Origin of the sequence: Loktanella sp. IMCC34160, assembly GCF_004145845.1 — a bacterium.
Lineage (GTDB): Bacteria > Pseudomonadota > Alphaproteobacteria > Rhodobacterales > Rhodobacteraceae > SELP01.
The window spans coordinates 1-55,125 of record NZ_SELP01000003.1 but is presented as its reverse complement, the minus strand read 5'-3'; the positions used below and the strand labels follow the sequence as shown (position 1 = coordinate 55,125).

Below are 55,125 nucleotides of genomic sequence, written 5' to 3'. Positions count from 1 at the left end.
GCTGATCGTGTCGTCGCCACCCGCGCCATCGACGAAATCGTTGCCATCGCGGGCGTCGATAATCTCGTCATCGTCGGTTCCGATCAGGTCGTCGTCGTCATCCGTCCCTTCGATCAGGGGCAGCATTGCCATCCCAACAAAAGCGACACCCAAAAACGCAAGCAATGCAATCATTTGACCAACTCACCCGATGCTGTGCGGCAGGGCGCACATCCACCAAAGATACCCCCACTCCACGCCTTCTACCCCAAAATTCATCCAAATGGGTTAACGGCGCCAAGTATCACGCGGGCCAGATATCCGGTTGTGTGTCGTATCCGATGTAAAGCGGGTGTTTCGGGTGTCCGGCCTTGGTCAGGCCAAGCGAAAACAGCGGCCGATTGGTGGCCCGAAGCAGGGCCTCTACCGCCGGTCCGCGATCAAGGTGGTCACCATGCGCCCCCCAGGCGCAGATGATCCGGTCATGGTCGTCTCGGATCCAGTCCAGCGCACTGTCTCGGATCGCGGCATCGTTTCCGGGGCCGATCGGATCGGCAGCGGCCCGCATCTTCTTGGGGTCGGTGTCGCGCCAGGCAAAGATATTGGTTACCCGGAACGACCCGAACCCAAGCGTTCGGGCCCGGCGTTCGCAGCGTTCCACCGTCGGGTCGTTCTGAACCTCGGTCGCGGTCGAGGGGTTCAACATCACGAACAGCGCCCGCGCGCCTGCTGCGTCCCACGTCCGGGTCAGGGTATAGCGGTAGCGTTCGCAGGGCGAATAGACGGCGATGGAATGGGCGTCGCCCTTTTGGTGGGTGCGGGTGATCATGGCGCGACACTATCGTCCCGCCGCCCCATCGCAAGTGCGGATCGGGCGGTTTCCACTTTCCTTGGTCGCGCCCGCCGCATAAATCGGGCGCGACCAAGGAGACCCGCAATGATCGACCTGATCATTTTTGACTGCGACGGCGTGCTGATCGACAGTGAAGTTCTGTCCGCCGACGCCATTATCGAAGAATTGGCGAAGGTCGGGATCGAGATCGACCGCGACTATGTTCGCGAAAACTTTCTTGGTCGCAGCTGGCCGACCGTCGCCGCGACGATCCGGCGCGAACATGCCGTGCCCCTGCCCGAAGACTTCGAGCAGCGCTATCGGAACATCCTGCTGGAGCGATTCACGACCGATCTTCGACCGACCGAGGGGGTGTCCGACATGCTGTCGTCGCTGGATATCCCCTTCTGCGTCGCCACATCGTCCAGTCCGACGCGTGTGCAGCGCTCGCTTACCATGACGGGGCTGTCCGGGTTCTTCGAAGGACGGGTATTCACCGCGTCCCAGGTTGAACGGGGCAAGCCGGCGCCAGATCTTTTTCTGTTGGCTGCCAAGACCTTGGGCGCCGATCCCGCCCGCACCCTGGTGATCGAAGACAGCCTGCCGGGGCTTCAGGCGGCGCAGGCTGCGGGGATGCGGATGCTGGCCTATTGCGGCGGCGCGCATATGGCGGGACGACCACCCGCGGCGGGCTTTGACCTGCGTGCCTTTGACAAATGGACCGATTTCCCGCACCTCATAACAGAGATCAAGGAAAGAGGTGAGGTCCAGTGAGCGTCGGACGCTTTACCCCCGAAACGACCCGTCTGGACGACGCCGCCCGCGCCGGGTGGCTGTACTATGTGGCCGGCAATACCCAGGACGAGATCGCCCGAAAGCTGGGGGTCAGCCGCCAGTCGGCCCAGCGTTTGGTGGCCGTTGCCGTTTCGGAACGGCTGGTCAAGGTGCGCATGGACCATCCCATCGCGCGCTGCATGGATCTGTCGGGGGCGTTGCGTGACCGGTTTGGGGTAGACTTCTGCGAGGTGGTGCCCTCTGACCCGGATGCGCCCGGCCTTCTGACCGGGGTCGCCATCGCGGCGGCGGTAGAAATCGAACGTGTTCTGAAACGGGACGAACCGCAGATCGTCGCGCTGGGCACCGGCCGGGCGCTGAAAGCGACCGTTGAACAGGTGGGTCGGATGATCTGCCCAAACCACAAGATCGTGTCGCGGCTGGGTAACGTCATGGAAGACGGCGCGGCCACCGCCTATAACGCGACGATCCGGCTGGCCGAACGGGTCGGCGCGCCGCATTATCCCTATGCGCTCCCGGTGCTTGCCGCCGATCCCGAGGAGCTGGCCCGCCAGCACGCGCAGGCGGCCGTTCGCAACACTGTCGCCCTTGCGCAGCGGGCGGACCTGACGCTGATCGGTATCGGCCAGATGGACGAAACCGCGCCGATGTTCGTCGATGGCTTTTTGACGCCAAAGCAACATGCGGAACTTCTGGCCGCGGGTGCCGTCGGCGAGATTACGTCCTGGGTCTATGACGCAGAGGGGCAGGTCATCGACCATGATGTGACGGCGCGGGTCACCTCGGTTCCGCTGCCCGTTGCGCCGGGCCACAGGGTGATCGGGGTCGCCGTCGGGCGGCCCAAAGTGCCCGCGATCATCGCCGCGCTACGGGGTGGCTTGATCAATGGTTTGATCACGAACGAAGCCACGGCCGAAGCGATCCTGGCCAAATCGGCCTGAACGAACTCCATAAATTTCAACGCTGTATCGGTCCTTTTCGCTTGTCGGAAAGGTCCCCCCTTGACACGACTCGGTCATTTAGTGAGTATTTGCTCACTGACTAAGCAAATGCCCAAGTCGGGCATATGGGAGGAAATATGACCAAGACATTCCGCGCCCTTCTGGGCGCCACCGCGCTGTGTTCTGCTGGTGCGATCGCCTCGGCCGAGACGATCACCATCGCAACCGTGAACAACGGCGACATGATCCGCATGCAGGGTTACACCGACCAGTTCACCGCCCAGACAGGCATCGAGGTCGAGTGGGTGACGCTGGAAGAAAACGTTCTGCGCCAGCGTGTGACCACGGACATCACCACCAAGGGTGGCCAGTTCGACATCATGACCATCGGCATGTACGAAACCCCGATCTGGGGCTCGAACGGCTGGCTCGTCCCGCTGAACGATCTGTCGGCTGAATACGACGTGGACGACATCCTGCCCGCGATGCGTGGCGGTCTGTCGCACGACGGCACGCTCTATGCCGCCCCGTTCTACGGCGAAAGCTCGATGGTCATGTATCGCACCGACCTGATGGAAGCCGCCGGTCTGGAAATGCCCACCGCCCCGACCTGGCAGTTCATCCGCGAAGCCGCGGCCGCCATGGACGATCCGGAAAACGACATCAACGGCATCTGCCTGCGCGGCAAAGCTGGCTGGGGTGAAGGCGGCGCCTTCATCACCGTGACCGGCAACTCCTTCGGCGCCCGTTGGTTCGATGAAGACTGGAACGCCCAGTTCGATCAGCCCGAGTGGGCCGACGCGCTGAACTTCTATGTCAGCCTGATGAACGACTACGGCCCGGATGGCTATGCCACCAACGGCTTCAACGAAAACCTCTCGCTGTTCCAGCAGGGCAAGTGCGGCATGTGGATCGACGCCACCGTTGCGGCATCCTTCGTGACCAACCCCAACGATTCGACCGTGGCCGACAGCGTGGGCTTCGCCCTCGCCCCGAACGCGGAAGGCGTTGAAAAGCGCGCCAACTGGCTCTGGGCGTGGGCCCTTGCCATCCCGGCCGGCACCCAGAAAGAAGCTGCCGCCAAGCAGTTCATCGAATGGGCAACCTCGAAGGAATACATCGAGCTGGTCGCGGCCAACGAAGGCTGGGCGAACGTCCCGCCGGGCGCGCGGACCTCGCTCTATGAAACTGCCGAATATCAGGCCGTTCCCTTCGCCCAGATGACCCTGGACTCGATCAACGCGGCTGACCCGACCGACCCGACCGTCGATCCGGTTCCCTACGTCGGCATCCAGTTCGTGGCCATTCCGGAATTCGCGGGCATCGCGACCGAAGTGAGCCAGGAATTCTCGGCGGCCTATGCTGGCCAGCAGTCGGTGGAAGAGGCCCTTGCCAAAGCGCAGGCCATCACCAACGAAGCAATGGAAGCAGCGGGCTACCGTTAAGCTTCTCCCAGTGCCGGGGGGCGGTTCGCGCCGCCCCCCGGGATTTCCCACCTTCGTGCTATCATCGTTGACAAGGTTTGGTTCGGGCCCCTTCGCCCGTCGATAGAGGAAGTGCGCCATGGCGACCCAACATTCACGCTCTGCAGCCCGCCTGATGATGGCCCCGGCCGTAATGCTCCTTCTCGGATGGATGCTCGTGCCGCTGATCATGACACTTTGGTTTTCGTTCCGGCAGTATCTGCCGTTGCGGGGCGGGGATCAGGGCTTTGTCTGGTTTGACAACTACGTTCGGTTCATCAGCTCCAGCGCGTTCTGGCCAGCCGTGCAGACAACGCTTGTCATTGTCCTTGGCGTTCTGCTGATCACCGTCATTCTTGGAATTCTTCTGGCGATCCTTCTGGATCAGCCGCTTTGGGGGCAGGGGGTCGTCCGGATCCTTGTCATCGCCCCGTTCTTCGTGATGCCGACCGTATCGGCACTGGTCTGGAAGAACATGTTCATGGACCCGGTCAACGGGCTGCTGGCGCACTTGTGGCGCGCCTTTGGCGCCGACCCGGTGGTCTGGCTCAGCGATGCGCCGATCCTGTCGATCGTGATGATCGTGTCCTGGCAGTGGCTGCCCTTTGCCACGCTCATCCTGCTGACCGCGATCCAGTCGCTGGACAGCGAACAGCTTGAAGCCGCCGAAATGGACGGTGCGCCGGTGCTGAAACGGTTCTGGTATATCGTCTTGCCACACCTGTCCCGCGCGATCACCATCGTGATCCTGATCCAGACGATCTTTCTTCTGTCGGTTTTCGCAGAAATCTTCGTGACCACCGGGGGCGCCTTCGGCACCCGGACCCTGACCTACCTGATCTTCCAGCGGGTGCTGGAAAGCCAGAACGTTGGCCTTGGGTCTGCTGGTGGGGTCTACGCAATCATCCTTGCCAACATCGTTGCCATCTTCCTGATGCGCATCGTCGGCAAGAACCTGGACGCTTGAGGAGTTAGACACATGGCACGTTCTGTTACCCCTCGGCGCAAGGCCCTCAACACCCTGATCGCATGGGCGGCTGGTCTGCTGATCTTCTTCCCGATCCTCTGGACGATCCTGACCAGCTTCAAGACCGAGGCGCAGGCCATCGCCGCACCGCCGATCTTCCTGAACTTCGACTGGACGCTGGAAAACTACGCCATCGTGCAGGAGCGGTCTGACTACATGCGGTTCCTCTGGAACTCGGTGATTATCGCGGGCGGCTCGACCATCCTTGGGATCATCGTCGCGGTTCCGGCCGCTTGGTCCATGGCCTTTGTGCCGTCCAAGCGGACCAAGGATATCCTGCTGTGGATGCTGTCGACCAAGATGCTTCCGGCGGTTGGTGTGCTCTACCCGATTTACCTGATGTTCATCCAACTGGGGCTGCTGGACAGCCGGATCGGGCTTGTCGTGGTGCTGATGCTGATCAACCTGCCGATCATCGTCTGGATGCTTTACACCTACTTCCGCGAAATCCCCGGCGAAATCCTTGAAGCGGCCCGGATGGACGGCGCCTCTCTCAAGGCCGAGATCCTCTATGTTCTCACGCCGATGGCGGTGCCGGGGATTGCCTCGACCATCCTTCTGAACTTCATCCTCGCCTGGAACGAAGCCTTCTGGACGCTGAACCTGACCGCCGTGAACGCGGCGCCGCTCACGGCCTTCATCGCCAGCTACTCCAGCCCCGAGGGCCTGTTCTTCGCGAAACTCAGCGCGGCCTCGACCATGGCTATCGCGCCGATCCTGATCCTTGGCTGGTTCAGCCAGAAACAACTTGTCCGCGGCCTGACCTTCGGCGCGGTGAAATAAGGGGACCTGACATGGGACGCATTACACTTGAAAAAGTGACCAAAAGCTTCGGCGATGTGCAGGTCATTCCGCCGCTGGACCTTGAAATCAATGACGGGGAGTTCGTGGTCTTCGTCGGGCCGTCGGGCTGCGGGAAATCGACCCTGCTGCGGCTGATCGCCGGGCTGGAAGATGTCACCTCGGGCACGATCAGCATTGACGGCAACGACGCGACTTCCGTTCCTCCTGCTAAGCGGGGGCTGGCAATGGTGTTCCAGTCCTACGCGCTGTACCCGCACATGTCGGTGCGCAAGAACATCGCCTTCCCGATGCGGATGGCGGGGCTGGATCAGGCGGAACAGAACCGGCGGATTGAAAGTGCAGCAAAGGCGCTGAACCTGACCGACTACCTTGATCGTCGGCCCGGCCAGTTGTCGGGCGGGCAGCGGCAGCGGGTCGCCATCGGCCGTGCCATCGTCCGGGAACCGGCCGCCTTCCTGTTCGACGAACCCCTGTCCAACCTCGACGCCGCCCTGCGGGTCGGAATGCGGCTGGAAATCTCGGAACTGCACAACCGCCTTGCGACCACCATGGTCTATGTGACCCACGACCAGGTGGAAGCGATGACCATGGCCGACAAGATCGTCGTGCTGCGGGCTGGCAATATCGAACAGGTCGGCAGCCCGCTGGAGCTGTATCGCGAACCGCGCAACACCTTTGTCGCCGGATTCATCGGCAGCCCGAAGATGAACCTGATCGAAGGGGCCGAAGCGGCAAAGCATGACGCGACCACAATCGGCGTGCGGCCTGAACATATCTCTGTCTCCGCGGCCGAAGGGCTGTGGGAAGGGACCGTCGGCGTGTCCGAACATCTTGGGTCCGATACCTTCTTCCATGTGCATGGCACCGGTCTTGCCGATGCGATCACGGTCCGCGCGGGCGGTGAAGTTCACATGCGTCACGGCGACAAGATCTTCCTGACCCCGGACCCGGAGAAGATCCATCGGTTCGACCAGAATGGATTGCGCATCGGATGAAACGGCTGGATGGAAAGACCGCGCTGATCACTGGCTCGGCGCGGGGGATCGGGCTTGAGTTTGCACGGGCCTATATCGCCGAGGGCGCGCGTGTCGCGATCTGCGACATCAACCTTGGCGCGGCACAAGCGGCCGCGACCGAGCTGGGTGATGCGGCCATGGCCGTCCATCTGGACGTCACCGATCAGGCATCCATCGACACCTGCGTCGCGGCCGTGGAAACTGCATTCGGCGGCATCGATATCCTGATCAACAATGCGGCGCTGTTCACCGCCGCTCCGATCGTCGAGATCAAGCGCGCCGATTATGACCGGGTGTTTTCGGTCAACGTGGCCGGAACGCTGTTCATGATGCAGGCAGTGGCAAAAGGCATGATCGCGCGCCAACGCGGCGGCAAGATCATCAACATGGCCAGTCAGGCCGGGCGGCGCGGCGAAAGCCTTGTCGCGGTCTATTGCGCCACCAAGGCTGCGGTGATCAGCCTGACCCAATCGGCAGGGCTGAACCTGATCGAACATGGCATCAACGTGAACGCAATCGCCCCCGGGGTGGTCGACGGCGACCATTGGGACGGTGTCGACGCGTTCTTTGCAAAATACGAAAACAAGGCGCCCGGACAGAAGAAAAAGGAAGTCGGCGAAGCCGTGCCATTCGGGCGGATGGGTCGCGCGGATGACCTGACCGGAATGGCCATCTTCCTTGCCTCGAAAGAGGCCGACTACATCGTCGCCCAGACCTACAACGTCGACGGCGGAAACTGGATGAGCTGATGAAAGACTACGGTGGAAGCGAGGCCCGCATGAAACTCTGCAACGCGACACTGGGCCAATTGCCCGACGGGATCGACCGGCCCCGCTATGATCGGTCCGCGCTGTCCGCCGGGATCGTTCATATCGGGCTTGGCAATTTCCACCGCGCCCATCAGTCGTGGTATCTGCACCGGCTGATGCAGCAAGGGGTGGCACTGGATTGGGCCATCGTCGGCGCGGGGGTCCGCCCCTATGACGAAGCGATGCGCCAACGGCTTGCCGCGCAGGACTACCTGACCACGCTGATCGAACTGGACCCGTCGGGGCAATCGGCCGAGGTGGTCGGTTCGATGATCGACTATGTCCCGATCGTCGAAGGGAACGGCCCGTTGATCGACCGGATGTCGCAGGCCGATATTCGCATCGTTGCTCTGACCGTGACCGAGGGCGGGTATTATATTGATCCCGTGACCAAAGGGTTCGACGCGGCGCATCCCGATATCGTGCATGACGCGGCCAATCCGGACAGCCCCCGCACCGCCTTTGGCGCCATGGTGGCCGCGCTGCGCCGCCGCCGCGACACGGGCATCGGTCCCTTCACCGGACAAAGCTGTGACAATCTTCAGGGCAACGGCGCGATTCTGCGGCAGACCGTCGTGTCGCTCGCCCGCCTAAGCGATCCGGCGCTTGCCGACTGGATCGACGCCGAATGCAGTTTCCCCAATTCCATGGTCGATTGCATCGTGCCCGCCACCGGTCCAAAGGAACTGGACCTCGTCCGGAGCCTCGGGATCGAGGATGACGCGCCCGTCACCCACGAGAATTTCCGCCAATGGGTGATCGAGGATGATTTCTGCGCGGGCCGCCCGGAGTGGGACAAGGCCGGGGCGACCTTCTCGGATCATGTGCACGACTATGAGACGATGAAGATCCGCATCCTGAACGCGGGCCATCAGGTGATCGCCAACCCGGGAGAGATTCTTTCGGTGGAAACCATCGCGGGCTGCATGGCGCATCCGCTGATCGGCGGGCTGTTCCGCAAGGTCGAGATGGAGTCGATCGTTCCCCATGTCCGGCCCGTGCCCGGCATGACGCCCGAAAGCTATGTCGATCTGATCGCGCGGCGGTTCTCCAACCCGTCCATCGTCGACACCACGCGCCGGGTCGCCTTCGACGGATCGTCGCGGCACACGGGGTTCCTGCTACCGCTGGTGCGCAGCGGCCTCGCGGCCGGTGTATCGGTCGACGGACTTGCGCTGGTCGAGGCCCTTTGGGCGCGGATGTGCGAAGGCACCCGCGAGGATGGCAGCGTGATCGAACCGAACGACCCCTTCTGGGACGCCCTGCAAGCCAAGGCGATCGCGGCAAAGTCCCGCCCCGCCGCATGGCTGGAACAGGCGACCATCTATGGCGACCTGGCTGAAAACGACGTCTTCGCATCGGCGTTTGCCCGTCACCTGTCGACGATCTGGGCAGAAGGGACCGAGGCGGCGATCCGCGCCTATCTGGGATAATCCGCGCCCGGCAGGCGCAGGGCCAGCCGATCCATCAGGCGGGGGTGCAACGCCCCGCCCGCGACAACCCCGTCGACCTTTGGCACGGGGTTGTTGAACCGCAAGGGATTGCCGGACCTGTCTGTGGCCCAGCCGCCCGCTTCTTCGATGATCAGGCTTCCTGCGGCGATGTCCCATTCCCAACTGGGGCGCAGCGTCAGCATCGCATCGAACCTGCCGTTGGCCACAAGACACAGGCGATAGGCCAATGAGGACCGGAAACTGCGTTTGAAGTCCGGCGGTGTGCCGTCCTTCCAATGTTCCGGCGCAAGGTTCGGCCGGGTGGCCAGAACGTCGGCCGACCTGATAGAGGTCTGCGTCGAAACCTTGATGCCCAACCCGTTCCGGGTGGCCCCGCCGCCCCGAGAGGCCGCGAACATTTCATCCCGAACCGGCATGTAGACTGCCGCCGCCGTGACCTGCCCATGCCGCACCACCGCCAGCGAATGACCCCAATCCTTGCTGCCCTCGATAAAGGCGCGGGTTCCGTCGATCGGGTCGACGATGAACAGCGTGTCGGAATAGAGCCGCGCGCCGTCGTCCTCGGTCTCTTCCGACAGCCAGCCATAGTCGGGGCGCGCCGCGCACAGGTGATCCCGCAACATGCGGTCAACGGCCAGATCGGCCTCTGTCACCGGACCGGCGTTGTCGTCCTTTTCCCAGATCTCCGGATCTGCCCGAAAGTGGCGCAGGGCAATGTCGCCCGCCGCGCGCGCCGCGCCGACCAGCAGATCAAGGTCACTCTCCGGCAAGCGTCATCCCTTCGACCAGAAGCGAGGGAACGACCCGGCTCAGGTGCGGGCGGGCGTCATTGGCGGGGATGATCCGCAGCAGCATGTCCCGCAGGTTGCCAGCGATGGTGCATTCATTGACCGGATAGGCGATCTGCCCGTTTTCCACCCAGAAGCCCGAGGCCCCGCGCGAATAGTCGCCGGTGTTGGGGTTGATCGTGGACCCGATCATCGAGGTGACCAAGAGCCCGGTTCCCATGTTTGACAGAAGCTCTGCGCGGGACTTGTCCCCTTGGGTCAAGGCCACGTTCGTAACGGTTGGGGACGGTGGGCTGGATGTGCCGCGCGCCGCATTCGCGGTGCTGTCCATCCCCAACTTGCGGGCCGTGGCAAGGTCCAGCGTCCACCCCGTCAGCACCCCGTCATCGACAATCGCCCGCCGGGTGGTGGGCAACCCTTCGGCATCGAACAGACGCGAGGCAGAGGCGCGGGGGCGGTGCGGGTCTTCCAGCAGCGACAGACCCTTGGGCAAGACCTGCTGCCCTAACCCGTCGCGCAGCCAGCTTGACCCCCGTGCAATCATCGTGCCGTTGATCGCCTGCAACAGGTGCCCGACCAACGAATTTGCGATCCGCTCATCAAACAGAACCGGATAGCTGCCGGTCTTGGGCCGTCGCGGGTTCATCCGCTCGACCGCCCTTTGCCCGGCGCTTTGGCCAATGTCTTCGGGGCTGCGCAGGTCAGCCTGAAAAATGCGACTGTCAAAATCGTAGTCGCGTTCCATTCCGGCGCCGCTGCCGCTGATCGCAACGCAAGACAAGCCCCGGTCGGACCGTTCATAGCCCGCCGAAAACCCGTTCGACGCGGACAGATGCACCCGGCGGCGGCCATATCCGGCAGACGCGGACTGGACTTGGCTGACGCCGTCGATAGCGCGAGCGGCGGCCTCCGCCCTCGCCGCGTCGTCCTGAAGCGTCGCAGGGTCCGGTTCGTCGGAGGGGTCAAACAGTTCAAGGCGCGCGGTGTCCAGATCGGTCGCCAATTGGTCCGGGTCCGCGAGGCCGGAGTGGATATCTTCGGGCGCTTCACGGGCCATGGTCACGGCACGTTCGGCCATCTGGGCGATGGTTTCGGGCCGCACGTCCGAGGCGGACACGACCGCCTGCCGTTTGCCCAGAAGGACGCGCAGGCCAAGTTCGATCCCTTCGGACCGCTCTGCCTGTTCCAAGACCCCGTTGCGGACGTCGATGTTGATCGAGGTTCCATCGACAGCAAGCGCATCGGCGCTGTCCGCCCCGGCCTTTCGGGCCGCTGTCAGAAGCTGGTCGGTCAGGTCGGCAAGCGAACGGGTCATCGGCAGGATCCTTTCATCGGCTCAGACCTAGTGCCTGCCCGCCGGACCTGCAAGGTTCAGCGCATCCTCTGACCATTCACGATCGCATGGCCCTGTTCGTTGATTTCGACCGCGCCGCGATACTGATCCTCGCCGACACTATCCGTGACCATGCCAAGACCCAGGCGGGCGCCAAGGGCGTCTTCCTGCGCGATCGCACCCATGGACAAGAGCGTGTCGATCAACCCTTCGACGCCGGAAATCTCATAAGTTGCGGCGCCTTCCGGGCGTGGAAGCCCGTCGAAGGTTTCGATGTCGGTGTTGTCGAAGGTAAACGCCCCTGTGGCCTCGGTCGCGGTTCCGGCACCGGTCATCGCGAACCGCGACAGGGCAAGCGAGATCAGTTCAGGTTCGGGCAAACCAGAGACATCCCCCACGAACTGACGGAAATTCAGAAGGTCGACCCGGTTCCGCACCATGCCGCTGAGGTCAAGGTCAATGCTTGCCGGATCGCGGGGGATCGCCTTGGCTGGATCGAATAGAGACCACAGTCCCGGCCCCATCCGCAACCCGTCGAAGCTAAAGCGCAGCGCGAACGGCTGCGGGTCATCCCGCCCGCTGACCGGGATGTCGAGAAGGGCGCTGGCCGCCGCAGCCTCGAACGCAATGTCGACCGGCGAGTCAAATTCGTTTTCACCCTTCATGACGATGCCAGCATCGACACCGCTTGCGTCATAAAACAGCCGGTTTTCATCCAAAGAAAAATGCGCGTGGTTCGCCCCGGACCAGCGCCGTTCTTCCGAGAAGGGCTGGCCATAGAAGTCTAGGTTGACCGTGTAATCGCTGCTTTCAAGCGCGCTTTTCAGATCGAGGGAGAGGCCTGCCCGAAGGGCAGCGGCGACGTTGAGGATGTCAAATCCGTCGGACGGCAAGTTCAGTTCGAAACTGCTCTCCGCCCCGCCCACGGTTCCAAAAACAGTGCCTGCGACCTCTGCCCCCATTTGCATTTCGGCGTCGAACCGACCGGGGAGGCTTGTGGCCTGTCCGGCGATCGCAAGTAGTGGGCCCTCGGTCACGCGATACTGAATCTCTGCTTCGCCGCCCTCGACAACAACGTCAATCGTGACCGGAGCTTCTCCCGGTGCGTGCGTGGAAACCGCCGCGGTCATTCCACCCGCCACGTGCACTGAATAGGTTATGTCGCCGGGATCGCCGCTTGCCGTCATGTGCGGCGTCGCGCCATCCATTCGAACGTCCAGCGTTGCCGTGTCACCTTCGATGACCAGATCCATGCGATAGGTCTGCGTCGCTTGATAGAGGATCTGCACCGTCCCATCGCCCTGTTCGACCATGGCGAATCCGGGGGCTGTCAGGGTCAGGGAACCGATGCCTTCGGGCAGGGTCCAGGCAATGGTCTGCGCCTCAACCGTCACCGTCTCGCCGGTTCTCGATTGTTTCGCCGTCAGGGTCGCGCCCATTGCGCGGGTCTGTGCCTGCATATTCGTCCAGACATCATCGGCTGTCACCTCTGCCAAGGCGGGCATGCCAAAGCTGAGAGCGGCGAAAAGGGAAATGGCACTCGGGAAACGCTGCATCGTCGAAAACCTGTCTGATCGGAAAAGAAACCCGCCCCGGTCAGACCGGGACGGGCAATTCTGCGAAACGGCGGCGTTACTGGATGCGCTGCCCATTCACGAGGACATGCGCCTCGGAGTTGACTTCGAGGGTCGAGGTCAGGTGGTCATCGCCCACGACGGTCGCGAACATCCCCATCATCATCCGGAAGCCCATCACCTGTTCTTCGGGCACGTAACCCATCGCGACGAGCGTATCCATCAGACCGTTCAGGCCCTTGCCTTCCAGCTCCAGCTTGCCTTCCGGGCGGGGCATGCCGCCAAAGGTCATCATGTCGGAGTTGTCAAACTCAAAGCTGCCCTGACCGCTGACCATCGCCCCGGCGATGGACAGGTTCAGATCGTTGAGTGTGAGGGAGTGCAGCTCGCCCGGCACCTCGGCGTTCTCCATCGCCATGGCCTGCTCCCGATCGAGGATATCGAAGAACAGCTTGGTCGTGCCGGTCAGGTCGATTTGCGCGGTTGCCGGGTCATGCGGCAACATGCTGCCCGGATCGAGCATCATCCAGATCATGTCGTTCACGGCAAGTTCGGTCAGGTTGATCGACATGCCGAAGGGCACGGGCTCTTCCGTCCGGGTCATCGGCATGTCGATGCTGGCCCCGTATTCCGCGAGCGAAAGATCCACCGGGAAAGGCACCTGGCCGCCCATGACGCTGATCGCGACATTCTCGGCACCGAAACCAAGGCCAAAATTCTCCTTGTCCATGGACAGTGCAAAGCTGCTGTCCGAGGACGCGGAGGTGATGTTCGTGGTGCCGGAATAATCGGTGACTGCCATGATGAAATTCGACGTCCCGGCGGTATAGTCGAGGTCGGTGGCAAACCCCATCATGAACATCTCTTCCGGACGTGCGGGATCATAGTCGAGCGGCATGGTTGAACCGCCGGACAGTGCCATGTTCGTCACCTGACCGGACATGTCGATCCCTTCGGATCCATCTTGCGCCGCGAGAAGGATATCGAAGGAGGCGGCGGTCATCTCGACATCGGTCGTGCGCATTCCGTCGGCCTCGGTCACCATCTGCCGCGACGAAACGTCGTTCATGTTGGCCTGAAGGGTCAGGGGCATCGGTTCGCCGTCTTCCAGCGCCTCGTCGATGGTGACGCTGTAGCGGTCGGCGCTGACGTCGTATTGCATCGCCTCGGGGGTTCCGGAAACGACCATCTCTGCCCCAACGGTCCGCACCGTCGCGACGATCCGGTCAGTCTCTGCCTCGCCGGTGGGGTTGATGGTGATCGGCGTCACCTCGGGCATGACGACGGTCACGGTGCCATCGCCGTTTTCGGTCAGGGTGATGTCATCGAAGCTGGCCGCGACGGTCATTTCCTCGTTCACCATGTTCATCGAGAGGCCGCTGATCGTCAGCACGCCGCCCGAATAGGTTTGCGACCCGACCGAAATACCGTCCTGACCGTAGACGTCCATCTGCGCCATCCAATTGGCCCAGACCTCCTCGGCGGTGACGTCGGCCATGACGGTGGTACCGGCCAGCAGGGCGGCGACACATGCGGAACTGCGGATGAAATGATTTGGTGACATGGGGAATTCCTTTCCAATCTCTGTTGGACAAAGGTTCCTCCGCCTTGCTCCCGGGGTCAAGGTGGGGAATTCTGGACCCCGGTCACCCGGTGCGACCTGAATCGGAAATCACGGAGAAGTTATCCATGTCCCTAGAGGGAAAGAGTGTCGCGATCACGGGCGCCAGCCGTGGTATCGGAGAGGCCGCTGCCCGCGCCTTTGCCGCCAGAGGCGCGAAGGTGGCACTTCTGGCACGTCGCGCCGATGAGATCGGAAAGATCGCGGCAGAGATCGGACCCGCGGCGCTGGCCATCCCCTGTGATGTCGCGGACCGCTTTGCCGTTGCCCGCGCAGTCGCCCAGACCGTCGAGCAGTTCGGTGGTCTGGACATCTTCATCGGCAACGCGGGGATGATCGACCCGATGGCCCCCATCGCCGACGCGGACCCTGACCAATGGTCCCGCACGATTGATGTGAACCTCAAGGGTGTCTTCTATGGAATGCAGGCGGCCTTGCCGGTGATGCTGAAGGCCGGGGGCGGAACGATCCTGACCGTGTCGTCGGGGGCCGCCCATAGCCCCGTCGACAACTGGTCGGCCTATTGCGCGTCAAAGGCCGGGGCCTACATGCTGACCCGATCCTTGCACAAGGAATACGGGGGGCAGGGCATTCGCGCATTGGGTCTGTCGCCGGGTACCGTCGCCACGCAAATGCAGCGCGAGATCAAGGAGTCTGGCCTTGGCCCTGTCGCAAAGTTGGATTGGTCCGAACATATCCCGCCCGAGTGGGCGGCCGAGGCGCTGGTCTGGATGTGTGGAGCCGAGGCCGATGGGTGGCTGGGCGATGACGTGTCCCTGCGTGACCCGGATATTCGCCGGAAGGTCGGTGTCGCATGATCCGGCTGGACAAAGACGGTGACCTTTGGGTCGTCACGATCGAACGGCCGGACAAGGCCAATTCGCTGACCCGCGCGATGCTGGGCGACCTTGCCGATATCGCGGAGGAGGCACAGGCGGCCAAGGTCCTGATTCTGACCGGCACGGGCAAGGTGTTCAGTGCCGGGGCCGATCTGGACGAGGCCCGCGCCGGGTTGGCGACCGATCCGGTCTGGGAACGGCTGTCGGGCGCCATCGCCGCCTTGCCGGGCCTCACCATCGCCGCGCTGAACGGCACCCTTGCGGGCGGGGCATTCGGCATGGCGCTGGCCTGCGATCTTCGGGTCGCGGCTGCCGGGGCAAAGTTCTTCTACCCGGTCATGAAGTTGGGCTTTCTGCCGCAACCGTCAGACCCAGCCCGAATGGCGGCGCTTGTCGGACCGGCGCGGGCCAAGCTTCTGTTGATGGGCGGGCAGAAGATTGATGCCGAAACAGCGCTGTCCTTCGGGTTGATCGACCGGATTTCCGACGACCCGCTGGCCGAGGCGCGGAGCATCGCAACCGACGCCCTTGCCGCCGATCCGGGCCATATCGCGGGGATCAAGGGGCTGATCGGGGACTAGCGCCGCCGACCCGGCGTGCGTGACAGAAACCCCGGCGGGCGCCTGCGGACCCATTCGATGAACTTTGCCAGCCGGGGATGCCCGCGCAAAGCCTCGACGGTGTGGAAAGCGCGGGCCAGTTCCGCCTCGGTCAGGGCCGCGTGGATTTCTTTGTGGCAGATGTGATGCAACATAACCGTCTCGCCCCCCTTGCCGCCTTTCAGCCGGGGCACGAGGTGATGGCGGGATTGGGCAACACCTTGGGGAATTGGGCGGCCGCAGAGGGCGCAAATCGGGTCTGGCGTGGTCACGGGCTTGTCCTGACATGCGGGAACAGGCATGGAGGATGGCACGGATAGCTTGGTTGGCAAGTGGTGGGTGACCGATGATCGAACAGCTTCAGCAATACGCAATGGACGGGTGGGACATCGCCAAGGCTTGGCTTCTGTCGCCCGCGGCCTGGTCGCAATTCGGGCTTCTGGTGGCGGCCTATGTGGCAGCGGTTCTGGTCAACAAACATGTCACGCCGCAGATCGAACGGCTGCTGACACCCAAGGACGATGACACTTCGATTATCGCCAAGGGGCGCCGTTTCGTCCTGATGTTCCTGCCCTTGGTGCTGCCGCTTGCGGCCTATGCGTTCACGGCCATCGGCGAAAGCGTCACCCGGTCCCTGTTCGGGTCCGGCGCGGTCATCGCCTTTGGCAAGCGGGTATTCCTGTTCCTTGCGATCCGGGCTTTCGCCCGCGACATGCTCTCCGATCCGTTCTTGCGGTTCCTTGGGCGCTACGTCCTGATCCCCGCCGGCGCGGCCTATGCGCTTGGGCTGTGGCCCTTCGTGACGGAAAAGCTGGAATCGACCGTGGTGCCCTTGGGCAACCTGTCGTTTGACCTGCTTTGGCTGTCAAAGTTCATCGTTGTCGGGGGCGTGATCTTCTGGTTCGGTCGCTGGTCGAACGAACAATCGACCCAGATCCTGAAGCAACAGGAAGACATGCGGCCCGCGACCCGGCAGCTGGCGATCAAGGCCGCCGAGATTGCCATTTTCGGCGCGGCCTTCCTTGTCCTGATGAATATCATGGGGGTCAGCCTGACCTCGCTTGCCGTTCTTGGGGGCGCAGTCGGTGTCGGGATCGGGTTTGGCCTGCAACAGATCGCGTCGAATTTCATTTCGGGCATCATCCTGCTTTTGGAAGGGCAGGCAACTGTCGGCGACTATGTCGAACTGGACGGAGGCGAGGCGGGGACCATCGTCAGGATGACCATGCGGGTCACCATCCTTGAAACCTTCGATGGCCGCTGGATCGTGGTTCCGAACGAACATTTCATCACCACGCGGGTCGTCAATTATTCCGATCAGGGGTCGGCCAACCGCTACGAGGTCGAATTCTCGGTCTCCTACGACACGGACATCAACAAGGTGCCCGACATCATCGAGGCGGCAGTGGCCAAGCACCCCGCCGTTCTGACGGAACCTGATGCGCCCGATTGCGAATTGCGCGGGTTTGGCGACAGCGGGGTCGATTTTGCAGTCGAATTCTGGGTCAACGGGATCGACGATGGCCGCAACAAATACACCAGCCAGATCCGGTTCATCGTCTGGAACGCGCTGAAGGACGCCGGGATCGAAATTCCCTATCCGCATCGTGTTGTCGAATTCCGGGGCGCTGTCCCGGACCTGCCGAAAACCTCGTGACACGGGGGGTGGTGATCGGCGCCGGCCCCGCCGGTCTGGCCGCGGCCGAAGCGATGGCCAAGGCAGGGATGCAGGTCACGCTGGCAGAGGCGATGCCCTCTGTCGCCCGGAAATTCCTGATGGCCGGGAAATCGGGGCTGAACCTGACCAAGTCCGAACCGGTGGATCAGTTCATTGCGGCCTACGGGGAGATTGATCCTGCAATGATCCCGATCCTGCGATCCTTCGGGCCTGAACAGGTGATCGAATTCGCCGAAGGTCTCGGGCAGGAGGTTTTTGTCGGTTCGACGGGTCGGGTTTTTCCTAAGGTCATGAAGGCGTCGCCGCTATTGCGGGCATGGCTACGGCGGCTGGCCGATCTTGGGGTGGACCTGCGGACCCGGTGGCGCTGGACCGGCTTTGACGGTGCGGCGTTGCAATTCGACACGCCCGAAGGTCCGGTGCATCTGACGCCCGACGCGGCGGTTCTGGCGCTGGGCGGCGCAAGCTGGGCGCGGCTGGGATCGCGCGGCGATTGGGTGGCGTATCTGCCAAAGGAGACCGTTGCGCCCTTTGCCCCGGCCAATATGGGGTTTCAGGTGAACTGGTCCGCCCATATGGAGCCGTTTTTCGGGGCGCCGGTGAAGGGCTGCGCTCTTGTCGCGGGCGACAGGATCGAACGGGGTGAGTTTGTCGTATCTGCGCAGGGGATCGAAGGTGGCGGGATCTATTCCGTGTCTCGTGCAATCCGCGAAGGGGCTGCCCTGCATCTCGACCTTTGTCCCGACCTGACCCTTGCCGATGTCCGAACCCGTCTGGCCCGTCCGCGCGGAAAGGCCAGCCAGTCGAACCACCTGCGCAAGGTGCTTGGGCTTCAGGGTGTGAAACTGGCCCTTCTCAATGAATTCGGGCGCCCGTTTGCCGATGACCTTGCCCCGGTTATCAAGGCACTGCCCCTACGCATTGACGGACCCCGCCCCATGGACGAGGCAATCTCGACCGCGGGCGGTGTCCGGTTTTCCGCCCTGACCGAAGGGTTGATGCTGAAGGACCGCCCCGGTGTGTTCTGCGCGGGTGAAATGCTCGACTGGGAGGCGCCGACCGGGGGCTATCTGATCACCGGCTGCCTTGCCACCGGGCGCTGGGCCGGGCGGGCTGCTGCGGCCCATGCAGGGGCCTCTCTTGCCGATGCATCGGGCGGCGCATAGGTTGGCGCCCATGCCCATCGGGAAGGAGCTGACCGTGACAGCAACAGCGCGTGCCGATCATCGACGCCGGATGCAAATCCTGGTCTGTCGCGGCTGACGTCATGGCACGGTCCCTGACACTTGCGGCCTTTCTGGCGCTGCGCGGGTCCGGCGAACGGACGGGCCGGGGCGGCGTCGATTGGCCCAACCGCCCGGCCGGACGTGTGATCTGGTTTCGCCTCCAGCGCGCGGATCGTATCCCCGCCGCCGTCGCCCTTGCCGAAGCGATCCGTGCGGACGGCGACCCTTTCGCCTTTGTCGCGACCCTTCCCAAGGGAGAGGTCATTCCGGACGACGGAAACCCATCCCACATCCTGTTCCTCGAGGAACCCGCCCCGACGCCGGCGGGGGTGGCACGGTTCATCGATCATTGGGCGCCCGATACGCTCGTGTGGGTCGGCGGGGCGCTTGAACCCGGTCTGATTGTCGAAACGGATGACCGGATTGCACGGCGCATTCTTCTGGATGCCCGCGATCAAAGCCTGGGCATGGGGATCGGGTCGTGGTGGTTTTCGCGGATCGCGGGGCCGGTTCTTGACCGGTTCGATCACATTCTTGCCGTCGATGCGGAAACCCGAAACCGGCTTGCCCGACTGACATCTGACAAGGGCGACCGGATCGAGGTGACAGGGCGGCTTGATGAAGGCGCGCCAATTCTCTCTTGCCGAGAGGATGACCGGACCGATCTTGCCGCGGCCCTTGGGACCCGGCCGGTCTGGGTCGCGGCGTCGGCGACGCTGGCGGAGGTCAACCAGATTGCCGCCGCGCATCGTCAGGCCGCCCGCCGGGCGCACCGGTTGATGCTGGTGTTCGATGCCCGCCACCCCGAAGAAGGGGCCGAGATTGCGGAACGCTTCGAAGCGATGAGGTTTCAGGTCGTCCGCCGAAGCACCGGTGCCGACCTGACAGAGGGCACCCAAATTCTGGTGGCTGACGATGGGCCCGAACTTGGTCTTTGGTATCGGCTGGCCCCCATTGCCTATATGGGCAATACGCTTGTCGGTGGTGGCAGCCCCGATCCGTTTGCGGCGGCGGCGCTTGGATCGGCAACGATCCACGGCCCCCTGACGACACCCCATCCCGGCCGCTTTGCACAGTTGGATGCCGTCGGCGCGACCCGGGCCATTCGAACTGCGGAAGAGCTGGGACAGGCGGTTGAAACGCTTCTTGCCCCGGACAAGGCCGCCCTTGTCGCCCATGCCGCATGGGAGGTGATTTCAAGCGGGGCTGGAGCCACGAACCGGGCCGCCCGGCTGATCGCCAGCGACTTGCCGGAGGAGGCCGCATGAAGACGCCGCTGTTCTGGTTCAGGCCACCGCACAGGCCCGGGCTTTGGCCTCGGGTGCTGGCGCCGCTTGGATGGCTTTATGGTTGGGCAACTGCACGGCGGTTGCGGCGCGGGCCGGGATATCGGGCCGGGGTTCCTGTCATCTGCATCGGAAACCTGAACGCGGGCGGCACGGGAAAGACGCCGACCACCATCGCCCTTGCGCAACGACTAACCGGCTGGGGGCTGGCCGTGCATGTTGTGTCGCGCGGGCATGGCGGCCGGTTGGAAGGGCCGGTTCGGGTCGACGAACGCGGGCACAAGGCCGCAGATGTGGGGGACGAACCCCTCCTCTTGGCGGCCTTCACGCCGACATGGATCGCGCGGGATCGCGCGGCGGGCATCCGGGCGGCCGAAGAGGCAGGCGCGAATGTGATCCTGATGGACGATGGGTTTCAGAACCCCGCGGTTCACAAGGATCTGTCCATCATCGTCGTCGATGCACGAAAAGGGTTTGGCAACGGTCGTTGCATTCCGGCGGGGCCACTGCGCGAACCGGTGGCCGTCGGGCTGTCCCGGGGGGATTTGCTTTTGACCATCGGCAACCCGTCAGATCAGGCCGGATTTCGCGACCGCTGGGGCAGCGCGGTTCCCGTGGCCATGTCGCATGCGACCGGCACGCTGCGCCCGCTGCAAACCGGGATGCATTGGCAGGGGATGCGCGTCCTCGCCTTTGCCGGGATCGGCCATCCCGAAAAATTCTTTGCCACCCTGCGCGACCTTGGGGCCGAGGTGATCCGGGCCGAGGCGCTGACGGATCACCAACCCCTGACCGAAGCGCTGATGACCCGGCTTGAGGTCGAGGGAAAAGCCCGCGTGGCCCAGCTTGTCACAACGGAAAAAGACGCGGTCCGTCTGCCCGACAGTTTTCGCCCCAAGGTGCTGAGCCTGCCGGTCCGGCTTGAACTGGACGATTGGTCGGCGCTTGACGCGGCGCTGGGCCAGATCGGGCTGGCCCCCAAGACCTAGTCGTCCAGAAGGGCCTGATGTTCCCCCAGCTTGGGCGAGGCGTCGGCCAGCGACAGCTGTGCCCCGGAAAAGGTGATCGGCGTCCGGACGCCGGGCACGCCATCGGGACGGATTTCCATCCCCCGGTGCACGATCTGCGGATCGGCAAAGACCTCTTCCATGTCGTTGATCGGCCCGGCGGGCACGCCCGCGCGCTCGCATCCGGCAAGAAGATCCGCCTTGGACCAGTTGCGCGTACGGGCCATCAGCTGGTCAACAAGGGCGGCACGATTTTCAAGGCGATCCGCGTTGGTGACATAGGCCGGGTCGGTGGCCAGCTCTGGACATCCCAACAGGGTGCAAAGCTTGGCAAACTGCCCATCGTTGCCAACCGCGATGATGATGAACCCGTCCAAGCAATCGAAGACCTGATAAGGCACGATGTTCGGGTGGGCGTTGCCCATGCGCATCGGCGGCGTGCCTATGGACAGGTAGTTCATCGCCTGGTTCGCGGTGATGGACGTGGCGACGTCGAACAGCGACATGTCGATGTGCTGCCCCTTGCCGGTCTGTCCACGCTGATGCAGCGCGGCAAGGATGGCCGTGGCAGCGTAGACCCCGGTAAAGATATCGGTGATCGCGACGCCGACCTTTTGCGGCTGGCCATCCGGTTCCCCGGTGATCGACATCAGGCCGGACATGCCTTGAATGATATAGTCGTATCCGGCCCGGTGGGCATAGGGTCCATCTTGACCGAACCCGGTGACAGAACAGTAGATCAGGCCGGGGTTGGCGGCGGACAGGCTGGCGAAGTCCAGACCATATTTGGACAACCCGCCGACCTTGAAATTTTCGATCACCACATCCGCGTCGGCAACCAGCCTGCGAACCTGTTCCTGCCCTTCAGGGGTGCGGAAATCGACGCAGACGGATTTCTTGCCACGATTGCAGCAGTGGAAATAAGCGGCAGATTTGTCGCCGTCCCGTTCGATGAACGGCGGGCCCCATGTGCGGGTGTCATCCCCAGCCGGGCTTTCGACCTTGATAACCTCGGCCCCCAGATCGGCAAGGGTTTGGCCAGCCCAGGGGCCGGCCAGAATCCGTGCCAGTTCGACGACCTTCAGGCCTGCAAGCGGGGTCATTCTGCGGGCAGGGCTGCGTCGATTGCGGCGGCGAAATCGGTATAGTTGGTCAGCCGCTGCCGTTCCCCGTTGATGAAGACCGTGGGCGTGCCGGTGATGTCGTCGGCCTCTGCATTCGCTTCACTGGTGGCAAGGATCTCTTGCGCCAGTTCGGCATCGGTGAAACAGGCATCTAGGTCGTCAGCGCTGTAGCCTGCGGCAAGACCAATTTTCTGCAACTCGTCCGCGATGGTCACGGGGTCGCCGGAGGACAGCCAGGTTTCCTGATTGTCGAACAGCAGGTCACTGACCCCGAAATAGCGCATCGGATCGCCGCAGCGGGCCAGCATCCCGGCCCAGATATCCACCCGGTTGCGCACCAGTTCCCGATAGATAAAGCGGACCTTCCCGGTTTGAATGTAGTCGGCATTCATCTGCTTGAAGAAATCCGAATGGAAGCTCGCGCAATGCGGGCAGGTGAACGACCCGTATTCCAGAACGGTCACCGGGGCGTCTTCGGCACCCATCGTCATTTCGACCACGCGCGATGCGGGCGCCTCGGCCTCTGCCGCCTCTTGGGCGAAAGTGCGGACGGTGCCCAAGGCAAACGCGGCAGCGGTACTGGCAAGAAGGGTGCGACGGTTCATGGATCGGCCTTATGTATTTTGATTGCGTTTCGATTTGGTCAGAACATTGGACGCCAGCCGTTCAAGTGCAAGTCGCAATTCCGTGCTGTCGATTCCAGTGGCGATTTCCGCCGCCCGCGCGGTTACCTCGGGGTCGGCTTCGGGCGGCGCGGCGCGTTTCGGGGCAGGCGTGAATTCGACGCGGCCCTCGGCAAAGCCGGTTGGCGCGGTCTGGGTCACACGAATCCGGGCGATGGCATTGTATCCGTAGCAGGCGTTGACCTTTTCCCGGATCGCGTCCTTCTGCATCTCAAGCATCGGGGCCTGCGCGCCGGTCGTAAGAAGCGTCAGCGTCGCGCCAAGACCGCCCCGGCCATAGGAAACCTCGACCGGGCGGGCAATGGCAGCGATCCCTTCGCCCACAACCTCGACCCAATGGGTCAACAGGCGGCTTTGCGCGAATCCACGGGTTTCCGACGCCTTGCGAATCCGCGATTGGGTCAGCGTTGCGACCCTCGAAAACCCGCGCGTGGTCCCTTTATGCCGTGGCGTTTTGTCCATCGCGCACTATTCTAGACCCCTTGGCGGAAGGTGCCAGCGAAACCATGCGGACAGGGGCATAAACATTGCGTGACGAGGTCAGGGCGCAAAGCGCCGATCTTCTGGAATGGTACGACAGACATGCCCGCGTGATGCCGTGGCGGATCGGTCCGGCGGACCGCAAGGCGGGCATCCGGCCCGATCCCTATCGCGTCTGGCTGTCCGAGGTGATGTTGCAGCAAACCACCGTGGCCGCGGTGCGCGATTATTTTCACCGGTTCACGGCACGTTGGCCCACGGTGGCCGATCTGGCCGCGGCGGCGGATGCCGATGTGATGGGCGAATGGGCGGGCCTTGGGTATTACGCCCGCGCCCGGAACCTTCTGAAATGTGCGCGGGCCGTTGTGGCCGATCATGGCGGCGTGTTTCCGGACACGCGCGCGGCGCTGCTCACGCTTCCCGGTATCGGCCCCTACACCGCCTCTGCCATCGCGGCGATTGCCTTTGACGAACCGGCGACAGTGGTGGATGGCAACGTTGAACGGGTGATGGCGCGGCTGCACGATGTGCACACTCCCTTGCCTGCGGCCAAAGCGGAATTGACAGACCTTGCCGCGATCCTGACCCCAACAGATCGGCCCGGCGACTATGCCCAGGCGGTCATGGACCTTGGCGCGACGATCTGCACCCCGAAGAACCCGGCCTGCGGCATCTGCCCGTGGCGTGTTCCCTGCAAGGCACGGGCCGAAGGCACCGCATCGACCCTGCCCCGCAAAGAACCGAAAAAGGCCAAGCCCGTCCGTCGCGGCATTGCCTATGTCGCGCGTCGCATCGACGGGGCCTATCTTCTGGAACGGCGGCCCGACAGTGGGCTGCTGGGCGGGATGCTCGGTTGGCCCGGCACCGACTGGGCCGAGGTCACACCAGACCCGGCCCCACCGATCCGCGGCGAATGGCGTGATATCGGGGCAGAGGTCCGGCACACATTCACCCATTTCCACCTGCGGCTGACGGTGATGAAGGCGACCGTTCCGCTGGATCGCACCCCGGCGCGCGGCGACTTCTTGGACCCGCCCGATTTTCGCCCCTCTGATCTGCCAACGGTGATGCGGAAGGTGTTTGACCTCGCGCAAAGCGGCAATTGACCGCTTGGGCAAGTCTGGCCTTTGACGCTAGGCTTTGCCCGTCGAAGGGTGTGGAGGTGTTCCGATGATCGTTCCCGCAGAGCAGATGTCCCGGTTGACGCGGGCCCTGCCGTTCTGGCTGTCGCTCGGGTTGATCCCGCTGGCATGGATCAGTGCGACGCAGGGCGGTTGGACCATCGCGCTCTTGCCGCTGGCGACTTGGTATCTGTTCTCCGGGCTGGATGCGATCCTTGGCCGTTACTCTGACAACGCGGATCTGGATACCCCGCCCGAGGGCCTGTTCTGGTATCAACTGGTCACGGTGGTCTGGGTGCCGCTGCAATTGCTGACCATCTTCGGGATCATGGCCTATGTGACCCGCTCCGACCATCTGAACGGCATCAGCGAATGGGCCTTGTTCGCGGTTCTGGGCGTGGTCTCGGGCACGATCGGGATCAACTACAGCCACGAATTGATGCACCAGAGAAACCGGTTCGAACGCTGGCTGGGGGATATCCTGCTGGGATCGGTTCTTTACGGCCATTTCCGGTCGGAACATCTGCTGGTGCATCACCGCTATGTCGGCACCCCCCGCGATCCGGTGACCGCCCGCTACAACGAAGGGTTCCACCGGTTTTTCCCAAGGGTGCTTCGCGAAAGCCTTGTGTCATCCTTCCGGGCTGAACAGGCGATGCTGGCCCGCAAGTCCCTGCCGTGGTGGCACCCGATCAATCCGTTCTGGCGCTATTGGGCGCTTGAGGTGGGTTTTGTCGTTCTGTCCTACCTGATCGGCAACTGGTGGGGCGTCTTCATGTTCGCGACACAGGCCTTCTGGGCCGTGTTCCAGCTGGAGCTGGTCAACTACGTGGAACACTACGGACTGACCCGGAAGCACCTGGGCGAAGGGAAATACGAACACGTTCTGCCGCGCCATTCGTGGAATGCGGATCACCGGGCGTCCAACTGGCTGCTGATCAACCTGCAACGCCATTCGGATCATCACTACAAACCCGACCGGCGGTTCCCGCTGCTGCAAACCTATGACGATGCCGATGCCCCGCAGCTGCCCTTTGGCTATCCGATCATGACGCTGGCCGCGCTTGTTCCGCCCTTGTGGCGGCGGGTGATGAACCCGCGGGTCCGCAGCTGGCGCGCGCGCTACTACCCCGAGATCACGGATTGGGAACCCTACAAGGCCGGCACCACCCCGATGCCGCGCTAGGGCACACGAAAAAACCCCGCCGTAGGACACGGCGGGGAAGTTCGTGCCGTGGTTCTATTGGCCACAGGCACCGGCGGTAGTTCGGTAAACTTCTAGATCAGTGTTCGCGCATCTCGGCGCGGACCTGCTGGCGCAAAAGGTCAATCGGCACCCTTTGCCCATCGCGCTTGAAGTGCCAGTAGGTCCAGCCATTGCAGCTGGGCGCGCCTTCGAGATGGGCGCCGACCTGATGGATCGACCCTTTGATATCGGACCCGATCAACGTTCCGTCGGCGCGCACCTTGGCCTTGTGACGGCCATTGATGCTCCACAGTTCTTCGCCCGGACGCAGCATCCCGCGTTCAACCAGCACACCAAAGGCAACGCGCGGTTCTGCCCGCTTGGAGGTCGAAACCTCCAGCGCTTCCTTGTCGAATTTACGGACGTTGGCGATACGCTTTTCCGCGACCTTGCGGTAGGCGGCCTCGCGTTCGATCCCGATGAATTCCCGGCCCAGCATCTTGGCGACTGCACCGGTGGTGCCGGTGCCAAAGAAGGGGTCCAGAACCACATCGCCGGGGTTCGTCGTGGCGACCATCACCCGGTGCAGCAGGGCCTCGGGCTTTTGTGTCGGGTGGGCCTTGTCCCCATTGTCGTCCTTCAGGCGTTCGTGACCGGTGCAGATCGGGATCACCCAATCGGACCGCATCTGCACGCCGTCGTTCATCGCCTTCAGGGCTTCATAGTTGAACGTGTATTTCGCGCCTTCGGCCTTGGATGCCCAGATCAGGGTTTCATGGGCGTTGGTCAGGCGCTTGCCCCGAAAATTCGGCATCGGGTTCGATTTGCGCCAGACCACGTCATTCAGGATCCAGAACCCCTGGTTCTGCAATTCGGCGCCCATGCGGAACACATTGTGATAGCTGCCGATCACCCAGATCGCGCCATTGGGTTTCAGGATACGGCGGGCTGCGGCCAGCCAGTCACGGGTGAAATTGTCATAGACCTTGAAGCTGGCGAACTGATCCCAATGATCGTCGACCGCGTCCACCTTGGAATTGTCCGGGCGGTGCAGATCGCCGCGCAGCTGCAGGTTATAGGGCGGGTCGGCGAAGATCAGGTCGACCGAACACTCGGGCAGACTGTTCATCACCTCGATGCAGTCCCCGGAAAGAATCGTGTTTAGCGGGAGCGCGGCGGCGCCCTTTTCCTTGGTTTTCGTCGTCATTTTCTGCCTCTGATCCCGGCGGTTTGTCCGCTCGTTGATTGAGGCCAAGAATGAGTCAGACCCGATTCGCTGTCAAAAGCTTTTTTGAATCAAGGGGTTACTGTTTTGCCTTGATACAAGATATTGTGCACCGGCTTGAACGACCGTCTATGGTGTGGGGTCACACCAAGATTTTGAAGGGCGGTTTTATGGGCCGGGCTGGGGTATCCGGCGTTCTTTTCCCACCCGTAGCCGGGGAACTGTTGCGCCAATCCCACCATGAGCCTGTCGCGGCACACTTTTGCCACAATTGAGGCCGCCGAAATCGACAGGGACCGGGCGTCGCCCTTCACGATCGCTTCGGCCGATTGGGTCAGGCCGCGCGGGATCATGTTGCCGTCGATCAACAGGTGATCGGGCCGCGTGGGCAGCCCGGCAACCGCGCGTTCCATGGCCAGATGCGAGGCCCGCAGGATGTTCAGGCTGTCGATCTCTTCAACGGTGGCATGGGCGATGGACACCTCGGCATCGCGCAGGATGATGTCATAAAGCGCCGCACGCCGTTTCTCGGTCAGGGCCTTGCTATCGTTTAGGCCCTCGGGAATCCGGTCGGGGTGCAGGATGACCGCCGCGGCAGTGACCGGCCCGGCCAGCGGACCGCGGCCAACCTCGTCCACACCGGCGACGCGGGCCAGCCCGCGGGCTTGCGCGGCGGTTTCGAAGGACAGGTCCGGGACAGGTTTCACCATATCTTTGACTGCCCTGATCCGGCCCCGCGCTGCAACCGGAAAAGTTGGGGCGGAAGGCCATGCCCGACCCTTCCGCCCCGGGGGTGTGACGCGACAGGATGGGGCGCCGCGTCACTGCTCGATAGGTGGTCAGTACTGGCGCACGCGGCGTTGCCCGATTTCATATCCGGCGCGGCGCAGGCAAGGAATGCTGTAACCGCTGCGATCATGCCGACGGGTTTCGACGGTCAGTTCGCATTGTTCCGGAAGGCGGTTCGCCCAACGATAATTCCGTTCCATGCAGCGGCGGCCCAGCATCGTGATGTCGCGGCCACGGCGGACATCCACCTCGACCACGCATTCGGCTGGCAGCACGCGCTGACGCGACGGGATGACGTGGTGGTTCCAGTTCTGTCCGTTGTTCGCCGGTTGCGACTGGTTGCGCCGGTCATTGACCGCATCGGCAATGATGGCGACCGTCGCGATCCCCAGCAGAATCCGCAGAAGGTCTTCGTCATCACCGGCCTGCACGGCGGTTGGCGCCGCGCCGGTCCACGCGATCGTCGCGGAAAGAAGAAGTGCGATCAGGGGCTTTTTCATGGGTCTTCCTTTCATCTGGTCAGACGACGGCAGAACCGCGCCAAGGGATGAGGGAAGGGTGGGGCGATCCGGACGGGACACACAATATCGACCGGCGGATAGGTGATAGCGGGGGGCGTCCCGGATCGGATATTGAATATCAACACGCCCCATGCACAGAGTAGCGCCATGAAAAACGCACTCGCCCTTACCCTGTTGCTTGGCGTCGCCGCGAATGGCGCCGCTGCCGCTTGCTATGCGGATTACAAGGCAAAGCAGGACAGCCCGCTTCGGCTCCACTATGGTGTGGCCGAGATCCGTGGGGATTGCTCCGTCGACAATGCCGAAGCCCAGTTGCAGGATCGGCTTGCCCAAGGCGGCTGGCAACTGTTGAATGTGCTCGACACCTTCGACGACAGCGGACTTGAGGAAAGGGAAGCGAGTGCAGGAGAATTCTACCTCCGCTATTGAGGCGCGCACGACCGGAAACAGGGTCGTCGTTGTTGGGATCGCGGCGATTGTCGGACTGCTGGCGCTGGCCGCCATTGTCCTGTTCAGCAACCTTCCCGACGCGAATGCATTCAACGAACGGGTCGAACGCCTGTTCGTGGAAAATGACGACCTGACGGCGCAGGCGGAAATCAAGCTCTTGGAAATCCTTGCGCAGTCCGGCACGGCGTTCTCGGAGACGCTGGACAGCTACCGGTTTGTGATCTTCGTGTTGCTGGTCTTCTCGACGGCCCTTCTGATCGCGGCGGTTGCCTTTCTTGTCATGCTGATCGTCCTGAATCGACGGATGGGCCAGATCGAACGCAAGGGGATCGAGGTGAATTCCCTGTTGATCAGCCGGGACCAGAATGTCGTGCTGTTGAATAACTTCGAATTCAAGCTGACGGACGCGGCCATCGAAACCCTGTCCGTGCTGGCCGAGGCGCGGATGGACGACGAGATCCTGACGGGGGCCCAGATCGAGGCGGTGATTTCCGGTCGGTCCGAGGTGGATTGCGAAGAAGCGGCCGGGGCGACGCGGATCAAGCGGCTGCGCGACAGTCTTGGCAACCAGATGATGTCGGAACTTCTGGTCAAGAACATCGCGCGCCGGGGCTATGTGCTCGCCATTGACAAGGATGTGATCCGGATGGTTTGAGCGCTACTTCCGTCCTTCGGGATGCAAAAAGTAAGGATCGACCCTTTTCCAGTAGATCAAGAGGTCCCGCGCGCGGGCCGGGGCCAACCCCATTGCCTCGATCGCAAGAACATCCGCCGCGACCAGGGCCGCCATCTTGTAGGCTTTCGCCGCGGCATCCTGCATCCGCCCCGTCGGGCGCATCAGGTCTTCGAAATGGGATGCGGCGGCGGTCAGGGCGAAACAAAGCGTCAGCGCCTTCTCTTCCGGCCAACCCTTGGCAAGTTTCTGCACGACCAGCCGGATCCTGTGCGGATCGCCCGTTGCGATCTCGGCGATCGCGACTTCCTGCATTTGGTCGATGGCGGGCTTTGTCATGGCACTCGGAACAGGTAACTTGGACAAGACTTTGCCCGGAAACCGGTCCGATGCAACCGGGCGGGCGAAACCTTTGAACGGGGGTAGCACATTGGCACGCGTATTCTGGAGTAGCCTTTTCGTCTGCCTGGGGCTCGTTTCTCCGCTGCGGGCAGAGGTTTTGTTGCCAACCGAACCGCGGGTCCGGGATGTGCCGCGCCAGAATTATCTGGGCGAGCGGGTCGGTGGGATCGCCCTTTTTGCCACCACGGTCTTCCGGATGGAGGATGGCGAGTTGATCGTTCTTTACGGCTTTATCGTCGGGCGTCCGAACGGGGATTCGAACTTCTTCTACTGGAACGACCGGCTGTCGATGGAATGCGAAGGCAAGACCGTCCGCAATGAAGATGGCTCGGGCGTCGGGCAATTTCTGTGTGACCGGGACGGCCGCCAGTTCCTGTCTGACAGCTTTGGCGTAGTCGCCGAGAAATACATGCGGTTCCGGGGCGACATCTCGGGCAACTTCACCGGGGTGAACGGCCAGCCAATCGAGGTGTTGATGCAATGGCAGGGGCGCGAACGCTTTCCCGACCCGGCCCCGATGATCGAGGCGCTGTCCAGATAGCGGCATGGTGACCCCGACAGGATTCGAACCTGTAACCTGCCCCTTAGGAGGGAACCGTTCATAGCGCTATTCCTTGTTTGATTTCTTGCTCTTGGGTGTTTGTACAGTGTCCGGCTGTACATGGTTTGTACGAAAACGGGCCCTGACGTCGGCCACATCCGTCTCCGCATGGGCATAGATGCGCATGGGCAAATTGGGGTCTGACCAGCGGCCCGCCTTGGCCGCTGTAACCGGATCGACGCCCTGACGGACGACAAGCTCCGTGAAGAAACCGTGCCGTCCTGCGGGGTGGGCAGAAAGGTACGGGATGCCCGCGCGCTTGCAGATCGTTTTCCAGCGGGTGTTGTAGCCTGTTGAGCTGCCATAGCCGAAGACCCGGGGCTTCATCAGCTTGCCGGTCTTGCGGTTCTTCGGCCGCTTCGGCGGCAACGCTAGGAGTTCGTCCATCATCTGAGTTGAGACAGTGATCCAGCATTCGGGGTGGCCTTTCTGTGCTTTCACCCTGACCTTGTCCTCTGAAGGCTGCAGATCGTCCGGCTCAATTGACACCGCCTGATCAATCCGCGCCGCCGTCTCGAACATGAACCGGACGAGGGCCGCATTGTATGGATCAGCGGCTCCGCAAAACGCCTCGATCCAAACCTTATCTGCTGGCTTGCGTTCGACCCGGCTCTGCTTACCGCGACGCTTGTCTTGGGCGATTCTCTCGAACTTATCGTAGGGCTTCACTCGAATAAGAGGCGTCCCCTCCAACTCGTGTGCGTTGTTGATCACAGCGCTGGCGGGCGTCACGATTTCACGCCACCAGGTATCGGTCGAAGCTTTGGGTTTCAGCTTCGGCCCAAGCCCCTTAAGAAGCGCGCCAGAAATCGCGCCCAAAGGCATTTCACCGATCACTTGCACAATAGGGATGAGCTGCTTCGCCGTCTTCGGGGACGCATTGTAGATCATGATCGCATCTGAGAACGTCTTGCTCGGCTCGTCGCCAACGATATGGCGACGTATCTGCATCTCGGTCTCACGGTTTATCCAGTCCCGTGCGCCCGCTTCTGTAGATGCCTTAGTGCTTCGCCGGTATGGGCCTGCGATTGGCCTGCCGTTGTATTCGACCCAGCCCTTGGCCCAGTAGACGCGGCCCCTCTTGTAGATTTGGAGCGGCATGAGGGGCCTCCTTCAAATATCTTGTCGATCTGGGCGGGGGTTATGAGCATTGTCCGCCCCAGTCGGTAGAACGCGCCGGTGTCATTCGCCCGCTCACGCAAGGTGCGCTCGGAGATGTCGATCCCCATGCCAGCCATGACCTCGACCCACTGTGCCGGTGTCTTTCCAAGCCCTAGGATTTGCGAGCTATCTGAGTTTTCAGTCTCTGCCATTTCAGTCACCCTCGTCCGCTAGAGTTGAATTCAGGGATGCGCATGGAATCGCTTGTTAAGCACCATCTGACGTGTTCAGATGCGTATATCTGCAATTGTTCGTCAATTTTTGCGATGTGAGCGGAGAATTACGAACAAGTCAATTGGAAACCAGGAATGGCGCGGAGAGACGCTGAACTTTTTGCATCGATGGGAGCGCGTCTCGCCATTGCGCGCAACGAAACTGGCCTGTCTCAGGCCGCGATGGCCAAAGCGCTTGGAGTTTCGCCGAGGGCCTATCACAGCTATGAAAAGGGCCAGCGCGGCATTCCTGTCGAAGCTCTGGTGGCGTTCGGCGAACAATTCGATGTTGATGTGCCTTGGCTACTGTTGGGTACTAGGGCAATTCGCGCAGGGCACGACTTCGACGCGCTGAAGCAGATCGAAACCTCTCTCGATCAGCACCTTAACTCAAAGAACATCAGAATTAAGAGCGAGAAACGTGGTGCTATCATCGCGCGTTGGTACAAGTCACATGTCGAAGGGAGGGAAATAACCAATGACGACGTTCACACTTGGATCGAACTTGTAATGGATTGATTTGGAAATGGAAAACACTCTTCACATCTGCCGTGCGTCTCAGAAATGGAGATCTCAGAAGTTAGCGGTTTTGGAGTCCTTGTCTGCATGGCTTCAAAGCCGGACAGAGTGGGCTGCGCGGTCCTACTTCGCTGGGTTTGGCTTCTTTCTTTCTTGGTGGTCGACGCAATTCCTGAGCGCTTCGAAGTTGATGTCCAATTTTCAAGCGATTGCAGTGATGTTCTCGGTCTTGTTGATGTTTTGCTCTGCCATAGTCCTTGCTTCGCTTTTGATCGTTCGAAAAGAAGTCGGCAGGCGAATTGAGATCTAAGAGTTCTGCGCCAGCAGCCTATCCTTGAGCCTTCGTCCTGTTTTCTGTTCCTTTCCGTTGGTCACAGGCATGGTTTTCGCCAAATGTTCTTGTCTTTAGGTAATCTTAACGCCAGAGTGTCAGAAAAATTCCCAGATAAAGCCAGAGCGGAACTGACCTGACATGACAGAATTTGAGATGCTGCTGACGCAGAGCGGCTGGTCCATGCCCGAAGCCGCTAGCGCTCTGGGATATTCCGAAGGCCACCTATACCGCTGGAAACGGGGTGAGGAAGTGCCCCGCGAAGCTGTAATGAAACTGCTTCGGATGGAAGTGCGCTCAAGGCAGCGCCATGACAGCAACGCATCGTTCTCCTTCATTGATCTCTTTGCGGGGATTGGCGGCCTGCGTAGAGCCATGGAAGGCGCTGGGGGTCGTTGTGTCTTCACTTCAGAATGGGATCGTTTCGCTCAACAGACCTATCATGCCAACTTCCCGGATAACCGCCCCATCGCAGGAGATATCCGCGAGGTAGACCCTCAGGATATCCCGGATCACGATGTTCTTGTGGCGGGGTTCCCGTGCCAACCGTTCTCGATCGCTGGCGTGTCCAAGAAAAACGCGCTCGGACGCGCGCATGGGTTCCTCGATGAAACCCAGGGTACGTTGTTTTTCGACGTGCTGCGCATCCTGATGCACCACCGCCCGGCAGCTTTCATGCTGGAGAACGTCAAGAACCTGAAGAGCCATGACAAGGGTCGGACGTTTGAGGTAATCCGGCGCGCTCTGACCGAGGAGCTGGGGTATACGCTGCATACCCAGATCATCGACGCAGCAAACTTTGTGCCGCAGCACCGGGAACGGATCGTTATGGTCGGCTTCCGGGAAGCTACGGACTTCAGCTTTGAAGAGCTGCATCTGCCTGGACGGCAGGGCAGGGGAATGCGGGACATCCTGCACCCTGAGAACGGGACTGAGGCCGCTGAAGGGCATTACACGGTTGGTCCGGATGCAAAGGTCAGCGACAAGTACACGCTCACAGACAAGCTCTGGACGTACCTGCAGGACTACGCTGCCAAGCACCGGGCCAAAGGTAACGGGTTCGGGTTTGGCCTCGTTGATGGCGACAGCATCGCAAGGACGCTGTCGGCGCGCTACTACAAGGATGGCTCAGAAATCCTGGTCAGTCGCGGTGAAGGCAGGAATCCACGTCGCCTTACACCGCGTGAGTGCGCGAGGCTGATGGGATTTGATGACAGCTTCCGGATTCCGGTTTCGGATACTCAGGCCTACAAGCAGTTTGGGAATTCTGTTGCCGTGCCGGTCTTTGCGGAAGTCGCCCGGCTGATGCAGCCGCACGTCCTGAAGCTGATGGATCAGCCCCGGCTGCAAAAGGTTGGCTGACGTTTATTCTGCCGACGCGCGCCGCCGCAACATGGCGGCGATCCGGGGGAAGGACACAAAGCCGGAGTTGATGATCCGGCGCGGGCTGCACGCCAAAGGGTTTCGCTACAGGTTGCAGGGCAGGGGCCTTCCTGGCAGACCTGACCTTGTTCTGCCAAAACATCACGCCGTGATCTTCGTGCATGGTTGTTTCTGGCACCAGCATAACTGCCCATTGTTCCGCTGGCCGCAAACCCGGCAGGAATTCTGGCGTGAAAAGATCAACGGCAATGCCCGGCGCGATACTGAAGCTCTTGGTCGTCTTCTCGATGCGGGCTGGAGAGTGGGCATCGTATGGGAATGCGCCCTCAAGGGGCGAAGCAAGTGGCCTTTGCCTGAAGTGATTGACTCCCTTTCCCTCTGGCTGTCCTCTGACACAAAGCAGTTTTGTGTTGAAGGCCAATGGATTGACTGACCCCCTTATTCGTATTCTCGATCAGATGGCAGCTCATGGAGCGACGCGTTTCTACGCTAAGCAGCTCGCTCCGAATGATAACTCCAAGAACCAGGTTTATCTCGGTGGCGGGTTTGGCGCGCTGAACATCATCCCGCATGGTGAGATCGAAGAGGACGGCAGTCAGATCGCAGGGTCTGTACGGGATCGTGCAAAAGCGCCGGTAGATTTCTGGTGGATGGACAAACAAGGCATAGCACCTGCGCCGGATGCTCAGTTGATCCTCTACCCCAGGTACCCTGAAGTGCGCATGTCCGGCTTTCTGCGTGGCGCTGCGCGCGCGCCAGCGCCGCTGATGCGGTCACGTGATGAAGGGCGGGTGCTGTTTTTCGGGGTTTGCCCGGACGGGCGGGTTATCGGCCATGTTGTCGGTAGAGAGACACCAGAAGCGGCGACTCTGGCTGATAAAGTGGACACGCTGGAAGCCTCAGGGGTCTTCCTCGATCTGCAATCGCTTAGGCAGAAAGGGACAAGCTCCCGACAGATGCTGCTCGATGCTCTGCGCCGCATCCATGCCGAAGGCTGGGTGCCGTCACAGAAGATGGGCAAGGACGGGGTGGCTACCCCCTACAACGCCCGAAATGGCGGTGGATACACCTTAGAGGCGGAACTTGGAATCTCACCCAACGGGTATGCAGAGCCGGACTATCTGGGCTGGGAGGTCAAACAGTACGGCGTGCGGGATTTCGTGAAGTACCTTGCGAAAAGCCCGGTCACATTGATGACACCGGAACCGACCGGCGGGGTGTATCGGGATGACGGTGTTGAGGCGTTTCTGCGCCGCTACGGCTATCCGGACAAGTCAGGCAAAGAAGGTCGGATAAACTTCGGCGGCGTCTATGCCAGTGGCCGGGATTTCCACACCGATACGGGTCTGAAACTGGTCCTGGAGGGGTTCGACCCCGCTAAGGGCAAGATCACGGATGTGGACGGGCAGATAGCGCTGATCGACAGGGGGGACGTGGTTGCTGCCTCGTGGGGCTTCAAAGGCGTAATCGGTCACTGGAACCGGAAACACGCAAAGGCTGTCTATGTGCCTTCTCTGATGCGCGGGCCACCGCCCGAATATTCATATGGGGCGCGGGTTGAGTTGTGCGAAGGCACCGATGTGCTGCTGCTGTTGCAGGCGCTGGCGTCAGGTGGGGTGTACTATGATCCTGGGATCAAGATGGAGCGCGCGGACACACCGTCTCCAGCGATCAAGCGCCGGAGCCAGTTCAGAGTGAAACACAGCGATCTTTACGGGCTTTATCAGATCAGCAATCAAGAGCGACTAGCCTGATCCGCTGACAGAGCATGATACCCATTTCACCGTTTCACCTGATAGCCAAGGGTCCTGTCACTTTTGGCGCTCGTTGAAGGTTTCAACGAGGAATGTAGCGATAGCTCCAGCAGTGTTGACGGCTAGGCTGGCGTGTCGAGGTGAGGGGCGAACTGGCAAACGACCGCCACGGCCATGCGAATCTGATAATCGATTTCTCAATGTACCGATGCCGTTCACGAGATTCATGGCACCACCCAGAATCGCTTTTATCGGTTCTTCTGTGTGTTGGTTTGGCGCAAGGTTGAGCGCCTTCGTGGCAGTGCTGTAGAGCTTCGGCAAATCGTCTTTGTCAGAATAGCTTTGGCCGCATTCATCGAGAATGCGCTTACTTACGGTTTCTAGCAGGGTCCGCGCGATGGTTATTGCACCTTCGGGGTCTGATGTTCGCCGCTCCATTGCCTTCGCCCAAACGGTGTGCACACCTTCGGCATCAAAGCTTTGAAGAATGTCAGATGACACGGCGTCCACGGGCGCGGTGTTTCGCCCTTCAAGATGATCAATTAGAGGCGTAAATGCACGACTGATGATCTCGCGCCGTTCAGCATACGACGGCGCTTCGTTCTTAATGAACGGCCAGAATGCGTCGAGGTTGCGATATGTGCGAACGAACTTTGGCAGCAAATCCCGCGTGTTTGGATCGGCCATAAAGTCACGTCGCAGCTGCACGTATATGCCGTTATCGCCAACACCTCCTGTTGCTCTGGACGTCAGAATTCCTTCCATCATTTCAGCGCGTTCGACGTTGTCGTCGGGGATTTCATCAAAGTAGCTCATGCCTTCAAGCAGCCCTGCGTCGTGCTGCTTTCCATGCTGCCTTGCGAGGCATCCATTCCGCGGGACCAAGGTTCCGGCTTATCCCGCTCTTGCGCCCATGTACCGGTCCAGTGTCTTGTGGGCGGATATTACAGAAGCGCGCAAAATGCGGCTCTGTACCTTTTGCAAGGTACTTCTTCAGCCCTTCGGCGTTGTCGATTTGTTGAATCATATCGGTATCGTCGGAAATGGGTTGGCCATCATTTATTTTGATCAGCCATTTCCTGAGCGAGCCAGAGAAATGCATCAACTGATCGTGCGCGATGTGAACCATCCAGTGGATGTGATGTAGCCCTTTGTCTGCCTCGATCACCCAAGCATATGTCGGCGGGCCATTGCGCGTTACCGCTGCCCCTACAGGCGCGTAGCTCGACCAGCGCTGAAATCTTTCGTTTCTCAGCTTGGCAAATACATCAAAGATGTCGGTTTCATCACATCCAAGCTGCCAAAAATTGATCGTGACGTGCGTGTTGAATGGCCGTCCCAGTGCTTTTGCTGTTCTCGGTGCGTGCAATAGGTTCGTGGCGGCTTTGCGCTTGATGTAATGCTGTAATGCCCGCAATGCGTGATTCCCTATTTTGTGGGTGGTAGGCGCACCTATACTAGATGGTGCGGGGGCAGTCGGCAATGTACTCTCTTTGTTCCAGTTAGGCGCGCCGGACAGTCCGTTCACTGACTTTGAACAGGCGAGCGATCTCCGGGATACCGCGGTGTTCCTCATCTCGCATACGGCGCACTTCGTCCTTTTGTGCAACCGACAGAGCAGGTGGCCTGCCGCCGATCCGGCCACGCCTACGAGCGGAAGCTAAACCCTCCTTGGTGCGTTCTGAAATCCTCTCGCGCTCGAACTGGGCGATGGATGCAAAGACATGGAACACAAGACGGCCAGCCGGCGTCGTGGTGTCGATGTCTTCAGCAAGGGACCGAAAACCGGCACCACGCCCTCGGATCGTCTCCACGATCTCCAGAAGGTCTTTGAGAGATCGTGCAAGGCGGTCGTATTTGGTGACAGCCACAATATCTCCGTCGCGAAGTTGCTCCAGCATCCTATCCAGCTCTGGTCGCGCGCGCTTTGATCCGCTGACCCTATCAGAAAAGACCTTTTCGGCACCAGCTTCCGAAAGGGCATCGGTTTGTGAATCGAGGCTTTGTTCGTCAGTGCTAACGCGGGCATATCCGATGATCATGACAGCACCGCTACACGTTCCTCGATGAATCCGGCCACGTCAGAGGGGCTGTGTTGTCGAGCGTCGACATAGCCGTCGTGTCCAAAGATGCCTTCGACTTCGCCGTCGTCCATTCGCACGAACATGATCCTATCGTGTTCACGTGCGTTGATGATCTCTCTCACAGCCCGAAACTCGATGCCGCACCAATCTTTGAGCTGATAATCACCGCCAGCAAAGACCACCACCATGCGTGATCTGTCCCGATAGATGGCCTGAAGAAACGTATCGAGTGATGGTCGTGCAAGTTGCCCGGTATAGTTCCTGTCATAGAAGTACCGATCTGGGCCGAGAAGCCGTTCCAGATTTTTTGCAACTTCCTCGACGTACGCTCTCGCCTCACCCGGGAAGGACAAGGCCACGTCGAACTGGTGATCCGCTAGGTTGATCCTTGGTCCTGCACGAGAAGCCCACCTTGGAAGAGTGATCCCTTTTCGACTCAGCTCCGCTGGAAGATCCACATCTTTCACGGCCCAATGGGTTCTGTTCATCTCCCACTTTCCGATATCAAGCTCGAAGGTCATCTCTTCGAGCTGAGAAGCTGTCAGAAAGTGACTGAGCGGATGCAGCTCGTAGTCGACCCGAACTTCACCGGGGCGGACGGTCAGATCGCGGATTAAGCCGAAGTGCGGGTCAATCTGGTTGAAGGACTCGTAAGCGAAGATACATGGCAACCGCCGTAAGTGGTCCACGGCTGCCGCATCAAGAGAACCGTAACGTTCATGTATTTCATCGCTGGTGTATTCGCGGACGCAACGGCTTCGCTCGATCTGCCACGGCTCTCCATTCCAAGCCTCGTCGTTTGCGGAAACAAATAGGTTATACAAGCCCGGTCCTCTCTTTACAGAACGCGCCATCCATAGGAGCTGCGCTAGGACAAAAACCTGCCAAAACCATAGAGGTTTTGCTGGGGGTTATTGTCCTGGCTAAGAGATTGATCCTGGGTAGGGCAGAGCACCTGGTCAAAAACGACCCTTTCTGTCCTTGCTCTGCTTGCTTTCCGAACAATGCCTACCTTGCACCCCCCCCGACACGCCGCAAGCGGCAAGAACCCATGTTACCTCGTATTGACCTCCTTTTTTACACCCCCATCACATCCCTATAGCACCTTGACGAGAGGCAAATAATGCCCTATATACATCGTACTTCCCTCTCGGAAGCACCGATCAGGAGACCGAAGAATGTTGATTAGTGCAAAAATTCCTGAGCCTTAGCGTAGGCCAGAACCCCAAATCAGAAACTTATTTAGGATTGTAGACATGCTTGACTTAAACGAAGTGCTCTTGCACGCCCCGCCCGACAAGGAGGGACCTCATGAGGCTCCAAAAAGAAAAATTCGAAGCCAAATCAGTTTCGGAACCAAAGCCACTACCCAGAACTATGACCAAGGCGCAGCCAATTGAGCTGCAACCAAAAGAATTTTTGCTGGATCCGACCCCGCGCTCTCCCTCAAAGGTCGAGGTGCGTGATGGCAGGAGTCCAGCCCCGCCGTAAGTTAGCAAGCTAGGAGACTAAAATGTCGAAAACTCGCCTCCAGTTCGACGTCAAAGACGATCGAATTCATGAGATCAAGGCGCTGATGAAAGACATTGGCGCAGACTCTAATAGAGAACTATTCAATAATGCTCTCACTCTTCTGGAGTGGGCTGTGTCTGAGGTTAAGAATGGAAATACCATCGCCTCGATAAATGAGGCCAACCAGGTTTATCGAGAACTTCAGATGCCAGCCCTGAATGCCGCTGCAACGAGAGCAAAGTTGCAGGCGCGTTCTGGCCAATCAAACTCGAGCGAGAAGAGCCGTAGCGAAAACTTGGCACATGGTTATGGTTGAAAAAGGTGTGCATTTGTGTACCTTTTTCTCCTTGTGAGAACACTTCGAGGAACGAGTTGTGGCAAGCCTCAAGGGGTTTCGAAAGGAAGCCCCACAGACATTAACGCCTAAGGACTTTTTGATTCTTGATATGAGAGACCGTCTTCAGCGCCTCATCTACGCAGTAATGTTCTGCGGCATCGTGATCGCAGGTATGGGAATCTACCTCGTCGCCTTGGCATCGGACGACGAAGCCGAAAGCACGATAAACCTACTAGGTATCATTGAAGTATCGACGGGTAGTGTCGGCATCGCTGGGATTGCGCTTGGCGTTGTCGTTATTCTCTACGGCATACGGACTTTCATGAGTAGATGGCAGTAGCGGTCTTGCTCCTAAACTACCTTCTAGTCGGCTAAGCTGCTTTTCCGAGGCGCTTTTTTGCTCCCGAGAGATTGATGCGCATCTGAATCACATCTCTCGTGATCCCCCATTCGTCCGAAAGACTGTAGAGGGTGTAAGCGCTCTCGCTAACTAGCTTGTAGGCACGAAGGGCAGCTGCGTCCGAGATCAATAGTGTTGGTCCAAGCCGCTCTGCTTCCATCTCATGCTCCGGAAGGAAATCCCGGATGCCGTCAGGCTGAAACGGGTTTGCTGGTGGATGTCCAAGAAGGATGTGCGCCAGTTCATGGGCTATATCTGAAACTTGTCGCTTTGGATCGTGGGCGTCATTGAGCAGGATGAACGCAGCTCTTCCCTCGAAGCAGGCTGCTGCTGAAAAATCGTAGCCCTGACGCTTCTCAAGAAGCGCCTGCTGCTCCTCACATTCTGGAAGCTTTGAAAGCGGATAGATGGGTACTTCAAGATGCCGTGCAAGCCGCTTTGGACACAGCGGGTCATGAGGGGCGAGGTCCAGCTCGCCCCTTAAATCATCGGCCCATCTATGTGCTTCAGCCACAAATCCACGGCGTAGTTTAGTCTTCGCCACCCACCTTCTCCTTACGGAACTGCTCGTAGGCGGCCCGGATCATTACTTCGATTGCCTGTGCTCCTTCGGGTTTCAGGTTTTTATCCGCTCGAAGGTGGCCAACAATCTCGGCCAAAGGCTCAGGTCGCGCCGCAACTTCATCATACGCAATAAAGTCGTCTGCACTCAAACCAGACCACTTACAAAGTGCGGCTAATGTATCGACGTCCGGGCGTTTGCCCTGGGCGATCCGTGTCAAAGTCGAAGCACTCACCTTGGCTTTTTCAGCAACCGCCTTCCACGTCAGTTTCTTCGCCTGACGGTGGGCATCCAGCGCGTTGTAGAAAGCCTCATTGAGGAACTGCTCTTTCATGTCGATTTCACTCTTGCAATCTCCCCTCTATGTCGCAATATATGACTCGGTTGCGATCTTGCAATCGTTACTCCAACTCGCAACCGAAAGGAAAGCGAAAATGTCAAGTGGCAAAAACCAATATGTCGTCCGCCACGGCGACAAGTGGGGCGTCCGGGGTGAAGGCAATCAACGCCTGACCCGGGAGTTCGACACGCAACGCGAGGCCATCGACTTCGGTCGGGGTATCGCACGTAACCAAGAGGCTGAGCTGAGGATTCAAGGCCGCGATGCGCGATTCCGTGAAGCTTACAGCTATGGCAATGACCCCTATCCTCCGAAAGGCTGATGCGATGATGAAGCTGAAATACAAAGGACGCACTTTTACGAATGGCCGTTCGCTTGCGAACGCCATGACCCGTGACTTCAACCAAGAGGTCGAGCGCAAGCTTCAGCAGGCCGCAAGTTCCTCGGGACTGCGGGTCCGCAAGACCCATAAAGGGCTCGAAGTTGAAGGGGATGCAGCAAACATGGACCGCTTCTACAAGCGGCTCGGGCGTTGAGGCCCCGGATAACCTCCTCCCATAACTTCTCAACTTAGGCGCGGTTCAGGTTTCTGATCGCGCCTTTTTTCTTTCGAAAAGCAAGAAAATATATGAGTTCTCTCAGCCTCATTGGAGTTGCACTAGCCATTACGTCGCCTGCGCCCCTTGGGGCGTCCGCGCGAAGCGCCGGGCCTGTCGGTGGGTGGCCTTCAGGTTGCCCGCCGACAGGTCACCCTGAAACCGCCCACCACCTGGATCACACCAGAACGCAAAAGGCCCCCGCCTGCTGACGGGGGCCTCGATCATTGCAGTGGTGCGGACTGTTACTTGGCGGCTATCCGGTCGGCCTGCGCGGTGCGCTCCATGATGTAGTCCACGGCCTTTTGCGCCTCGGACGCAGCGCGGAAGATCGCGCGGCTGTCTTCTTTCATCGCCTCAAGCCAGCCTTCAACATATGCGGCGCTCTGGTCGAATTCAGGCTCCACCCCGATCTGCGCGCAAAGCATGCAGTTGCCAATCTCCGCGACCAGTTCCTCGAAGGCGTATGCCTTGCGGTCATTGAACCTGCCCAAACGGTCCAGCCGCTTTGTCGCGCCAGTCCAGTGGATTGTCTCATGGGCCAAGGTGCCAAAATACCCAGCCGCCTGATAGAACGTGCCAATCGGCGGCATGTGGATGCGGTCAGTCTTGATGTTGTAGTAAGCGCGCGGCTCCTCGGTCACGTCGATCTGCGCGCCGGTTGCGGCAAAGAACGCCTCCAGTTCGGGGTCGGCTACGGTGCCAAGATCACGGGGCGGGTCAGGCAGGATATAGAACTCGGCGGGCAAGTCTTCGATCTGGTCGGCATTGAACACGCGGTAGGCCCGCGCAAAGGGGATTTGCCGCTCCTCGCCGTTCTCGTCCTCGCGCTCGACGGTGCCATTTTTCACCACGGTTGCGGATTTCTCGCCCTTGCGGACATGTCCACCAAGCTGTTTGGCCTGATTGAACGTCATCCAGCGGGCTGAGCTGTAATCCTTGGCCATCGCCGTGGCCCAGAGCACCAGAATGTTGATCCCCCGATAGGCTTCGCCGTTGAATCGTTCCGGCAGGCTGGCCGATGCCCCGCCGCCGGTCCACGGCTTGCGCCAGGGCGGCGTTCCCGCCTCGATCTGCGCGACGATCTGATTGGTGACATGGGAATAAACGTCAAACTTCTCTGCGGTCATTTATGACCCTCCTTCGAGCGACGCGGGCCGGGTCTCTTCCCCTTTCCGCCAATGGGCGGGCCTTCCTGGTCTGATCTTTGGAATGCCCATGCATTCCGAAGGGCAGAGCAGGTAAGGGCAAAGCCCGTCCTGCGGCCCGGCGGGGCCGTGACACCCGGGTGGAGGGCGTGAATTTGGGAGGGAACCGCGCGGCCCGTCCGCGTGGGAGGAACCGGAATTCTCGACCGGAACCGACGCCACCGGCGGCGCTTGCCGGTTTTCACGGGCCTGCCGGGATGGCAGGCGGATCAACAGGATTTGGAGAACGTTGGGGATGTTCTTTTATTGGTATTTGTCAGAGAAGTCCGGTGCCGCTACTAGCGGTGCCGAGGTTCGTGCCGACGGATTTTCCGAGAAATCTGGCCGTTGGGAGGTGCCGCAATTGGGAAGGTGTCGACCCAGCGGCCAAGCGCTATCCCCTTGTGGCGGCCAGATTTGCAAGTTCCACACCGAGCCTTGGCACCCGGCTTTCTATGTCGAAGAGACGAAGGTAGCTCGCCAGGGCGTTGTGCTCGACGACATATTCCACGAAGTGCCAGGATGCATCTGACATCCACTCCGCAATGGTTTGTTCCCATAGGGTCGAACTCGGTTGCCCATCGGCTGTTTCGGCCACTATCCGGGCTTCGCGGATCAGAGACCAAATATCATCGCCACCTTGCTCGGTCCGGACGATCAGCCCTTCCAAGTCCTCTTCATCGGCATTTCCTGTCGCGGTATCAAACGCGAAACCGAGTGCGTCGTTCAACAACCGGAGCCGGCTCTCCGGTTCCCAAAAGGGGTCGCCCAGTCGCCTGAAGCGATATGCTTCGATGTCTAGAAAAGAATGCCTTGCGTCGCCCGGCTGCCAATCCGGCGAACCAACTTCCCAGCGGAAGGCAACACGGTCCAACGCATCAATGACGTCTACCTGGTGGCTCGCGACGCGATACCGTGCCGCAAGCCTTGCGGCGGCATCGAGATCGTTGATGTAGACCTTGCTGGTGCTTCGCTTGTCCTTGTCACGAAAGACCAGAGACACATTCTTGTTGGTTATCCGCATTACCGCTCAATCCCTTTCTGAATCAGGCGCTCGAAATCGCGCTCTAGTTCGCGCGTCTGAGAGACCATCCTCATGCCTTGCTCAATCGTTTGGCCAGCTCGATCAGCTTCGATGTTGATACGTTCTGCCTGTTCAAGGCTTCGCTCACTTGCAGCAAATGCGTCTCGAGCCGGTCCTGACGGCTCAAAAGCGCCTTGGTCTCGACCGAGAAGCGCTCGGACATATGCACCTGCTGCTGCGCCAGCTTCGAGAATTCTGCCGCCAAATTCTCGAATTCGTTCAAAAGCGCCCGTTCGATCTGAGTTAGGTTCTCTGTCAATCAATCCTCCAATCTTACGCAAGGCTGTGTCCCACAGCGCCAGCCGGTTTCTGCTGTGTCGGGAAGGATCAGAAAACGACCGGTCTCGTTCACCTCGACCCTCACTTCCTCCAGACGAACTGCGATCCAAATCATCGGCGCGGCCCATATCAGCCCCGATACGGTTGCTGCGATCAGCGCGCTCATCAAGAACATCAACCGCGGCATCTCTCGGATCTTGTCCATTTCTGAAGCTATCATGCGCCTGCGTGTGGAGACCTCCGTTTCGATCCTGGTCAACCTCAGCTGGATATCGCGCTCGAACCCATCCAGCGCGGCGTTCGATGATCTCTTCAAGTCGCGCGCGAGACTGTGCAGCTCGCTGTTCATCAGGGTCGTCAGCTCGCTGCGTTGCTGAGCGGTCCGAAGCCGAAGTTGCTCGGTCAAGTTCAGAGTCTCTTGTCCAGTCCTGTTCAAAAATGCGCCCTTTCAGTCGCCAACGCTCCCCGGTGTGGGGATCAAGTGCCGTGAGGTAGCTCTTACCCTGCCGGGGAACCTCAAGCCCTGCGCCCTGCAAGGCCATGATCATGCTTGGACGGTCTGACACTTCTCCACTGAGGATTTTGGCCTCGAGAAAAGTCGTTATCGCCTCACGGGTTCTTGCGCGCTCAGGAGCCTCACCGAGGATGTGTTGTGTTCTTGAGCGGGCAGGGTCATCGGGTCTGGCCCAGCCAAACTCGAAGTTGTAGGCGTCTCGCAATGGAGCGTAGGCGCGTTCCCAACCGGGCGGTGCGATGTTGAAGGCCTTGCCGCTTGCGAGCTCCATCCGGGGGACCAGAAAATGAAGCTCCGTGCGACCGCCTTCCGTATGGCTATGCCGAACCCATGTGATGTCGTACTGATCGGCCCGCAGCCCCGCAAAAGCCAGACGCTCAAAGTCGTCCATGAGGGCAATTTGCTGCGCTTCGGTCGGCGCGTCCTCAATGGCAAAGCTCAGCACGCCGGTTGTGTAGGACCACTTGCGGTCGCTGCTGTCGATTAAAGCCACGGTCTGTTCGATATCACCCCGAACGATCTCCGGAGCCGACCCTTCCCGGCCCGGACGTGTCGGATCAACGAGATAGTTTGCGATGCCCCCGCCGCCGCCTCGTCCGCCGAAGAACTTAATCAGCATGGCTCATCTCATAGATCTCCCGAAGGCGGGCAAGTTCGCGTTCGATCCCGATCAGCTGTCCCATGATCTCAACGCGATCGGCATACCGCTGATCGCGATTGGCCCATCGCGCCAGTTGATTGAGGTTGTTTCCAAGCCGAGCCAACTGGCGCAGCAGGCGCGGGTCTATCGAACGAATTTGCTTCCGACGCCGTGTTCTGGTGCCATCAATGGCTGCGCGGGCGAAGTCCGAGAAGCTGAGCCCATGTGATCGCGCCTTTGCGTGCCAGGCGCTTCGTTGGTCGGGAGTCACGCGAATTTTTACCCACATAGACCGACCTCCCGGTTGCGCACTGGAGAGGCAAGACGAAGGCGTTTCGAGACACACCCATCTCTGGAAACGCTTTCGTCTTGATCGGCCCCAGGCCGATTGAGGGGATCGAAGGGGAGGCGCAGCCACCCCTCGCCAGCCTTTTGGGGCCCCACGCGCAGCGTGGCCACAAAAGTATGCTGGCTAATCGTACAACCGTTCGGAAAAATCCTGATCATTGGCGCAGACCAGCTGATCTGAGTTGTTCCCCGCTAACGCGACCTGCCGCAAGCAGCGCGTCGATTTGGTGTGGTGTAACATGCCGGGAAAGAGGGTGGTGATCTATGATCCAATTCGCCGCCATATCGAGCGCGCTGGCCTCTTTCTCCTTCCCCGCCATTCGCGATCTCGAAATTTGGTCGATCTGATTGCGCCACTTCTGTGACTTGAACCAGTTGTCAGAGAAACAGACCTTCGACCGGGTGAAGCCTGCGCTTTCGGTGGCGTAGGCCTTCACGGCCTGCAACAGTTCCTCAACCTCCGTCCCGGCATCCAGGGCCTCCCTGATCCGCCTGAGGCTCTCCGCCTTCCCCCGCACCCGGTCCGGTGGATAGGCCGCCAACACCTTCTCCGCTTCTTCATCCTCCGCCACCACGCGCTCGCGCGTAGGGGGTTTCTGGATGGTTTTAGGATGGTTTGGGGGCCGCTGTGGCCCCGGTACCCCGGTCACTGTGGCCCCGGTTCCGGGTCCAGTCTGGACGGGGTCCACTGTGGCCCCCGTCTCGATATCGGGTTCTGCGGTCAGTTCCAGTGCCTCGACCTTCGCCAGGTCGATCCGGTACACGACGGTGAATCCGTTCTTGCACCCGCGAGCACCGGTCTCGACCAGGATACCTTCCTTCAGGAACTCCCGGATCGTCCGCTTGACCGTGCTTTCCCCCAGCTCGGTATGCCGCTGGATTGTCCCCTTCGAACACCAGATGCCCGAACCATCGTCCGAGGCCTTGTCCGCCAGGAACATGATGATCTGCTTGCGTGCAGCGCTCCCGAACTTCCGCTCGGCGCACGCATTCGCCACCCGCCAGCTCATTGAATGGCACCAATGAGCGCACAGACGTGCGAATTTTGTACAGGTTTTGTACGAGATTTCACCCGTTTCAGGAGAATTCCACGCGATAACTCGCGGGCGTTTCCGCACGCCTCTGCAGAACCCTTTGCAAATAAGCCATATTTTTCAAACAGTTTTGGTGACCCCGACAGGATTCGAACCTGTAACCTGCCCCTTAGGAGGGGGCTGCTCTATCCAGTTGAGCCACGGGGCCACGGGCCCTTCATTGCCCGCCTTTTTTTCCAAGGTCAACGTTGGCGGTCGAAGGGCTTTTACAATGCCGTCAACAGGGGCTAACTAGGAACAGAGGGACAAGATACGGGAATTCCTGACGTGAAACCGCCAAGCAAGCGCCCGCTGACGCTCCGGGATGTGTCGGAAGCATCCGGTGTCAGTGAAATGACGGTGAGCCGCGTTCTGCGCAACAAAGGGGATGTCAGCGAGACGACCCGGACCAAGGTTCAGGAAGCGGCGAAACGGTTGGGCTATGTCCCCAACAAGATCGCCGGGGCGCTGGCCAGCCAGCGTGTGAACCTTGTGGCAGTGATCATTCCTAGCCTTGGCAACATGGTCTTTCCCGAGGTTCTCGCAGGCGTCTCGGAGGTGCTGGAGGGCACCCAATTGCAGCCCGTGGTTGGCGTGACCGACTATCTTCCCGAAAAGGAAGAAAAGGTTCTGTTCGAGATGCTGTCCTGGCGTCCGTCCGGGGTCATCATCGCGGGCCTTGAGCATTCCGAGGCATCGCGCGCGATGCTGGCGCAGGCTGGCTGCCCGGTGGTCGAGATCATGGATGTGGACGGCGAGCCGGTCGACAGTTGCGTCGGCATCTCTCATCGCCGCGCGGGCCGGAAAATGGCCGAGGCCATCATCGATGCAGGCTATCGCCGGATCGGGTTCATGGGCACCAAGATGCCGCTGGACCACCGCGCACGGAAACGGTTTGAAGGGTTCACCCGGACACTGGCCAAGGCGGGGATCGAAATTTCGGATCAGGAATTCTATTCCGGCGGGTCGGCTCTGGCCAAGGGCCGCGAAATGACCGAGGCGATGCTGTCGCGCACGCCGGACCTCGATTTTCTGTATTATTCCAATGATATGATTGGGGCCGGTGGGCTTCTCTATCTCTTGGAAAAAGGCATCGACGTGCCCGGTCAGATCGGGCTTGCCGGGTTCAACGGTGTCGAGCTTCTGGAAGGTCTGCCGCGGCACCTTGCCACGATGGACGCCTGCCGCCGCGAGATCGGTCAGGCCGCTGCCCGCATTATCGCGAACCGGCAGGACGCCAGCGGCGAGGTCGAAGGCGAGCGGATCGAGCTTTCGCCGACGCTGTCCTTTGGCGATACGCTGCGCCGGGGCTAGTAACCCGCCCCGCGGTCCACGACGAATAGAAACGGCTCCCCCGCCTCACCCCGCCGGATGTTTTCCGCAACCACCTGTGACGATGTATCGGGCCGGGTTTCCGAGGCGATATGCGGCGTGACCGTCACCTGTGGGTGCGCCCAATAGGGGTGTTCGGCGGGCAGCGGTTCGACCCGGAAGACATCGAGCGTTGCATGGCCTACCTGCCCAATGTCCAGGGCGGCCAGAAGGGCTGCGTCGTCGATCAGCGGGCCGCGCCCGGGGTTCAAAATGAAAGCCCCCGGTGCGAGGCAGGCAAGCGTCCGGTCATTCAGGATGTTCTCGGTCGCCGGGGTTGCGGGCAGCAAAAGCACTACGCCTTGCGCCCCGGTGAGCGCCTTGGTCAGCCCGTCCTCGCCGTGGAAGCAGTCGATCCCCGGGTGGGTCTTTTCCGACCGGCTCCATCCCCGAACCGGGAAATTGAGCGCGCGCAGGGCGTCGGCGCAGGCCAGCCCCAGTTCACCGATCCCCAGAATGGTGATCGGGCGATCCTTGGCCAGCGGCGGGGCCTCGGGCCGCCATTCACCATTCTGTCCAAGGATGTGACGATCCATTCCAAGGTGATGGCGCAGAACGTGGCCGGTGACCCATTCGACCATTCCCTGCTTCAGCCCGTCGTCGACCATCCGGCACAACGGCTGGGTCAGTGTCTGATTGCCGACGACAGTCTCTACACCCGCCCAAAGCGACAGGACCGCCTTGCAGCGGGTGTAGGGGGAGAAGTTCTTGACCGGGCCATTCGGCGCAAAAACGATGTAGTCCACATCCGCCGGGGGCAGGTCGCGCGACAGGGTCACGTTTTCGATCCCCGCCTCGGCGAGGGCCTCGGGCAGGGCTGTCTTGTAGACCTCCCACCGGTCATCGTGGGCAGAGAACAGGATATTGACCATCGTTCACCTCGGTCTGTGGACATGGGCGGACTGGACCAGCCCGAACCCCAATAGAAGTATAAGCATGGCTGATCCGCCATAGCTGACCAGCGGCAGCGGCACGCCCACAACCGGGGCAAGCCCCATCACCATGGCCATGTTGACCGCGAAGAACAGGAAGAATGTTACCGCGATTCCAAGGGTCAGAAGCGACGCAAACCGGTCCCTGTTCCGCAGGGCAGAGGCCACGCAAAACCCGATGATCAACGCATATAGGACCAAGAGCGCGAATGCCCCGACAAACCCGAATTCCTCTGCCAGGGTGGTGAAAATGAAGTCGGTGTGTTTCTCGGGCAGAAAGTTCAGCCGCGATTGAGTGCCTTGCATGAACCCGCGTCCGGTCCAACCGCCGGAGCCAAGCGCGATCTTGGCCTGCGTGATGTGATACCCCGCCCCAAGCGGGTCTGCGGCGGGGTCTAGAAAGGTGTCGATCCGGCGGAACTGGTAGTCCTTCAAAAGTTGCCAACTTGTGCCACGGCTTTGGAACACGGCCACGATCACGCCGACGCCCGCGCTGATGACCGTCAGGAAATAGGCCCAGTGGACCCCGGCCAGCCACATGATCGCCCCGCCCCCCATTAAAAGCAAAAGCGAGGTGCCCAGGTCCGGCTGTTTCAGGACCAGCGCGGTGGGGATCAGGATGATTGCCACCGGCAGCAACACCCAGATCGGGCGCGATACTTTGTTCATCGGCAGCCAGTCGTAATAGGCGGCCAGAATCATCACCAGCGCGATCTTCATCAATTCGGAGGGCTGCAATCGCAACGGGCCGATGTCGATCCATCGTTGGGCGCCCATGCCGACCTCGCCGAAGAATTCGACCATCACCAGAAGGACAAGCGCCACGACATAGCCAAGCGCGGCGACGTTTCGCCAGAACCAGATCGGGATCATCCCGACGATCACCATCGCGACCATACCGACGGCAAAGCGTTTCATCTGGGCGTCCATCCACGGTTCCGCAGACCCGCCCGCCACGGAATACAGCATCAGGAACCCTGCAGAGGCGACCGCCGTCAGCAGGATCACCAGCGCCCAGTTCAGGTAGAGGATCTTGCGCGGTCCTGTGGGGACGTATTTGGCGTTATATTCCAGATAACTCATCGCGCGTCCCCGTCAGGCCCGGTCGGCCGGGACTGCGCCCGGGGGCACGCGGCTTTCCAGTTGTTCCTGCTGCGCGCGGATTCGCCCCCGCACGTTCGAGGGATAGGCCGACAGCGGCGGCGGCCCGTCGTAGAGCGCCTGAAGCATGATGTCCCGGGCGATGGGCGCGGCGGCGGACGACCCACCCCCGCCATGTTCGACCACCACCGAAATCGCAAAGCGGGGGTTATCGGCGGGGGCAAACCCGACGAACAGCGCGTGATCCCGCCGTTCCCAAGGCAGGTCTTCGTTGCGGGTGACGCCGCGCGCCCGTTCTTCGGCCGTGATCCGGCGCACCTGGCTGGTGCCTGTCTTGCCCGCCATCCGCATCTCTGCTTCGACGATCCGGCTGCCATAGGCGGTGCCCCGGCTGTGATTGCCGACAGCATCCATCGCCTGCCGTATCCGTCGCAGATAGTTTTCATTGAGCCCAAGCGATTCCCCGGCCCCCGAAGGTTGTTCGATACCGTCGATCGCCAGAACCAACCGCGGGGAAATGGACCGCCCCGACGCGATCCGGGCTGTCATTACCGCCAATTGCAGCGGCGACGTCAGAACGTAACCCTGACCGATCGAGGCGTTCACCGTGTCGCCGATCCGCCAGTCTTCACCCCGAACCCGGGCCTTCCAGTCCTTGTCCGGAGCAAGGCCAGCCGAGACGGCGGACAGGGGCAGGTCATGTTCGATTCCAAGCCCCAGCCGCCGGGCCATTTCGGCGATCTTGTCGATCCCCACCCGCTGACAGATTTCGTAGTAATAACAGTCGCAGCTTTGCTTGAGGCTTTCGTGAAGGTTCACGTTGCCATGCCCGGCCCGTTTCCAGCAGTGGAACCGGGTGCCCGCGACCTCGGTATAGCCGCGACAGAAAACGGTTTCCTCGGGGTCAAGCAGCCCCTCTTCGATCGCGGCAAGCGCGGTGACCATCTTGAAGGTCGATCCGGGCGGATAGGTGCCCTGATAGGCCTTGGCGGCAAGCGGTCGGTAGATGTTTTCGTTCAGGGCGTTCCAGTCCCGAACGCTGATTCCCCGCACGAAAAGATTCGGGTCAAAGCCGGGGGCCGACCCAACGGCCCGCAGGTCGCCGTTCTCAAGGTCGATGACGACCGCACCGGCGCTTTCGCCTTCAAGTCGCCCTTCCACATAGGACTGAAGGCGTGCGTCGATGGTCAGCTGGATGTTCTTGCCGGGGATGCCTTCCTGCCGGTCCAGTTCGCGCATGACCCGGCCAAGCGCGTTGACCTCGATCCGGCGGGTGCCGGCGCTGCCACGCAGGGTGTGTTCCAGTTTGTTTTCGATCCCGGTCTTGCCGATCTGGAACCGGGGGATCTGCAAAAGAGGATCCTGATCGTCGATCCGGGACAGGTCATAGTCCGACACCGGGCCAACATAGCCCACCACATGCGAAAAATCGGCCCCAAGGGGATAGACGCGGCTCAGGCCCACCTCGGGGATGACGCCGGGCAGGGCCGGGGCGTTCACCGTGACGCGCGCGATATCTTCCCACGACAGCCGGTCGGCCACCGTCACCGGGACGAAGGGGGACCGGCGCATCATCTCTTCCTTGGCGCGTTCCATATCCTCGGGTGACAGGGGCACCAGCCTGCGCAGACGCGACAGGATATCGTCGATGTCGCCCGCATCCTCGCGCACCATGACGATGCGGTAATTCTGTTCATTGTCGGCCAACGGCACGCCAGTGCGGTCAAAGATCAGCCCGCGTGCGGGTGGCAGCAGGCGGATGTTGATCCGGTTTTCATCGGCCAAAAGGCGATATTGGTCGGCCTGTTCAATCTGCATCGACCGCATCCGCAGCCCAAGCGCGCCAACGACGCCAAGCTGAATCCCCCCAAGGACCAGCGTCCGCCGAGCGATCTTGCGGTTGCTTTCCGCCGTGTCCCGCGTCGGGCGTCTCATACCGGCCTCCCGAAGGCGTCCACCTCGCCCTGCGCGGGGCGGTGCACACCAAAGATAAGATAGGACAGCATCACAACAAGCGGGTAGGCGAGGATTGTCATCACCATCTGAATGACCGTCGGGGTCAGGGGTGCGCGGTCCGCCATGACAATCAAGAGGGCCGCGCGGTTCAGGAACACCAGCCCGACGATGGCGAAACTGACCGTCAGCCATTCAAGCGGAAAGGGCAGGGTCCGCATTGATGACGATCGCGCCCGCAGCCCCTCGGTCACCAGAAGAACCAGCGCGGTCATCAGGCCGGGCGGGCGCTGGAACAGCATGTCGGTCAGAAAGAAGACCACCGCCACCGATCCGACGGGGACAAGATCCGGGCGGCGCACGGTCCAGGCAAGGGTCAGGGCCAGAAGGAAATCCGGCGGGGCCCAGCGGGGCGGCATGGTCGATAGCGGCAGAAGGTGAAAGAACACCAGCGCAAAGCACAACAGCAGAAAGCTGCCACGACCGATCCAGCGTTGACGGGTCGGGGTATCAACCATCCGTCGCCTCCGCCTCAGTCGCTCCCTCGGCAAGGGGAAGGGGCGGCGGGGTCACCGGGGCCAGCAAGCCACCGGGGTCGGAAATGGATTCGCGCGGGTGATTGCGCAGCACGCGCAGGAACTCCAGCCGCTCGTAATCGGCCGACAGACGGACCCGCAACCGCCGGTCAGACCCAAGCGCGACCTGCCCGACAAGGATATCGGCGGGAAAGACACCGCCATCACCCGAAGAAACGACCCTGTCACCGGGTCGCACCTGATCGGGGTCTTCCAGGAATTCGATCGGCGGGGTGATGGTGTTGTCGCCCACCAGAACCGCCCGCTGACCGGAGGGCTGAATGATGACCGGGATCCGGCTTGACGTATCCGTCAGCAGGATTACCCGGCTTGTCGTATTGCCCACGCCCGAAATCCGCCCGACCAGCCCGATGCCGTCCATCGTGGCCCAACCATCGACGATCCCGTCGCGCGCGCCCACGTTCAGAAGGACGGACTGGCGGAACGGCGATCCGCTGTCGACAAGGACAACGCCGGTCACGGCGGTCAGTTGCGGGTCCAGCCGCACGTTGTTCAGGTCGCGCAGCTTGGCGTTTTCCTCTTCCAGCTGGATCGCCGCCTCGCGCCAGGCCTTCATATCCTGCAACTCGCGCCGCAGTTCCTGATTTTGTTCGGCAAGCCGCTGGTAGCTTTGGAAATCGGAAATCAGATGGGCAACGCCGTTCACCGGTGCCATGGCCCAGTCGAACGAGGGCACCACCCGGTCGATCACTGCCGCGCGGAAGCGTTCCACGCGCGGGCTGTCGATCCGCCAGATCAGGAAGACGGCAAGCATGAACAGCACAAGCACACCGACCAGCAAACGCCGGATCGGGCGGACATAAACCTCGTCGCTGTTGCGGTCGCGTGCCAAGGAGTGCGTCTTTCCCTGCCTGGGTTCTGGTCCCCGAACCGGCCGGGGATCAGCTGTCGTAGTCTATGACATGCCGAAGCTGTTTTTCATACTCCAGCGCCTTGCCGGTCCCTAGTGCCACACAGTTGAGCGATTCATCGGCGACCGAAATCGCAAGGCCGGTCTGTTCGCGCAGCGCCAGATCCAGCTCGCCCAGCAGGGCGCCGCCCCCGGTCAGCATGACGCCCCGGTCCACGATATCGGCGGCCAGATCCGGCGGGGTCGCTTCCAGCGCGGTCATCACCGCCTCGCAGATCTGCTGGACCGGTTCGGCCAGCGCTTCGGCAACCTGAGCCTGGCTGATCTCGGTTTCCTTGGGAACCCCATTCAACAGGTCACGGCCCCGGATCTGCATCGACGCGCCGCGCCCGTCGTCGGGCATCCGCGCGGTTCCGATGGATGTCTTGATCCGTTCGGCCGTTGATTCCCCGATCAGCAGGTTATGCTGACGGCGAAGATAGTTGATGATCGCCTCGTCCATGCGGTCCCCGCCAACCCGGACGGACCGGGCATAGACGATATCGCCCAGCGACAGGACGGCCACTTCGGTCGTGCCACCACCAATGTCGACGACCATGTTGCCGGTGGGGTCGGTGATGGGCATGCCTGCGCCGATGGCCGCGGCGATCGGTTCCGCGATAAGGCCAGCGCGGCGGGCCCCGGCGGACAGGACCGACTGACGGATGGCCCGCTTCTCGACCGGGGTCGCGCCATGCGGGACGCAAACGATGATTTTCGGTTTGGAGAAGGTCGTGCGTTTGTGAACCTTGCGAATGAAATGCTTGATCATCTCTTCGGCTACGTCGAAGTCCGCGATGACCCCGTCGCGCATCGGACGAATTGCTTCGATGCTGCCGGGCGTGCGGCCCAGCATCAGCTTGGCGTCTTCACCAACGGCCAGAACCTTCTTAACGCCATCCTTGACGTGATAGGCCACAACCGAGGGCTCGGACAGGATGATCCCCTTGCCCTTCACGTAGACGAGGGTGTTCGCCGTCCCCAGGTCAATCGCCATATCCGACGAAAACAAGCCTCCGAAACCAGCCATTGTGGGGTCTTCCTATTCTACCATGCCAAGACAGCCCCGCGACTCGGCACCGGCCCGGGACGGTGATCCTTATAGGTGGCCCCTCGCGCTGGCGAAAGGGCGGAAACGGGACTGACTCGGCGCCTATCCGCTGTTGCGACTCGGACAGATCGGCCCGGTCTGGCTGGCACCCGGGCGATGGCTGCCGAGAGGGGGTATATATATAATGTAGGGGTGGCCCGGCACGTCCGATGCGAAAAGACGCCCCGCACCCTTAAAAATAAGGGCCGACAAAAAAAGTGACAGAAAAACGAAAATTCTTGCTCGAATCCTCTTGCGGCCCCCGGCGGTAATCCGTAGATACCCCCTCACCGGCGGCGCTGAGGTGCCAACGGGACGCGGAACCGGACGCTAGACGGAAGGAACGCGGATCACACAGAGGTCAGATCGGGCGGTGCGCGCCAAGTAAGTAAGGCGCGGGTCGGTTGGTTTTTTCTGTGCGGTTGCTTTTTGACAATTTGTATTTTGAAGAGATACGTGGGCGGTTTGGTCTGTTTTTCGACGGATTGAATGTCTGTGTATCGTCTCCTTAGGGTCGTTTCGGCGGTTCGATGATAGGAGGTCAGCTTCAC

The 55,125-nt window shown here is 61.0% G+C and carries 61 protein-coding genes and 1 tRNA gene (1 of these 62 only partly in view); 29 read left to right on the top strand and 33 right to left on the bottom strand.

Annotated features, from left to right (window positions below; all coding sequences use genetic code 11):
• Both EU803_RS08475 and EU803_RS08470 read right to left on the bottom strand, forming a co-directional pair.
• Positions 1-132, bottom strand: partial view of a calcium-binding protein gene (locus EU803_RS08475; RefSeq protein ID WP_165352802.1) — the beginning only. The gene continues 684 nt to the left of window position 1, outside the view; the window shows 132 of its 816 coding nt (coding positions 1-132); its start codon is at positions 130-132; its stop codon lies beyond the left edge, outside the window.
• A gap of 151 nt (positions 133-283) precedes the next feature.
• Entirely contained in the window at positions 284-808 is a 525-nt protein-coding gene (locus EU803_RS08470) for a DUF1643 domain-containing protein (RefSeq protein ID WP_129681768.1), read from the bottom strand.
• Between the two features lie 108 nt (positions 809-916).
• Between EU803_RS08470 and EU803_RS08465 the strand changes: the two genes are divergently transcribed.
• The 8 genes from EU803_RS08465 (at position 917) to EU803_RS08430 (ending at position 9,099) form a co-directional block, all read left to right on the top strand.
• The gene (locus EU803_RS08465; RefSeq protein WP_129681766.1) at positions 917-1,585 is read left to right on the top strand and encodes an HAD family hydrolase; all 669 of its coding nucleotides are present in this window, start codon (positions 917-919) and stop codon (positions 1,583-1,585) included.
• Positions 1,582-2,547, top strand: coding sequence for a sugar-binding transcriptional regulator (locus EU803_RS08460; RefSeq protein WP_129681764.1), 966 nt, complete (start codon positions 1,582-1,584; stop codon positions 2,545-2,547). Before EU803_RS08465 ends, EU803_RS08460 begins: the two co-directional genes overlap by 4 nt.
• A 137-nt stretch (positions 2,548-2,684) precedes the next feature.
• Positions 2,685-3,992: a sugar ABC transporter substrate-binding protein gene (locus EU803_RS08455; RefSeq protein ID WP_129681762.1), complete on the top strand. Its 1,308-nt coding sequence runs from the start codon at positions 2,685-2,687 to the stop codon at positions 3,990-3,992.
• 118 nt (positions 3,993-4,110) lie between these two features.
• Entirely contained in the window at positions 4,111-4,977 is an 867-nt protein-coding gene (locus EU803_RS08450) for a sugar ABC transporter permease (protein ID WP_129681760.1), read from the top strand.
• Between the two features lie 12 nt (positions 4,978-4,989).
• Entirely contained in the window at positions 4,990-5,820 is an 831-nt protein-coding gene (locus tag EU803_RS08445; RefSeq protein ID WP_129681758.1) for a carbohydrate ABC transporter permease, read from the top strand.
• Positions 5,821-5,831: 11 nt separating this feature from the next.
• Positions 5,832-6,836 (top strand): ABC transporter ATP-binding protein, encoded by a 1,005-nt coding sequence (locus EU803_RS08440; protein WP_129681756.1) that lies wholly within the window; start codon positions 5,832-5,834, stop codon positions 6,834-6,836.
• Positions 6,833-7,606 carry an L-iditol 2-dehydrogenase gene (locus EU803_RS08435; protein WP_129681754.1) on the top strand — a complete coding sequence of 258 codons (774 nt, stop codon included), beginning with the start codon at positions 6,833-6,835 and terminating at the stop codon, positions 7,604-7,606. Before EU803_RS08440 ends, EU803_RS08435 begins: the two co-directional genes overlap by 4 nt.
• A complete protein-coding gene (locus EU803_RS08430) occupies positions 7,606-9,099 on the top strand; it encodes a mannitol dehydrogenase family protein (protein WP_242494320.1) in 1,494 nt (497 codons plus the stop codon). Before EU803_RS08435 ends, EU803_RS08430 begins: the two co-directional genes overlap by 1 nt.
• On the opposite strand, the gene EU803_RS08425 is transcribed toward EU803_RS08430, so the two are convergent.
• From EU803_RS08425 to EU803_RS08410, 4 genes are all read right to left on the bottom strand, one after another.
• On the bottom strand, positions 9,087-9,890 hold the full coding sequence (locus tag EU803_RS08425) for a 3'(2'),5'-bisphosphate nucleotidase CysQ (protein ID WP_129681752.1): 804 nt from the start codon (positions 9,888-9,890) through the stop codon (positions 9,087-9,089). The two genes, EU803_RS08430 and EU803_RS08425, sit on opposite strands and share 13 nt — an antisense overlap.
• Positions 9,877-11,223, bottom strand: a complete 1,347-nt coding sequence (locus EU803_RS08420; RefSeq protein WP_129681750.1) for a TldD/PmbA family protein — start codon at positions 11,221-11,223, stop codon at positions 9,877-9,879. Before EU803_RS08420 ends, EU803_RS08425 begins: the two co-directional genes overlap by 14 nt.
• A gap of 56 nt (positions 11,224-11,279) precedes the next feature.
• On the bottom strand, positions 11,280-12,797 hold the full coding sequence (locus EU803_RS08415) for a hypothetical protein (protein WP_129681748.1): 1,518 nt from the start codon (positions 12,795-12,797) through the stop codon (positions 11,280-11,282).
• A gap of 76 nt (positions 12,798-12,873) precedes the next feature.
• Complete coding sequence (locus tag EU803_RS08410; protein WP_129681746.1) at positions 12,874-14,379, bottom strand: DUF2125 domain-containing protein; 1,506 nt, start codon at positions 14,377-14,379, stop codon at positions 12,874-12,876.
• A 125-nt stretch (positions 14,380-14,504) separates the two neighbouring features.
• Between EU803_RS08410 and EU803_RS08405 the strand changes: the two genes are divergently transcribed.
• Together EU803_RS08405 and EU803_RS08400 are read left to right on the top strand one after the other, a co-directional pair.
• Positions 14,505-15,254: an SDR family oxidoreductase gene (locus EU803_RS08405; RefSeq protein WP_129681744.1), complete on the top strand. Its 750-nt coding sequence runs from the start codon at positions 14,505-14,507 to the stop codon at positions 15,252-15,254.
• Positions 15,251-15,856 carry an enoyl-CoA hydratase/isomerase family protein gene (locus EU803_RS08400; protein WP_129681741.1) on the top strand — a complete coding sequence of 202 codons (606 nt, stop codon included), beginning with the start codon at positions 15,251-15,253 and terminating at the stop codon, positions 15,854-15,856. The genes EU803_RS08405 and EU803_RS08400 overlap by 4 nt, the downstream gene beginning before the upstream one ends.
• On the opposite strand, the gene EU803_RS08395 is transcribed toward EU803_RS08400, so the two are convergent.
• The gene (locus EU803_RS08395; protein WP_129681739.1) at positions 15,853-16,176 is read right to left on the bottom strand and encodes an HNH endonuclease; all 324 of its coding nucleotides are present in this window, start codon (positions 16,174-16,176) and stop codon (positions 15,853-15,855) included. The two genes, EU803_RS08400 and EU803_RS08395, sit on opposite strands and share 4 nt — an antisense overlap.
• Before the next feature lie 44 nt (positions 16,177-16,220).
• Here EU803_RS08395 and EU803_RS08390 point away from each other — a divergent pair, with 44 nt between their 5' ends.
• The 4 genes from EU803_RS08390 to lpxK all read left to right on the top strand — a co-directional run bounded on the left by EU803_RS08390 (position 16,221) and on the right by lpxK (position 21,053).
• Entirely contained in the window at positions 16,221-17,531 is a 1,311-nt protein-coding gene (locus EU803_RS08390) for a mechanosensitive ion channel domain-containing protein (RefSeq protein WP_129681737.1), read from the top strand.
• Complete coding sequence (locus tag EU803_RS08385; RefSeq protein ID WP_129681735.1) at positions 17,528-18,718, top strand: TIGR03862 family flavoprotein; 1,191 nt, start codon at positions 17,528-17,530, stop codon at positions 18,716-18,718. The genes EU803_RS08390 and EU803_RS08385 overlap by 4 nt, the downstream gene beginning before the upstream one ends.
• 101 nt (positions 18,719-18,819) lie before the next feature.
• Entirely contained in the window at positions 18,820-20,046 is a 1,227-nt protein-coding gene (locus tag EU803_RS08380; protein ID WP_129681733.1) for a glycosyltransferase N-terminal domain-containing protein, read from the top strand.
• Complete coding sequence (gene lpxK / locus EU803_RS08375; protein ID WP_129681731.1) at positions 20,043-21,053, top strand: tetraacyldisaccharide 4'-kinase; 1,011 nt, start codon at positions 20,043-20,045, stop codon at positions 21,051-21,053. The genes EU803_RS08380 and lpxK overlap by 4 nt, the downstream gene beginning before the upstream one ends.
• On the opposite strand, the gene EU803_RS08370 is transcribed toward lpxK, so the two are convergent.
• Genes EU803_RS08370 through EU803_RS08360 form a run of 3 tightly spaced genes read right to left on the bottom strand, consistent with a single transcriptional unit; the run spans position 21,050 to position 23,340 of the window.
• Positions 21,050-22,174, bottom strand: a complete 1,125-nt coding sequence (locus tag EU803_RS08370) for a CaiB/BaiF CoA-transferase family protein (RefSeq protein WP_129681729.1) — start codon at positions 22,172-22,174, stop codon at positions 21,050-21,052. The two genes, lpxK and EU803_RS08370, sit on opposite strands and share 4 nt — an antisense overlap.
• Positions 22,171-22,800 (bottom strand): thioredoxin domain-containing protein, encoded by a 630-nt coding sequence (locus EU803_RS08365; RefSeq protein ID WP_129681727.1) that lies wholly within the window; start codon positions 22,798-22,800, stop codon positions 22,171-22,173. The genes EU803_RS08370 and EU803_RS08365 overlap by 4 nt, the downstream gene beginning before the upstream one ends.
• A 9-nt stretch (positions 22,801-22,809) precedes the next feature.
• Positions 22,810-23,340 carry a DUF721 domain-containing protein gene (locus EU803_RS08360; RefSeq protein WP_129681725.1) on the bottom strand — a complete coding sequence of 177 codons (531 nt, stop codon included), beginning with the start codon at positions 23,338-23,340 and terminating at the stop codon, positions 22,810-22,812.
• A 65-nt stretch (positions 23,341-23,405) separates the two neighbouring features.
• Here EU803_RS08360 and mutY point away from each other — a divergent pair, with 65 nt between their 5' ends.
• Together mutY and EU803_RS08350 are read left to right on the top strand one after the other, a co-directional pair.
• Entirely contained in the window at positions 23,406-24,464 is a 1,059-nt protein-coding gene (gene mutY, locus EU803_RS08355) for an A/G-specific adenine glycosylase (RefSeq protein ID WP_129681723.1), read from the top strand.
• A gap of 64 nt (positions 24,465-24,528) precedes the next feature.
• On the top strand, positions 24,529-25,665 hold the full coding sequence (locus EU803_RS08350) for an alkane 1-monooxygenase (protein ID WP_129681721.1): 1,137 nt from the start codon (positions 24,529-24,531) through the stop codon (positions 25,663-25,665).
• 97 nt (positions 25,666-25,762) lie between these two features.
• Here EU803_RS08350 and EU803_RS08345 read toward each other — a convergent pair whose 3' ends face one another.
• The 3 genes from EU803_RS08345 to EU803_RS08335 all read right to left on the bottom strand — a co-directional run bounded on the left by EU803_RS08345 (position 25,763) and on the right by EU803_RS08335 (position 28,179).
• Entirely contained in the window at positions 25,763-26,872 is a 1,110-nt protein-coding gene (locus EU803_RS08345; protein WP_129681720.1) for a site-specific DNA-methyltransferase, read from the bottom strand.
• A gap of 89 nt (positions 26,873-26,961) precedes the next feature.
• A complete protein-coding gene (locus tag EU803_RS08340) occupies positions 26,962-27,600 on the bottom strand; it encodes a ribonuclease HII (RefSeq protein WP_129681718.1) in 639 nt (212 codons plus the stop codon).
• Between the two features lie 129 nt (positions 27,601-27,729).
• On the bottom strand, positions 27,730-28,179 hold the full coding sequence (locus EU803_RS08335; RefSeq protein WP_129681716.1) for a hypothetical protein: 450 nt from the start codon (positions 28,177-28,179) through the stop codon (positions 27,730-27,732).
• A gap of 168 nt (positions 28,180-28,347) precedes the next feature.
• On the opposite strand from EU803_RS08335, the gene EU803_RS08330 reads away from it, so the two are divergent.
• Both EU803_RS08330 and EU803_RS08325 read left to right on the top strand, forming a co-directional pair.
• Positions 28,348-28,629, top strand: coding sequence for a hypothetical protein (locus tag EU803_RS08330; protein ID WP_129681714.1), 282 nt, complete (start codon positions 28,348-28,350; stop codon positions 28,627-28,629).
• Entirely contained in the window at positions 28,601-29,305 is a 705-nt protein-coding gene (locus EU803_RS08325) for a hypothetical protein (protein WP_129681712.1), read from the top strand. The genes EU803_RS08330 and EU803_RS08325 overlap by 29 nt, the downstream gene beginning before the upstream one ends.
• Positions 29,306-29,308: 3 nt before the next feature.
• On the opposite strand, the gene EU803_RS08320 is transcribed toward EU803_RS08325, so the two are convergent.
• Positions 29,309-29,662, bottom strand: a complete 354-nt coding sequence (locus EU803_RS08320; protein WP_129681710.1) for a hypothetical protein — start codon at positions 29,660-29,662, stop codon at positions 29,309-29,311.
• A gap of 163 nt (positions 29,663-29,825) precedes the next feature.
• Here EU803_RS08320 and EU803_RS08315 point away from each other — a divergent pair, with 163 nt between their 5' ends.
• Positions 29,826-30,266 carry a hypothetical protein gene (locus EU803_RS08315; protein ID WP_129681708.1) on the top strand — a complete coding sequence of 147 codons (441 nt, stop codon included), beginning with the start codon at positions 29,826-29,828 and terminating at the stop codon, positions 30,264-30,266.
• A 66-nt stretch (positions 30,267-30,332) separates the two neighbouring features.
• Here the strand turns inward: EU803_RS08315 and EU803_RS08310 are convergent, their stop codons facing one another.
• Entirely contained in the window at positions 30,333-31,427 is a 1,095-nt protein-coding gene (locus EU803_RS08310) for a tyrosine-type recombinase/integrase (RefSeq protein ID WP_129681706.1), read from the bottom strand.
• 368 nt (positions 31,428-31,795) lie between these two features.
• Between EU803_RS08310 and EU803_RS08305 the strand changes: the two genes are divergently transcribed.
• From EU803_RS08305 to EU803_RS08290, 4 genes are all read left to right on the top strand, one after another.
• The gene (locus EU803_RS08305; RefSeq protein WP_242494319.1) at positions 31,796-32,218 is read left to right on the top strand and encodes a helix-turn-helix transcriptional regulator; all 423 of its coding nucleotides are present in this window, start codon (positions 31,796-31,798) and stop codon (positions 32,216-32,218) included.
• Between the two features lie 472 nt (positions 32,219-32,690).
• The gene (gene dcm / locus EU803_RS08300; protein ID WP_129681705.1) at positions 32,691-33,911 is read left to right on the top strand and encodes a DNA (cytosine-5-)-methyltransferase; all 1,221 of its coding nucleotides are present in this window, start codon (positions 32,691-32,693) and stop codon (positions 33,909-33,911) included.
• The gene (locus tag EU803_RS08295; protein ID WP_129681703.1) at positions 33,904-34,365 is read left to right on the top strand and encodes a very short patch repair endonuclease; all 462 of its coding nucleotides are present in this window, start codon (positions 33,904-33,906) and stop codon (positions 34,363-34,365) included. Before dcm ends, EU803_RS08295 begins: the two co-directional genes overlap by 8 nt.
• A complete protein-coding gene (locus EU803_RS08290) occupies positions 34,358-35,686 on the top strand; it encodes an MvaI/BcnI family restriction endonuclease (protein WP_207209182.1) in 1,329 nt (442 codons plus the stop codon). The genes EU803_RS08295 and EU803_RS08290 overlap by 8 nt, the downstream gene beginning before the upstream one ends.
• Before the next feature lie 57 nt (positions 35,687-35,743).
• Here the strand turns inward: EU803_RS08290 and EU803_RS08285 are convergent, their stop codons facing one another.
• From EU803_RS08285 to EU803_RS08270, 4 genes are all read right to left on the bottom strand, one after another.
• Positions 35,744-36,502, bottom strand: coding sequence for an abortive infection family protein (locus tag EU803_RS08285; RefSeq protein WP_129681701.1), 759 nt, complete (start codon positions 36,500-36,502; stop codon positions 35,744-35,746).
• 4 nt (positions 36,503-36,506) lie between these two features.
• The gene (locus tag EU803_RS08280; protein ID WP_129681699.1) at positions 36,507-37,103 is read right to left on the bottom strand and encodes a hypothetical protein; all 597 of its coding nucleotides are present in this window, start codon (positions 37,101-37,103) and stop codon (positions 36,507-36,509) included.
• Positions 37,104-37,188: 85 nt separating this feature from the next.
• Positions 37,189-37,728, bottom strand: a complete 540-nt coding sequence (locus EU803_RS08275; RefSeq protein WP_129681697.1) for a recombinase family protein — start codon at positions 37,726-37,728, stop codon at positions 37,189-37,191.
• Entirely contained in the window at positions 37,725-38,594 is an 870-nt protein-coding gene (locus EU803_RS08270) for a TIR domain-containing protein (protein ID WP_129681695.1), read from the bottom strand. The genes EU803_RS08275 and EU803_RS08270 overlap by 4 nt, the downstream gene beginning before the upstream one ends.
• 689 nt (positions 38,595-39,283) lie before the next feature.
• Between EU803_RS08270 and EU803_RS08265 the strand changes: the two genes are divergently transcribed.
• Positions 39,284-39,598, top strand: a complete 315-nt coding sequence (locus EU803_RS08265) for a hypothetical protein (protein ID WP_129681693.1) — start codon at positions 39,284-39,286, stop codon at positions 39,596-39,598.
• Between the two features lie 58 nt (positions 39,599-39,656).
• Positions 39,657-39,959 (top strand): hypothetical protein, encoded by a 303-nt coding sequence (locus EU803_RS08260; protein ID WP_129681691.1) that lies wholly within the window; start codon positions 39,657-39,659, stop codon positions 39,957-39,959.
• A 31-nt stretch (positions 39,960-39,990) separates the two neighbouring features.
• Here the strand turns inward: EU803_RS08260 and EU803_RS08255 are convergent, their stop codons facing one another.
• Together EU803_RS08255 and EU803_RS08250 are read right to left on the bottom strand one after the other, a co-directional pair.
• Positions 39,991-40,563: an ImmA/IrrE family metallo-endopeptidase gene (locus tag EU803_RS08255; RefSeq protein WP_129681689.1), complete on the bottom strand. Its 573-nt coding sequence runs from the start codon at positions 40,561-40,563 to the stop codon at positions 39,991-39,993.
• On the bottom strand, positions 40,550-40,915 hold the full coding sequence (locus tag EU803_RS08250) for a helix-turn-helix transcriptional regulator (RefSeq protein ID WP_129681687.1): 366 nt from the start codon (positions 40,913-40,915) through the stop codon (positions 40,550-40,552). The genes EU803_RS08255 and EU803_RS08250 overlap by 14 nt, the downstream gene beginning before the upstream one ends.
• Here EU803_RS08250 and EU803_RS08245 point away from each other — a divergent pair.
• Together EU803_RS08245 and EU803_RS08240 are read left to right on the top strand one after the other, a co-directional pair.
• A complete protein-coding gene (locus EU803_RS08245) occupies positions 40,914-41,243 on the top strand; it encodes a DUF2188 domain-containing protein (protein WP_242494318.1) in 330 nt (109 codons plus the stop codon). The genes EU803_RS08250 and EU803_RS08245 overlap by 2 nt on opposite strands.
• Positions 41,244-41,247: 4 nt before the next feature.
• The gene (locus EU803_RS08240) at positions 41,248-41,457 is read left to right on the top strand and encodes a hypothetical protein (RefSeq protein ID WP_129681686.1); all 210 of its coding nucleotides are present in this window, start codon (positions 41,248-41,250) and stop codon (positions 41,455-41,457) included.
• Positions 41,458-41,762: 305 nt separating this feature from the next.
• Here EU803_RS08240 and EU803_RS08235 read toward each other — a convergent pair whose 3' ends face one another.
• From EU803_RS08235 to EU803_RS08225, 3 genes are all read right to left on the bottom strand, one after another.
• Positions 41,763-42,647, bottom strand: coding sequence for a zincin-like metallopeptidase domain-containing protein (locus EU803_RS08235; protein WP_129681684.1), 885 nt, complete (start codon positions 42,645-42,647; stop codon positions 41,763-41,765).
• Between the two features lie 451 nt (positions 42,648-43,098).
• A complete protein-coding gene (locus tag EU803_RS08230) occupies positions 43,099-43,728 on the bottom strand; it encodes a hypothetical protein (protein WP_129681682.1) in 630 nt (209 codons plus the stop codon).
• Positions 43,728-45,200, bottom strand: a complete 1,473-nt coding sequence (locus EU803_RS08225) for a relaxase/mobilization nuclease domain-containing protein (protein ID WP_129681680.1) — start codon at positions 45,198-45,200, stop codon at positions 43,728-43,730. The genes EU803_RS08230 and EU803_RS08225 overlap by 1 nt, the downstream gene beginning before the upstream one ends.
• On the opposite strand from EU803_RS08225, the gene EU803_RS18800 reads away from it, so the two are divergent.
• Entirely contained in the window at positions 45,199-45,450 is a 252-nt protein-coding gene (locus EU803_RS18800) for a hypothetical protein (protein WP_242494317.1), read from the top strand. The two genes, EU803_RS08225 and EU803_RS18800, sit on opposite strands and share 2 nt — an antisense overlap.
• A 274-nt stretch (positions 45,451-45,724) precedes the next feature.
• Here the strand turns inward: EU803_RS18800 and EU803_RS08215 are convergent, their stop codons facing one another.
• On the bottom strand, positions 45,725-46,579 hold the full coding sequence (locus EU803_RS08215) for a hypothetical protein (protein WP_129681676.1): 855 nt from the start codon (positions 46,577-46,579) through the stop codon (positions 45,725-45,727).
• Between the two features lie 155 nt (positions 46,580-46,734).
• Positions 46,735-46,811: transfer RNA gene (locus EU803_RS08210), tRNA-Arg, on the bottom strand.
• Between the two features lie 119 nt (positions 46,812-46,930).
• On the opposite strand from EU803_RS08210, the gene EU803_RS08205 reads away from it, so the two are divergent.
• Complete coding sequence (locus EU803_RS08205; RefSeq protein WP_129681674.1) at positions 46,931-47,956, top strand: LacI family DNA-binding transcriptional regulator; 1,026 nt, start codon at positions 46,931-46,933, stop codon at positions 47,954-47,956.
• Here the strand turns inward: EU803_RS08205 and EU803_RS08200 are convergent.
• The 7 genes from EU803_RS08200 to EU803_RS18730 form a co-directional block, all read right to left on the bottom strand.
• Positions 47,953-48,885: a glyoxylate/hydroxypyruvate reductase A gene (locus EU803_RS08200; protein ID WP_129681672.1), complete on the bottom strand. Its 933-nt coding sequence runs from the start codon at positions 48,883-48,885 to the stop codon at positions 47,953-47,955. The two genes, EU803_RS08205 and EU803_RS08200, sit on opposite strands and share 4 nt — an antisense overlap.
• Positions 48,886-48,888: 3 nt before the next feature.
• A complete protein-coding gene (gene rodA / locus EU803_RS08195) occupies positions 48,889-50,028 on the bottom strand; it encodes a rod shape-determining protein RodA (protein ID WP_129681670.1) in 1,140 nt (379 codons plus the stop codon).
• 12 nt (positions 50,029-50,040) lie between these two features.
• Complete coding sequence (gene mrdA, locus EU803_RS08190) at positions 50,041-51,981, bottom strand: penicillin-binding protein 2 (protein WP_129681668.1); 1,941 nt, start codon at positions 51,979-51,981, stop codon at positions 50,041-50,043.
• A complete protein-coding gene (locus EU803_RS08185) occupies positions 51,978-52,517 on the bottom strand; it encodes a rod shape-determining protein MreD (protein WP_129681666.1) in 540 nt (179 codons plus the stop codon). Before EU803_RS08185 ends, mrdA begins: the two co-directional genes overlap by 4 nt.
• Positions 52,510-53,427: a rod shape-determining protein MreC gene (gene mreC / locus EU803_RS08180; RefSeq protein ID WP_129681664.1), complete on the bottom strand. Its 918-nt coding sequence runs from the start codon at positions 53,425-53,427 to the stop codon at positions 52,510-52,512. Before mreC ends, EU803_RS08185 begins: the two co-directional genes overlap by 8 nt.
• 49 nt (positions 53,428-53,476) lie before the next feature.
• Positions 53,477-54,514 carry a rod shape-determining protein gene (locus EU803_RS08175; RefSeq protein WP_129681662.1) on the bottom strand — a complete coding sequence of 346 codons (1,038 nt, stop codon included), beginning with the start codon at positions 54,512-54,514 and terminating at the stop codon, positions 53,477-53,479.
• 410 nt (positions 54,515-54,924) lie between these two features.
• Positions 54,925-55,125: hypothetical protein (locus EU803_RS18730; RefSeq protein WP_207209181.1), on the bottom strand; the 201-nt coding region annotated here is incomplete at its 5' end.

What these genes read in the sequence shown, in the direction of transcription:
- EU803_RS08305 (WP_242494319.1), top strand. Translation starts at nt 31,796, where the DNA reads ATGGCGCGGAGAGACGCTGAACTTTTTGCATCGATGGGAGCGCGTCTC.
- mrdA (WP_129681668.1), bottom strand. Translation starts at nt 51,981, where the DNA reads ATGAGACGCCCGACGCGGGACACGGCGGAAAGCAACCGCAAGATCGCT.
- EU803_RS08445 (WP_129681758.1), top strand. Translation starts at nt 4,990, where the DNA reads ATGGCACGTTCTGTTACCCCTCGGCGCAAGGCCCTCAACACCCTGATC.
- EU803_RS08365 (WP_129681727.1), bottom strand. Translation starts at nt 22,800, where the DNA reads ATGAACCGTCGCACCCTTCTTGCCAGTACCGCTGCCGCGTTTGCCTTG.
- EU803_RS08470 (WP_129681768.1), bottom strand. Translation starts at nt 808, where the DNA reads ATGATCACCCGCACCCACCAAAAGGGCGACGCCCATTCCATCGCCGTC.
- EU803_RS08240 (WP_129681686.1), top strand. Translation starts at nt 41,248, where the DNA reads ATGATGAAGCTGAAATACAAAGGACGCACTTTTACGAATGGCCGTTCG.
- EU803_RS08175 (WP_129681662.1), bottom strand. Translation starts at nt 54,514, where the DNA reads ATGGCTGGTTTCGGAGGCTTGTTTTCGTCGGATATGGCGATTGACCTG.
- EU803_RS08340 (WP_129681718.1), bottom strand. Translation starts at nt 27,600, where the DNA reads ATGGTGAAACCTGTCCCGGACCTGTCCTTCGAAACCGCCGCGCAAGCC.
- EU803_RS08235 (WP_129681684.1), bottom strand. Translation starts at nt 42,647, where the DNA reads ATGACCGCAGAGAAGTTTGACGTTTATTCCCATGTCACCAATCAGATC.
- EU803_RS08275 (WP_129681697.1), bottom strand. Translation starts at nt 37,728, where the DNA reads ATGATCATCGGATATGCCCGCGTTAGCACTGACGAACAAAGCCTCGAT.
- EU803_RS08370 (WP_129681729.1), bottom strand. Translation starts at nt 22,174, where the DNA reads ATGACCCCGCTTGCAGGCCTGAAGGTCGTCGAACTGGCACGGATTCTG.
- EU803_RS08405 (WP_129681744.1), top strand. Translation starts at nt 14,505, where the DNA reads ATGTCCCTAGAGGGAAAGAGTGTCGCGATCACGGGCGCCAGCCGTGGT.
- EU803_RS08465 (WP_129681766.1), top strand. Translation starts at nt 917, where the DNA reads ATGATCGACCTGATCATTTTTGACTGCGACGGCGTGCTGATCGACAGT.
- EU803_RS08265 (WP_129681693.1), top strand. Translation starts at nt 39,284, where the DNA reads ATGTCGAAAACTCGCCTCCAGTTCGACGTCAAAGACGATCGAATTCAT.
- EU803_RS08455 (WP_129681762.1), top strand. Translation starts at nt 2,685, where the DNA reads ATGACCAAGACATTCCGCGCCCTTCTGGGCGCCACCGCGCTGTGTTCT.
- EU803_RS08430 (WP_242494320.1), top strand. Translation starts at nt 7,606, where the DNA reads ATGAAAGACTACGGTGGAAGCGAGGCCCGCATGAAACTCTGCAACGCG.
- EU803_RS08225 (WP_129681680.1), bottom strand. Translation starts at nt 45,200, where the DNA reads ATGCTGATTAAGTTCTTCGGCGGACGAGGCGGCGGCGGGGGCATCGCA.
- EU803_RS08450 (WP_129681760.1), top strand. Translation starts at nt 4,111, where the DNA reads ATGGCGACCCAACATTCACGCTCTGCAGCCCGCCTGATGATGGCCCCG.
- EU803_RS08410 (WP_129681746.1), bottom strand. Translation starts at nt 14,379, where the DNA reads ATGTCACCAAATCATTTCATCCGCAGTTCCGCATGTGTCGCCGCCCTG.
- EU803_RS08400 (WP_129681741.1), top strand. Translation starts at nt 15,251, where the DNA reads ATGATCCGGCTGGACAAAGACGGTGACCTTTGGGTCGTCACGATCGAA.
- EU803_RS08390 (WP_129681737.1), top strand. Translation starts at nt 16,221, where the DNA reads ATGATCGAACAGCTTCAGCAATACGCAATGGACGGGTGGGACATCGCC.
- EU803_RS08320 (WP_129681710.1), bottom strand. Translation starts at nt 29,662, where the DNA reads ATGACAAAGCCCGCCATCGACCAAATGCAGGAAGTCGCGATCGCCGAG.
- EU803_RS08415 (WP_129681748.1), bottom strand. Translation starts at nt 12,797, where the DNA reads ATGCAGCGTTTCCCGAGTGCCATTTCCCTTTTCGCCGCTCTCAGCTTT.
- EU803_RS08215 (WP_129681676.1), bottom strand. Translation starts at nt 46,579, where the DNA reads ATGAGCTGGCGGGTGGCGAATGCGTGCGCCGAGCGGAAGTTCGGGAGC.
- EU803_RS08230 (WP_129681682.1), bottom strand. Translation starts at nt 43,728, where the DNA reads ATGCGGATAACCAACAAGAATGTGTCTCTGGTCTTTCGTGACAAGGAC.
- EU803_RS08380 (WP_129681733.1), top strand. Translation starts at nt 18,820, where the DNA reads ATGGCACGGTCCCTGACACTTGCGGCCTTTCTGGCGCTGCGCGGGTCC.
- EU803_RS08350 (WP_129681721.1), top strand. Translation starts at nt 24,529, where the DNA reads ATGATCGTTCCCGCAGAGCAGATGTCCCGGTTGACGCGGGCCCTGCCG.
- EU803_RS08360 (WP_129681725.1), bottom strand. Translation starts at nt 23,340, where the DNA reads ATGGACAAAACGCCACGGCATAAAGGGACCACGCGCGGGTTTTCGAGG.
- EU803_RS08310 (WP_129681706.1), bottom strand. Translation starts at nt 31,427, where the DNA reads ATGCCGCTCCAAATCTACAAGAGGGGCCGCGTCTACTGGGCCAAGGGC.
- EU803_RS08345 (WP_129681720.1), bottom strand. Translation starts at nt 26,872, where the DNA reads ATGACGACGAAAACCAAGGAAAAGGGCGCCGCCGCGCTCCCGCTAAAC.
- EU803_RS08185 (WP_129681666.1), bottom strand. Translation starts at nt 52,517, where the DNA reads ATGGTTGATACCCCGACCCGTCAACGCTGGATCGGTCGTGGCAGCTTT.
- EU803_RS08435 (WP_129681754.1), top strand. Translation starts at nt 6,833, where the DNA reads ATGAAACGGCTGGATGGAAAGACCGCGCTGATCACTGGCTCGGCGCGG.
- EU803_RS08250 (WP_129681687.1), bottom strand. Translation starts at nt 40,915, where the DNA reads ATGAAAGAGCAGTTCCTCAATGAGGCTTTCTACAACGCGCTGGATGCC.
- EU803_RS08395 (WP_129681739.1), bottom strand. Translation starts at nt 16,176, where the DNA reads ATGCCTGTTCCCGCATGTCAGGACAAGCCCGTGACCACGCCAGACCCG.
- dcm (WP_129681705.1), top strand. Translation starts at nt 32,691, where the DNA reads ATGACAGAATTTGAGATGCTGCTGACGCAGAGCGGCTGGTCCATGCCC.
- EU803_RS08330 (WP_129681714.1), top strand. Translation starts at nt 28,348, where the DNA reads ATGAAAAACGCACTCGCCCTTACCCTGTTGCTTGGCGTCGCCGCGAAT.
- EU803_RS08420 (WP_129681750.1), bottom strand. Translation starts at nt 11,223, where the DNA reads ATGACCCGTTCGCTTGCCGACCTGACCGACCAGCTTCTGACAGCGGCC.
- EU803_RS08285 (WP_129681701.1), bottom strand. Translation starts at nt 36,502, where the DNA reads ATGAGCTACTTTGATGAAATCCCCGACGACAACGTCGAACGCGCTGAA.
- rodA (WP_129681670.1), bottom strand. Translation starts at nt 50,028, where the DNA reads ATGAGTTATCTGGAATATAACGCCAAATACGTCCCCACAGGACCGCGC.
- EU803_RS08245 (WP_242494318.1), top strand. Translation starts at nt 40,914, where the DNA reads ATGTCGATTTCACTCTTGCAATCTCCCCTCTATGTCGCAATATATGAC.
- lpxK (WP_129681731.1), top strand. Translation starts at nt 20,043, where the DNA reads ATGAAGACGCCGCTGTTCTGGTTCAGGCCACCGCACAGGCCCGGGCTT.
- EU803_RS18800 (WP_242494317.1), top strand. Translation starts at nt 45,199, where the DNA reads ATGGCTCATCTCATAGATCTCCCGAAGGCGGGCAAGTTCGCGTTCGAT.
- EU803_RS08440 (WP_129681756.1), top strand. Translation starts at nt 5,832, where the DNA reads ATGGGACGCATTACACTTGAAAAAGTGACCAAAAGCTTCGGCGATGTG.
- EU803_RS08335 (WP_129681716.1), bottom strand. Translation starts at nt 28,179, where the DNA reads ATGAAAAAGCCCCTGATCGCACTTCTTCTTTCCGCGACGATCGCGTGG.
- EU803_RS08200 (WP_129681672.1), bottom strand. Translation starts at nt 48,885, where the DNA reads ATGGTCAATATCCTGTTCTCTGCCCACGATGACCGGTGGGAGGTCTAC.